The organism is Rhodococcus sp. 05-339-2, from assembly GCF_002258965.1.
Classification (GTDB): domain Bacteria; phylum Actinomycetota; class Actinomycetes; order Mycobacteriales; family Mycobacteriaceae; genus Rhodococcoides.
Genome location: NZ_NOYW01000015.1, coordinates 1 through 57,671, shown reverse-complemented (window position 1 = coordinate 57,671; position 57,671 = coordinate 1). Strand labels below are relative to the sequence as shown.

The window sequence follows — 57,671 nt, the reverse complement described above, 5'->3', positions numbered from 1 at the left end:
CTCGTATTCCTTGGTGACATTGCGGGAGGAGAAGAGTTCCTGATACGGCCGTCGGGCATGCTTGGTCTTGGTGAAGAGCAACACCCCGGCGGTGGCGCGATCGAGTCGGTGCGCAGGCGTCAGGTCGGGGCAGTCGAACTGCCTGCGCAGTCGTACCGTCGCCGTTTCGGTGACGTGTCGGCCACGCGGGATGGTGGCGAGGAAGTGAGGTTTGTCGACAACCAATAGATCGCCGTCCTCGTGCAGGATGCCGATCTCGAACGGAACCGGAACCTCCTGCGCCGGAATGCGATAGAAGTACACCTGACTGCCTGCGCGGTACCGCGTGTCGACGGAGATGGGCCTGCTCTTCTCGTCCACCACTTCGGCGTCGAGCATGGCCCGCCGCCAGTCGTCCTCGGGCATCTCCCGTTCGAGATACTCCACGATGGTGGTAGCCGAATCACCATGCGGCAACAGCAGTCTCAGCGGAGCGAGACCGTCCCGGAAGGGCAGCATCTCTCTACGCGCAGTCGAGACAGATCAACCGCAGACCACGGCCGGCGTCGCCGTCGAAATCCTGGTAGCGGGACGTCGGATTGCCGCAGGCACTGCACCGGCCGATGACGGCGGTGTGGTCGGAGAAGTTCTGCGCCATCCGCTTGTCGAAGACGAACAGCGAACCCTCCCAGAGCGCGTCGTCACCGAAAGTCTCTGCGTAGCGGACGATTCCGCCGTCGAGCTGATAAACCTCCTCGAACCCGCGCGCGACCATCAACGACGAGAGCACCTCGCACCGCACTCCCCCCGTGCAGTACGTGACCACCGGGGACTTCTTCAGATGGTCGTAGGCACCGGAATCGAGCTGGGAGACGAAATCCCGGGTCGTATCGACGTCGGGCACCACCGCGTTCTTGAACTTTCCGATCTCGGCTTCGAAGGCGTTGCGGCCGTCGAAGAAGACGACGTCGTCGCCGCGAGAATCGACGAGCTCGTGCACCTGCTCCGGGCTCAGATGGGTGCCGCCGCCGACCACGCCGTCGGCGTCGACCTTCAGTTCCCCGGGGGCTCCGAAGGTGACGATCTCGTCCCGCACCCGCACGCTCAGTCTCGGGAAATCGTTTCCGAGCCCATCGGACCACTTGATGTCGGCCGACTTGAACGCCGGATAGCTGCGGGTGCCACGGACGTACCGTTTGACGTCGTCGACGTCGCCGCCGACCGTCGCGTTGATGCCGTGTTCTGAGATCAGGATGCGTCCGGTCAGGTTGTTGGACGCGGCCAGCGTCTGCTGCCACAGCCGGATCGCCTCGGGATCGGGCAGCGGAGTGAAGACGTAGAACAGGACGATTTTCGGTACAGCCACGCCGTCCAGTATGGCGCGTCGTCAGGCAGGCGGTGCCGCCGCCCGGACGCGCTGGGTGCCCGAGTCCACGGTGAAGCCCGCTCCCCAGTACACGCCGGTCTGCGGATCCTCCTTGGCGGTGAGGAACCAGTGGTCCATCCGAGCCGCAGTCTTGGTGACCTCGAAGACGCCGAACCCGTGGCTGTCGAGGTCCACGAACTTCACGTGGTGGTTGAGTGCCTTGAATGCTTCCTCGGCGACCCGGCCCAGCGTGTGCGGCGGAGTACGCGTCAGGTCGTCGATGTTGGCCGAGCTCACCGAAGTGACGACGAGTTCGGTCGCAGCGGGTTCCGTCGTTGCGTAGCGCGCCGCATCGAGCGGCACCTCGCAGGCCCACGCCGAATGGATGTCGCCGGTGATGAAGACGGTGTTGTCGACGCCAGCGTCGACGATGGCACCGAGCAGCTTGCGCCGGTCGGCGGTGTACCCGTCCCACGGATCGGCGTTGTACGGCAGGCCGCCCTCCGGGATTCCGAGAAGCGAGGTGACGGCCCTGGCCGCATCTCGATCGAGCGGCGGGATGAGGGTGGGCGTGATCATCACCGGATTGCCGACGATCTTCCACTGCGTCGGCGACGAGACGATCCCGTCGGTGAGCCACTGCATCTGCTCCGCACCGGTGATGGTCCGGTTGGGTGAATCGACCTCGGGCCCGTTGAACGGCAACACCTGCTGCGAGCGGTAGGTGCGCAGATCCAGCATCGACAGTTCCAGCAGGTTGCCGAACCGGAGTCGACGGTAGAGATGCCGGTTGGTCGCTGTGCCTGCGGCGCGTACCGGCATCCACTCGTAGTACGCCTGCTCGGAATTGGCCTTACGGGTGGACCAGTCGCCCTCGGTACCCGGGGTGTGATTCTGCGCGCCGGTGTCGTAGGCATCATTGGCGGATTCGTGGTCGTCCCACGTGCAGATCCATGGCACACCGACATGCGCCGCCTGCAGATCGGGATCCGACTTGTACTGACCGTGGCGCTGACGGTAATCGGCGAGCGTGACGATCTCGTGGGTGGGCGAATGCTGCCGGATCACCCCGTCGCGACCCGGGAACCCGCCCGTCTCGTACTCGTAGATGTAGTCGCCGAGATGGACGATGGCGTCGAGGTCTCCCCTGGCGGCCAGATGCCGGTACGCACCGAAGTACCCCGACTCCCAGTTCGAGCACGAGACGACGCCGAAGCGCATCGCGTCTATATCGGCATCGTTGCGCGGAGCGGTGTGCGTGGTCCCGACGGCCGATGCCGCGTCGCTCGTCCGGAAGTCGTAGAAGTACGTCGTGTCGGCAGCGAGGCCGTCGACGTCGACCTTCACGGTGTGGTCGGCGTCGGGGCCGGTTGCGACGGTTCCGGAGGAGACCACGTCACTCATGTCCGCGCTGCGGGCGATCCGCCACGTCACCGATACCTGCGGTCCGACGCCGGAGCCAGGGGTGGCGTCGGGCGTCGGAGTGACGCGGGTCCAGAGGACGATCGCGTCGGGCAACGGATCTCCCGATGCGACCCCGTGCAGGAAGCCGCGGTCGCTGCCCTGTGCGTGTGCGGTCGCAGGCAGTGTCGTGGCGACTCCGGCCACCGCAACGGCCACCGACGACGAGCGAAGAAACGTCCTTCTGGAAAGCGCAGACTCAGCGTGCATCGGGTCAGTCCATGCGATGGATGGTCGGTGGTCAAGTAAGGCGCGCCTGGGTCGGCGACAGTGTTCACCGGACGGCCATCCGCCGGACGCTGGTTTGCCTTCGTCGCTGCGGGAGAACACTCCGAGAATGGACGCTCTGTGGTTGTTCGGTGATCAGCTCGGTCCGCACTTTCACTCGGTCGACGAGCATGCCGATCGGGATGTGCTGATGATCGAGTCTCGGCGCGTGTTCCGACGTCGGCGATACCACCGGCAGAAGCTGCATCTCGTGTTGTCGGGTATGCGTCATCTGGCCGACGAGCTGGGCGACCGCGTCACCTACCTCCAGACCGAGACATACCGGGAAGGGTTGGCCGAGTACGGCAAGCCCGTGGTGGTGTTCGAGCCCACCTCGCACGCGGCGGAGAAGTTCGTCGCCGCGTTGCACGAGGAAGGCCTGGTCTCGGAGATTCTCCCGACGCCGATGTTCGCACTCCCCCGTGCAGAGTTCGCCGACTGGGCGGCCGAACGCGGCACCTTCCGGATGGAAACGTTCTACCGCGAGCAGCGCAAGAGATTCGATGTGCTGATGGACGGTGCCGACCCGGTCTCGGGCAAGTGGAACCTCGACGCCGAAAACCAGTCGCCACCGCCGAAGGGGCGTCTGACCCTGGGCGTGGAGGAACCGTGGTGGCCGACCGAGGATGCCATCGACGAGCAGGTGCGCGCCGACCTCGACGAGTGGGACCTCGACACCGTCGGAGTCGACGGGCCCCGAGTATTCGCGGTGACCGCGGCCGAGGCGTCGGACGCGTTGGCGCACTTCGTGAACTACCGCTTGGACGACTTCGGCAAGTACGAGGACGCGGTGATGGCCGACGACTGGACGATGTCTCACTCACTGCTCTCGGTCCCGCTGAACCTCGGCCTGCTGCAGCCGCTGGACGTGGCGCATGCAGCCGAGGACGCCCACCGCGACGGCACTCCGCTGGCGAGCGTGGAGGGTTTTGTTCGACAGATCCTCGGCTGGCGCGAATACGTGTGGCACCTGTACTGGCATCTGGGGCCGGAGTACCTCGAGCGCAACAAGCTCGAAGCGCATGAGCCACTGCCGGATTGGCTGCTCGAGTTGGACGGCGACGCTGTGGTCGCGAAATGCCTGTCGTCGACGGTGGACGGCGTGCGCGACCGCGGCTGGGTGCACCACATCCCCCGACTGATGATCCTGGGAAACTTTGCGCTGCAACATGCTTGGGATCCGCGAGCGCTGACCGACTGGTTCGCAACGGCTTTCGTCGACGGGTTCGCCTGGGTGATGCCGGTGAACGTGATCGGCATGAGTCAACACGCGGACGGCGGCGTGATCGCCACCAAGCCCTACGCCTCGGGCGGGGCGTACCTGAACCGCATGACCGACTACTGCAAGCCCTGCGAATTCAACCCGAAGAAGCGACTGGGCGACGATGCATGCCCCTTCACCGCCGGCTACTGGGCCTTCGTGCACCGGCACCGCGAGATGTTGGCGCTCAATCACCGCACCGCGCGACAGGTGTCGTCGATGAACCGATTGAGCGACCTGGAGCAGGTATTGGAACAAGAACGACAGCGCGAGGTGTACTGACACGCCTCGGTAAGTTGTGCACAGCTGGACCCTGTCGAGGTCTCCGTTGATATCGACTGCGCAACGTGCACCACTTTTGCTGAGCCGCTGCCATGGGAGCCGGGCCCAGTTCGAGGCTCCTGTCGCAGCCGTTCCTTCACCCAGGTCGTCGCGCGTGGAGGACGCGCTGGATCCGCATATCGGGCAGACGAATCGAAGGATCGACGGCACGCAAAATGGGCGTGGCCGTGGACGAAAGACTGACCTGAAAACCGCGCGCATCGCGCACGGCACGGAAGTCGATCCCACACATCTCTGCGGACGCACACCGCCGCACTATGGCCGTCTCATGCGATTGCCGAGTGCCTCCGGACGTCTACCACGATGCACCGACAGGTTTTGGACAACGAATCCTTATGCTGGGCAACAGTTTTCGATTCAATCATGATTGTCAGTCGAACGCACGTTCGATACACTTCATGGCATGACCACAGCGATCTGGCAACTGAGCGAGGCAGAACTCCTCGCCGACGCCGCCGCGGTCTCCCACCAGATTCAGTTGTTGGAGGCCAGGCGGATCGCTCTCGTCGCCGAGATCGACACCCGCGTGAGCCGGGAGAAGCTCGGATTCCCCGGCCCCGCCGGCTGGCTGACCTCCACCACCCTGCTCACCCCCAGCAAAGCCAACAAGATCGTCGCCCTCGCCCGCGGACTGAAGAACTTCCCCGACATCGCCGACGCCGTGAACACCGGCAGCATCACCGTCGACCACGCCTCCTTGATCCTCACCTTCGCCGAAACCCAACCCAAGAACCTCCCCCAAGCCGGGCAGGACATGGCCAGGAAGGCGATGATCACCGCTGCCACCGGACCCGAAGCACGCACAAGCCGCATCCGCGAAGCGATCACAAAACTCCACGACACCTACGGCGGCAAGACACCACCCGCCGACGACACCGACCGCAACGAACTCTTCGCCTCCAAAACCCTCAACGGGCGGTTGGCGTTGAAAGGGGACTTCGATGCGATCACCGGCGAGAAACTGCTCACCGCACTCTCACCGTTGACCGAACCACGACCCGACCCCGACGGCACCCAGGACGATCGCAGCCCCGCGAGGCGCAGAGCCGACGCCTTCGGACACATCCTCGACCAATACCTCGCCTCGAGTGATCGACCCATCGAAGGCGGTGAACGCCCGCACCTGAACCTGCACATCAGCCTGCGCGATCTCACCGACCTCCGCGACAGTGCTGACGTCGATGACATCGCCGACGACGAAACCACCCGCGCAGCAGCCGAATCCGATACAGACCGAGTCGATCCGGTCGACATCGACACCGGACACCCCATCCACCCCGATGCGGAAGACGGGACGAATCCACCTTGTGCCGCCGATCGTGGCGCGTACAGGGACCTGTTCGGCGACGGCACTTCGGTCGGGTGGCTCCCCTGGATGGGACCACTCTCCCGCAACACCTCCCTCCAACTCGCCTGCGATTGCGTCCTCACTGCGATCGTCATGGACGAAAACGGATCCCCGATCAACCTCGCCCGCACCGCACGCACCGTCACCGCCAAACAACGCAAAGCCCTCATCGCGAGAGACCACACCTGCGCTTTCCCCGGCTGCGGCAAACCCGCCGCCTGGACAGAAGCGCATCACATCCGGCACTGGGCAGACGGTGGCCCCACCGACATGAACAACCTCGTCCTCCTGTGCGGATTCCACCACCGACTCCTCCACCACAGTGACTGGGAAGTGTTCATCGGCGTCGACAACCACCCGTGGTTCGTGCCACCGGCAACCGTCGACCCATATCGACAACCCAGACCATCCCACGCCCGAGCAGGCCCGCACATCGCCTGACCCTGCCCAGACGAACCGCAGAAACAATCCAGCCCCGCACCGAGAACACGGCGCGGGGCTGGAAGAGACTGCTCGACAGGCTGATTCGGGTGAAGTGCCAATGCCGTCACCGCAGTGATGCGGCACCACCTCGGGCACAGCCCGAACCTCCAACGAAGGCCAGCGTGGAGGGAGGGCGATAGAGAGCAGCCCGCGGACGCCATCTTCCGGGCTACGGCCGCCCATCTCTCGAACACGAGCTGCCAGATCGACCGTGGACTTCGGCGTTGTGCACGAGTCGCGTGGTTGCTCCGCTCCTTCGATCAAGCTATGACGTGCCGGCGTCGAGCTTCGCGACAGCCTCGTCGATCATCGGCACGTAGCGCTCGAGTGCCCACGGCACCGTCAACGGATTGATGATGGACGACCCGGTGACGAAGGACTGATCCGTCGGCGCAACGACCGACCCGCGGGAAACAGCCGGAATCTGCTTGTACGCAGGCTGATTCTCGGTGTCGGTACGGTTCTGCGGATCCGAGTAGAACGTGAAGATCAGGTCGGAATCGTTCAGCAGATTCGCATTCTCCAAGCCGATGACCGACGAGTCGGTGCCCTCGGTCTCGTCGAGCGTGTTCACCACCGGGTCGACCTGCAACCCGAGACCGCGCACCATCGCGACGCGCTGCTCGTCGGCGAGGAACACTCCGAGCGTCCCGGGACCTGTGTTGTAGATGTACGAAAAGCTCACGTCCGAATACTCGGGGTGCTGGGCGGCGGCGTCGGCGAAGCGCGCCTTGATCTTGTCGATCTCCTCGGCTGCCTTCTGTTCCTCACCCATGGCCTTGCCGATCACGGTGATCTGATCTTCCCAGGTGATCGTCCACGGCTGCTCCTCGTAGGCCACCACCGGAGCGAAGGCACTGAGCTTGTCGAACTGGTCCTGGGTGATGCCGGACCATGGAGCCAGAACGAGATCCGGCTCGAGGGCGGCAATGGCCTCGATGTTCAGTTCGGTTCCGCCGGTGAATTGTTCGGGAAGCTCGGCCCCCAGTTCGGTGACCGCGTCGTGTACCCACGGCAGGTAACCGGTGTCGTCGGCACCCCACGAATACTCCTCGACACCGACTGGGACGGTACCCAGCGCGATCGCCGTCTCGGCCGAGCCCTGACCGAGAGTCACGATGCGCTCCGGCTTCTCGGTGATGACCGCCTGCCCCAGTGCCGAATCGATGGTGACGGCTGCGAAATCACCGCCTCCCGACTGCTCGGGCCCGGCAGTGTCGGAGGACGAGCAGGCACCGACCACCAGGGCCGACACAGCGAGTGCAGACAGCAGGGACACACGGCGGGCAGTCCGACGACCGGCCGACGAAGCAGAGAACATGGTTACCCTTTCGACAAGCAAAGAAGCGTTGAAGTAAGAGTAGGCTAACCTTCGATGAGGATTCAAATGCGCTGCGCAGCGCATATTCGCTACGGTGGGAGCCATGAGCCTTCCTCGTCCCGCCCCTGATCGGACAGCCGTCGTGACCGGAGCGTCCTCGGGAATCGGAGCCGCGATCGCCCGCGTGCTCGCATCCCGTGGCCATGGCGTCACCCTCGTCGCCCGGCGCGCCGACAAGCTCGAAGAGTTGGCACAGGAGATTCGGGCACGGGGAGTCCGAGCCGAAGTGCTCGCAGCGGACCTCTCCGACCGCACGGCGCGAGCCGAATTGCTCGACCGCATCACCGAACTCGGCCTGATCCCCGACATCTTGATCAACAACGCCGGCCTTTCCACACTCGGACCGGTCGCAGAATCCGACCCCGACGCCGAGATGCACATGATCGAGGTGGATGTGGCCGCTGTCGCAGACCTGTGCACCCGGTTCCTCCCCGGCATGATCGAACGAGGACGCGGCGCGCTGCTCAACGTGGCCTCGACCGCTGCGTTCCAGCCTCTGCCCGGACAGGCCGGATACGGTGCGTGCAAGGCGTTCGTACTCTCCTACACCCAGTCTCTGACCGGCGAACTGCGCGGAACCGGCGTGACCGCAACCGCACTGTGCCCCGGACCGGTCCAGACCGGGTTCGGCGAAGCCGCAGGCTTCGCGAAAGACGATGCAGAGAAGGCACTTCCGTCGATCATGTGGGTCTCTGCCGAGACGGTGGCCAGGACTGCCGTCGATGACATGACCAAGGGACGCATGGTGTCGATCCCCGGGCCCGCCAACCGCATCGGATCGATCTTCGCGCAGATCACCCCGCGAACACTGTTGGTCCCGATGCTCACTCGTGTCCATCCCGGCCTGAAGAAGGGTGCGTCGTCGTGAAGCGCGAACTCGTGGTCTCCGACAGCATCGTCGTCGATGCCGACGCCGATACGCTCTACGCCGCGATCAGCGACCCCACCGAGATGGGTCGGTGGAGCCCCGAGAACACCGGTGCCACCGTCCACGAACCCCGCGAGAGTGCCTACGTGGGAATGGTGTTCGACGGAACCAACAAGCGCGGCCGAGCGAAATGGGTCACTCGCTGCACCGTCACGGCGGCCGACCCGGGCAAGACCTTCGAGTTCCGCGTCCACGCCATCGGCAAGAGCGCTCCGAAGATCAAGGGCGCGAACGCAACCTGGCGATACGACTTCGAGCCGGTCGAGGGCGGCACGAAAGTCACCGAGACCTGGACCGACGACCGGACGAAGTGGCCCGACGCGCTGGCCCTCGTGTTCGACAAGATCGTCACCAGCGGCAAGACGTTCCCGCAGTTCCAGCGTCGCAACATCCGTAAGACGCTGGAGAACCTGCAGAAGCTCTACGCCTGATTGCTAGGTCTGCCGGGTGTAGAGGCCGAGAACGTACGAGGCCTGCCCGGCATGCTGCAGGTCGTCGGAGACCACCGACACCAGCCGCGCACCCAGGGTGACCGGCGGATCCCAGTTCTCGTCGACGATCCGATCGAGATCGTCGGTCGAAACGCTGCCTACGTAGGCAACGGTTTTCGAGTGCACGGCATCGTGGTATTCACGCAGCAGCTCGGCACTCGAGGTGACCTGAGCGACGTCGGCGGATGACTGGCCGTACCCGATGTCGGACTTGTCGAACGGCAGCCCGAAACGCTCGAACCACGAGTCCGACGTCCAGACCTGTTCGCTTCCGGCCACGTCCGCGATGTGGTCGTCCTGCACCCGCGTCAGGTGCCACAACAACCAGGCGATGCTGTTGGCATCGGCGTCCGGACGATACGTCAACGCAGCCGCGGGGATGTCGTCCAGGACGGAGTGGACGAGCTCCTTGATTCGACCGAACGCGTCGGTGAGCACTTCGTTGTGATTCATGAAATCCGTTTCTCCTCTGACGGCACTGCTGACCACTCGTGCATACCCCGATGTGCTCGCAGGGAACATCGGTGCGGTCCGAGCGCGTTGGACCGAATATGACTGCTCCAGCAATTGTGTACACCCGCACCGGCGATTCGTCCGTCCTCGAGCTGAAGGATCGCGAGGTGTCCGAGCCCGCCGCAGGCGAAGTGCGTGTCCGCATCGTGGTCTCGGGCGTCAACCCGACGGACTGGAAGAACCGAACCGGCTCCGGACCGGGCGAGAAACTTGCGTTCGACGAGGTGGTACCCAACCAGGACGGTGCCGGAGTGATCGACGCCGTCGGACCCGAGGTCGACGGCGTGGCCGTCGGAGATCGCGTCTGGGTCTACCTCGCCCAGCATCAGCGTCCGACCGGAACAGCGCAGTCTTTCGCAGTCCTACCCGCCTCCCGGGTGGTTCCTCTACCCGACGGCGTCGGATTCGACGTGGGCGCGAGCCTCGGAGTGCCTGCGATGACGGCACACCGCGCACTGACCGTCTCCGAGGACGGACCCACCCGGCTGCACCCGGGCGCACTGGACGGTAAGTCGGTACTCGTCGCCGGTGGTGCCGGTGCCGTCGGCCATGCCGCTATCCAATTGGCCCGCTGGGCGGGCGCGACCGTGGTGACAACGGTCAGCGGACCGGAGAAGGGCGCACTGGCGACCGCTGCGGGCGCGCACCACGTGGTGAACTACAAGACCGGCGACGCCGCCGCCGAGATCCGCGAATTGATTCCCGCCGGAATCGATCTCGTCGTCGAGGTGGCTCCCGCCCAGAATGCCGCGCTCAACGCTGCCGTGGGAGCCAACCGCGCATCGGTTGCCGTCTACGCCAACAACGGCGGCGACACCGTGACCCTCGACGTCCGGCCGAACATGGTGCTCAACACTCGCTACCAGTTCGTACTCCTCTACACCGTGGGAGACGAGGCTCTGCGGAACGCTGAGGCGGACGTCAGCGCGGCGGCAGCAGCCGGTGTTCTGGAGGTGGGTGAGGCCACCGGTCTACCGCTGCACCGCTTCCCGCTGAGCGAAACCGCTGCGGCTCACGACGCCGTCGAGAACGGAACCGTCGGCAAGGTGCTGATCGACGTCTCCAGCGAATGATTCAGGTGATGACCGGCAACGTGGACCATGGAAAATTGATCCACTTGTCGGTCTCACGCCACGAATAGTCTGGCCGCACAATGGTTCTCGGCTTGGTGTAGATCACGGCCGACCGCACCTCGGGCGTGTGCGCCTTCAACAGGTCGATCACCAGCGCCAGCGTGCGGCCGGAATCGGCGACGTCGTCGACGACGAGCAACTTCTTGCCGACGATCGCGTCGGTGTCCAGAAGGGGCTCGAGGACAACCGGATCGGGCAGGGTCTCCTCGATGTCGGAGTAGAACTCGACGTTGAGGGTGCCCGCTGCCTTGACGCCCATGGCGTAGGCAATCGCACCCGCGGGAATGAGACCGCCGCGAGCGATCGCGATGACGATGTCCGGGACGAACCCGTCGTCGACGATCTGCTCGGTGAGTTCACGCGAGGCGTCCCCGAACGTCGCCCACGTCAGTACTTCACGTTCCTGTTCGGTCATGAACGATCACTCTACCCAGGCTGCGTTTTGCCAATCGAGCAAATTTGTTTGCGCACACGGTCGTGAGCGGGCATTCTCGAACCATGGCCGACCACACGCACGCTCACACTCATGCCGCCGACCGGACCCCCGCAGAGCCGGACTTCGAGAACGGTGCCTTCGACGAAGCATTCTGGGACGACCTCTACAACCAGCGCACCACCATCTGGAGCGGACATCCCAATGCCGTGTTGGTACAGGAAGCGTCCGAGCTGACTCCGGGCCGCGCCCTGGACATCGGCTGCGGGGAAGGTGCCGACTCCCTGTGGTTGGCCGGTGAAGGCTGGCACGTGACCGGCGTCGACATCTCAGATGTCGCCCTCGGCCGCGCCCGCGCGGCACAACAGGCACTCGAGCCGCACACACTCGCGGTGAACTGGCAGCAGCACGACGTTCTGGACTGGACTCCTCCGACAGAGGCATTCGATCTCGTGTCGGTGCACTTCCTCCAGGTGCCACCGGACGAGCTCGAATTGACCACCCGCAGCTTCGCCGCAGCGGTCTCGCCGAAGGGACGTCTGCTGATCGTCGGCCACAGTCCCAGCGACAGCCACGCCTCGCAGCATCCGGCCAAGCACAGACTCTTCGCACCGGAACCGGTCGTCGCTGCGGCAGGCGACGGGTTCGAGGTGATCCACGCCGAACACCGCACCCGCACGACGCCGGACGGCGACGAGCGAATCGACACGGTCGTGGTCCTGCAACGTCGGTAGGCTCGGGCGGTGTTCACGCAGTCGACGTTACGAATTCCCCTGGTCGTCACCTTCGTCGTCGCGCTGATCGTGCTCTTCACCCCCGCATCCGGGGTTCCCTCGGGATTTCAGCACAGCGACAAGATCATCCACTTCGTACTGTTCGCTGCGCTGGCGTACACCTCACGCCTGGCCGGAATCGACTGGATCCGAACCGCACTGTGGGTACTGACGTTCGCGGCGATCTCGGAGGTCCTGCAGGCGATCCTGCCTCTGGGACGCTCCGGATCGCTCGCCGACGCCCTTGCCGACGCCGCCGGAGTTGCTGTGGGCCTGCTCGCAGCGAGTCGGGTTCTACCGCAGCGCGTCGAACGCGCCCCGGACCTGCACTAGACTGACCCTGCACCGGGGTCCCTCGGCCAGCGCGCGACTCCGGAAGGAACGTCATCACCTCGTCTTCTGCCCCGCACGATATCTACCTCGTTCCACCGGAGCACGAGATCAACGATGCCGTCACCCGAGAATCCGCCGCATCCGCAGCGCGACTGAGCGAACGATCCGACGTCGTCAGCCACGACGGCCGCTACGCATTGACCATCATCTCCACCACCCCGCACCAGGCGATGGTCGAGGATCTGCTGTTCGTGCGCGCCGTACTCGACGCCGCACACATCAAGTACCTGCTCGTTCGCGGCAACGACGAACGGCCCGTCATCGCCATCGAACTGGCCGCACGCGAAGCGTTGACCACGGCACTGGTGCACGCCTGCCGCGCCGAGCCGTTCTACTCCAAGACCGTCGACGCCCGCGGAAAGGCAGTGCTGGTGGCCGACGGGTCGCTGTCACCGTCCGCGAACGCACGCATCGTCCGCCTGTACCGGCCGCGCGTCGAGCCGTTCAGTGGGTTGTACTACGGCGCGTCGACGGCCGTGCAGATCGAACTGTGGTCGTTCTCCCCGTCCGAGATCGTGCTGCCGATCGAGAATTCGCTGACCAGGCGCAACATCCGGCCCGATGAAGCCGTCCGCGGTACCGTCGAACGCTTCGGCAGAACCTGGCCGACCATCGAGAACATGTTCGCCGACCACGCGTCGGACATCAATTTCGAGATCGACATCGTCTTCTCCTGGGTCGACGGCTCCTCGGCCGAATTCCAGGCCCAGCGGGCGCGGCGGATGGCGAATTACGTCGTCGGGGAGGGCGACGACTCGGCGGCCCGTTACCGGCAGATCGACGAGTTGAAGTACGCCCTGCGGTCGGTGCACATGTACGCGCCGTGGATCAGGCGGATCTTCGTGGCCACCGACTCCCCGAGGCCGGCGTGGCTCGCCGACCATCCCAAGGTGACGTTCGTGCCGAGCGAGGCGTTCTTCGTCGACACCTCCGTGCTGCCGACCCACAATTCGCAGGCCGTCGAAAGCCAGCTGCACCACATACCCGGCTTGTCCGAGCACTTCCTGTACTCGAACGACGACATGTTCTTCGGCCGACCGGTCAGCCCGTCGATGTTCTTCTCCCCCGGCGGGATCAGCATGTTCATCGAGGCGACGACGCGAATCGGGTTGGGTTACAGCGATGCCGACCGCAGCGGCTTCGAGAATGCGGCACGGGTGAACCGTCGAATCCTGCAGGACAGATTCGGTATGACCACGACCCGGCATCTCGAACACGCGGCAACACCGTTGCGGCGCAGTGTGATGCAGGAAATGGAGAACGAGTTTCCGGACGAGTTCGCGTCCACCGCCGCGAGCGCGTTCCGCGCCAGCACCAACATCTCGGTGACGAACTCGCTGTACCACTACTACGCGCTGATGAGTGGACGCGCCGTGGTCCAGAAGGACGCCAAGGTTCGGTACATCGATACCACGACGGTCGCGGGCCTCGACGCCATGGAGAAGTTGCTCCCCAAACGGTCGGTGGACTTCTTCTGCCTCAACGACGGCAGCTTTCCGGAGGTCGACCTGGACCTGCGCACCCGGACGGTGACGCAGTTCCTGGACAAGTACTTCCCCATCGTCGCGCCGTGGGAACGAGAGCAGCGCTAGGCGTCGCTGAACGTCTTCCGCCTCGCACTGTCTGCGATGGTGACTCCCGCTGCGCTCAGCCTGCGTGCGGTCTCCTGAGCCGAGACCGGTTCTCCCACAGTGTCGTACGAGCCCGTCGGCACCACCGAATGCACGACGGTGTCCTCGTAGACGTGGACCAGGTTGTAGCCCTGGGCACCGTCGCGACCGCGCAATCCACCGGCGGGCACGTTCAGATCCTGGGTGTAGCACGTGGCCGACGCCACCGAGACGGGAATACCCGCGAACGTGGCCGTCGTCGAATAGTGCAGGTGCCCAGCGAGAATGGATCGCACATCGGTTCCGCGCAACACGTCGGCCAGGCGCGGCTGATCGATCAGCTCGACCAGAACCGCGAGATCGAGCACGGTCGGCACCGGCGGATGATGCATCGCCAGGATCGTGCCGAACTCGGCGGGCGTGGCGAGAGTATCTGTCAGCCAGGCCAATTGCTCGTCGCCGAGCTCTCCGTGATGGCGACCGGGAACCGTCGTGTCGAGCGTGACGACACGCAGACCGTCCACGTCGTGGACGCGATCGATGGACTGCACGGTCGGTTCGGCGTCGAGAAGCTTCTGGCGGAACATCGCACGGTCGTCGTGATTGCCCATCGCCCAGACGATCTGCGCACCGAGTTCCTCGGCCACGGGCTCGACCAACGCCCGCAGCTTCTCGTAGGCACCGGCCTCACCCTTGTCCGTCAGGTCTCCGGTGAACACCAACGCGTCGGGGCGCACACCCGAGTTGCGTACGTCGGCCATCACCTGTTCGAGCCGCAACTCACTGTCCACGCCGCCGTACAACCGACCGCCACCGTCGACGAGATGCGTGTCGCTGATGTGCAACAAGCAGTGATGGGGACGTGGGTACTCGGCCATCCGAGACTTCATCGAACTCTCGCTCACGATCATCACCTACGGTTTTGCGATCGCCCGGGTCGGACGAACGCCACTGCTGCAAGCCAAGCATACGAGCGTTCGCTGAGAGGAAGCTGGTCGGATCTCGGCGGTGAACACCGCACGAACTTCCGGCGTGTGACAGGTTGTGGGCATGACGAAACCGACGCTGACGACTCTTCTGGCAACTGCAGGACTGACGGTGGGAGCGATGGTCGGCATCGGCGTCGCCCCCGCTTCGGCGCAGGAGCTGCCGACCGTGGTGCTGGTGCACGGAGCCTTCGCGGACAACACCAGCTGGGACGGCGTCGCCGAGGATCTACGCGGCCGCGGCTACCCCGTGGTGACGGCGGACAACTCGCTGCGCGGGCCCGCGATCGACGCGGCCTCGGTCACCGACGTGGTCGAGAGCATCGACGGGCCGGTGATCCTGGTGGGCCATTCGTACGGCGGCACGGTGATCAGCAACGTGCACGCCGACAACGTGGAGGCTCTGGTCTACGTCGCCGCGTTCATGCCCGTCGAAGGCGAACCCGTCGCCCTCGAACTCGATCCCATCCGATTTCCGGTGACCGCGCTGGTACCGCCGGTGATCGGGCTGACGGTCGTCGACGACGCGTCGAACATCATCGGCCGCAACGTCGACTCGTACATCACTCCCGCCCTGTTCCGTCCGTTCTTCGCCCCGGATGTCAGCGAGGAGCAGGCCGCTCGCATGGCCGCACACCAGAAGACGATCGCCGCAGGCGCCCTGCTCGAGCCGAGCGGCCCACCGTCCTGGGCGCACACGCCGTCGTGGGCTCTGATCCCCCAGCAGGATCAGATCATCCCCACGTCCGCCGAGCGGTTCATGGCGCAGCGGGCGGGCGCTCAGGTGACCGAGGTACCGGGTTCGCACGCGATCCTGGTCTCGAACCCCACGGCCGTGGCCGACCTCGTCGCCGCGGCGGATGCGGGCAGCTGACACCTCCCGAAACGACCTCGGGCCCGGCCACCTTCGACAGGTGGCAGGGCCCGAGGCGTCTTACGACGAGAGTCAGATCCCGATGAGATCGTGATCGGCGACCTTCGACGCCAGGATGCGCAGGTGCTCGTCGGCACCACCGAGAGTGTGCTCGATGGCCACCAGCCGACTGGTGTAGTGCCCGACCGGATATTCGGCGGTGACGCCGATTCCGCCGTGCAACTGAATGGCCTCCTGGCCGATCTTGCGACCGGAGCGGGAGATCTGCAGCTTGGCGCGCGAGGCGATGGTCGGGTCGACGTTGCCGTCCGCCAACGACATCGTGGCGTACAGACTCATGCTGCGGGCCAGTTCGAGCAGCACGTACATGTCCGCCGCACGGAAGGTGAGTGCCTGGAACTTGGCCAGCGGAACCCCGAACTGCTTGCGCGCCTTCAGGTAATCGGTGGTCAGTCGCAGCGCCTCCTCCATGGCACCGATAGCCTCGGCGCACAGCGCAGCCTGAGCCCGCACCTCGGCGCCGGTGATGGCCGCTGCCGCGTTCTCGGCGGTACCGAGCGGTTCTGCTGCGACATCGACGAATTCGATCTGCGCGGCGCGCTGACCGTCGTGGGTGGCGTAGGACTTGCGCGTGAGGCCGGTCGCATCGGCATCGACGACGAACAGTCCCGTGCCACCGGTGGGCAGCGCGGCACTGACAACGATGACGTCTGCGCTACCACCGTGCGGAACCGGGTTCTTGACGCCGTTGATCGCCCACGATCCACCGTCCTCGGTGGCGGTGGTGGCGACCTCGATGTTCGGCCAGCGGCTGCCGGACTCGTTGTGCGCGAACGCCAGCATCGACGATCCCTCGGCCACCGGCGGCAGGAGGCGCGAGCGCTGCTCGGCACTGCCGAGCTCGGAGATCAACCCGCCCGGAACGAGGACGGCATCGAGGATCGGCTCGGGTGCGAGGCGTCGACCGACCTCGGTCATCACGGCCATGATCTCCACGGGACCGGCGTCCATCCCGCCGTCTTCCTCGCCGAACGTCAGACCCAGCAGCCCGACCTCGGCCAACTGCTTCCACACGTCGGTGCTCCAGCCCAGTTCACCGGCAACGATCTTGTTGCGCTTCTCGGTGTCGTAGGCCCGCGTGAGCACCTCACGAGTGGTGTCGCGCAGCAGCTTCTGCTCTTCGTTGAGTTCGAAATCCATGTCTTTCAGATGCTCCCTTACAGTCCGAGAATCGCAGAGGCGATGATGGTGCGCTGAACCTCGTTCGAGCCGCCGTAGATGGACACCTTGCGGTAGTTGAGGTACCCCGGTACCGAGCGCTGCGCCCAGCCCTCGCTCTCGATGTCCTCGCCCGCCTCGTAGGGCAGTGAGTCCGGCCCGGCGACGTCCATCAGCAGTTCGGTCGTCGCTTGCTGCAACTCCGATCCCCGCAGCTTGAGGATGGACGACGCCGGATTCGGCTTACCGTCGTCCGAGCTCGACACCAGGCGCAGCTGAGTCAGCTCCAGGGCGAGCAGTTCGTTCTCGACCTCGGCCATCTTGGCCGCGAACAAGGGGTCGTCGAGCAATGTGCCGCTGCCGACCTTCGTCTGCGCTGCGTGCTTCTTCGCTTGTCCCAGATGCACTTTGGTGTGTCCGGCCCGGGCGACGCCGGTGCGCTCGTTGCCGAGCAGGAACTTGGCGTAGCTCCAGCCCTGGTTCTCCTCGCCGACGAGGTTCTCCGCCGGAACGCGGACGTTGTCGAAGAAGACCTCGTTGACCTCGACACTGCCGTCGATCAGCTTGATAGGGCGCATCTCGATGCCGGGAGTGTTCAGATCGATGAGCAGGAACGAGATTCCTGCCTGCTTCTTCGGCGCGTCCGGGTTGGTGCGCACGAGCGCGAAGATCCAGTCGGCGTACTGGCCGAGCGTGGTCCACGTCTTCTGTCCGTTGACGATGTAGTCGTCACCGTCTCGGATCGCGGTGGTGCGCAACGACGCCAGGTCCGATCCGGCCTCGGGCTCGGAGAAGCCCTGGCACCACCAGATGTCGAGGTTCGCCGTCTTGGGCAGGAACTTCTCCTTGAGCTCCTGAGAGCCGAACGTCGCGATGACCGGGCCGACCATCGAGGCGTTGAACGCCAGCGGCTCGGGCACCGACGCCAACTGCATCTCGTCGAGCCAGATGTGGCGCTGCACAGCGGTCCAGTCACGGCCACCGAACTCGGCCGGCCAATGCGGCACGGCCAAGCCGTTCTCGTTGAGGATTCGCATGGTCGTGACCACCTCGTCCTTGCTCAACTCCTGACCCGTCGCGCTCTTCTCGCGAATCTCGGCCGGGACCTTCGTGGTGAAGAACGTCCGCATCTCGTCACGGAACGCGGCCTCTTCTTCTGTGAGGGCAAGATTCATCGACAATCCTCCAAGCTCGTTCGCGTATCTTCGTATCGACCGTACTCCCTGGTAACTCTGGGATATTCTCCGCTCACTATGACTCTTCTGGCACTGGTTCGGCACGGTGAAACGAACTGGAATCTGCACGGGCGTCTGCAGGGCTCATCGGACATTCCTCTCAACGACACCGGCCGTGCCCAGGCCCGCGAGGCCGGCCACGAACTCGAGTACCGAACGTGGGACCACCTGGTCAGCTCCCCGCTGATCAGAGCAGCGGAAACCGCGGACATCATCGGCGCGCACCTGGGCCTGACCCGCACCGCCGAGTTCCCCGACCTGGCCGAACGGCATTTCGGTGACGCCGAAGGATTCACCGACTGGGACGCGTACTCGCACTGGCCGGACGGCCGGTATCCGGGCCTGGAGCCACGCTCGAACCTGATCGTGCGTGGCGTGCGCGGCGTGGACGAGATCGCCTCGCGCTATCCGGACTCCGCGGTGATCGCCGTGGCGCACGGCGGCGTCATCCGGGCGATCTTCGACGCGATCCGGCGACGCCACTCCCCACGCATCCTCAACGCGGGCGTCTCCACCCTCGAACACGACGGTTCTCGCTGGACCGTTCGCACCATCAACGGCATCCCGGTCTGACAGAGTTTTCCTTCATGGAGATCGAACGTCGCATCACCGAACTGGGCTTCACGTTGCCCGGCGAACCGACCGCCCCACCCGGTTTCGAGTACTCGTTCGAGTGGGTTCGCGTGCGCGGCAACCGAGTCTTCGCCTCGGGCCATTCGCCGCTCGAGCAGGACGGTGCCCTGGCAGGACCGTTCGGCGCAGTGCCATCACAGGTGAGTCTCGACGCCGCCACCGATGCCGCGCGCGATGCGGCTCTCGCCGTGCTGGGCAGCCTCGCCCGTGCGATCGGCGACCTCGATCGAATCAGCGCGTGGCTGACCGTCACCGGATCGGTCAACGCCGACCACGGTTTCACTCAGACCACCACGGTCGTCAACGGCTTCTCCGATCTGGTGCTCGCCATCTTCGGTCCCGAGATCGGTGCCCATGCCCGCACCGCACTCGGGGTGGCCGCACTGCCGATGAACAACACCGTCGTGGTGTCAGCGGAACTGGAGATCGACGGGTAGGTTTGCTCCACTCGTACATACGGCGAAAGCGGGCGCAGATGGTGCGCAGATCGATTCTTGCTCTGGTCGCGATTCTGATCGCCATCCTGGGGTTGTCCGGCTGCAGCTCGTCCTCGCAGTCGCTACTGGACCGGGTGAAGGACGAGGGCGTACTGGTCGTCGGTACCGAGGGCACCTACAGTCCGTTCAGCTATCAGGGCGACGACGGACAACTCACCGGTTACGACATCGACGTCATCAACGCTGTCGGTGCCGAACTGGGCGTGCGCGTCGACTTCGTGCAGACCCCGTTCGACTCGATCTTCGCCGGCCTGCAGTCCCAACGGTTCGACCTCATCGCCAACCAGGTCTCGATCACTCCTGCGCGCCAGTCGGCCTACGACCTGTCCACGCCCTACACGGTGTCGGAAGGCCAGATCCTCACCGCCGCAGACGACTCCACCATCACCTCTCTCGCCGACCTGGCCGGCAAGACCACCGCCCAATCCTCGACGAGCAACTGGGCGGAGGTCGCGGCGAACGCAGGCGCGAACGTCGAGGCCGTCGAGGGATTCGTCCAGGCGGTCACGCTCGTCAAGGACGGCCGCGTCGACGCCACCGTCAACGACTCCCTCGCCATCGCCGAGTACCTGCAGCAGACCGGCGACACCGGCGTGAAGATCGCAGGCGAGACCGGAGACACGACCCTGCAATCCTTCGTGGCCCGCAAGGACAGTGGGCTGATGGACGAGGTCGACACGGCCATCGACACACTGCGCGAGAACGGCACCATCGCCGAGATCTCGAACAAGTACTTCGGCAGTGACGTCGCCGCACCGACCGCGGACACCGTGGTTCCGGAGAGCGAGGACGCGGGAACCACTGCACCGTCGAAGATGCAGTTGGTGCTCGACAACCTGTGGCCGATGCTCAAAGCCACGGTGACCATGACGATTCCGCTGACCGCCATCAGCTTCGTCGTCGGACTCGTCATCGCCCTTGCTGTGGCGCTGGCACGCATCTCGTCGAACAAGCCGCTCGCCGCCGTCGCCCGGTTCTACGTCTCGATCATCCGCGGCACTCCCCTGCTGCTGCAGCTGTTCATCATCTTCTACGGGCTGCCGCAGTTCGGCATCGTGATCTCGCCGTTCCCGGCCGCGGTGGTCGCATTCTCGTTGAATGTCGGTGGCTATGCGGCCGAGGTCATCCGTGCCGCGATACTGAGCGTGCCCAAGGGCCAGTGGGAGGCGGCGCAGACCATCGGGATGGGCTACCGAACCACGTTGCAGCGCATCGTGCTTCCGCAGGCACTGCGCACCGCGGTGCCACCGTTGTCGAACACGCTGATCTCGCTCGTCAAGGACACCTCGCTCGCCTCGACAATCCTGGTGACGGAGCTGCTGCGCGTCGCGCAACTCGCGGCGGCACCGACCTTCGACTTCTTCACCCTGTACTCCGTTGCGGCGCTGTACTACTGGGCGATCTGCATCGTTCTCTCGTTCTTCCAAGGCAAACTCGAAGTCCGACTCGACAGGTACGTGGCCAAATGACAGACCTGCTGGAAGTATCCGCACTGAAGAAATCGTTCGGGCCACTCGAGGTGTTGAAGGACATCTCGTTCGGCGTGCCGTCCGGCACCGTCACCGTCATCATCGGACCGTCCGGATCCGGCAAGACCACGGTGCTGCGCACACTGAACGCACTCGATCAGGCCGACTCAGGCATCATCCGTATCGGGGACGTGTCGGTGGATTTCTCCGAGCCCGTCGGAGCGCCGCAGCTCCGACATTTCCGCGCCCAGAGCGGCATGGTGTTCCAGAGCCACAACCTGTTTCCGCACAAGACGGTGCTGCAGAACATCATCGAGGGACCGGTGATCGTGCAGAAACGCGCCAAGGACGACGCCATCCGCGACGCGCACGCCATCCTCGATCAGATCGGTCTCGACGCCAAGTCCGACCAGTACCCGTTCCAGCTCTCCGGAGGCCAGCAACAACGCGTCGGAATTGCGCGGGCTCTCGCCCTTCGACCCAAGCTGATGCTGTTCGACGAGCCCACCTCGGCCCTCGATCCCGAGCTCGTCGGTGAGGTTCTGGCCGTCATCAAAGGCCTTGCCGCGCAGGGCTGGACCATGGTGATCGTCACCCACGAGATTCGGTTCGCACAGCAAGTCGCGGATCAGGTGCTGTTCATCGAGAACGGCGTCGTCCTCGAAAGGGGCACGCCGGAGCAAGTGTTCGTCAATCCGACCGAGCCCCGCACCCGACAGTTCCTGCAGCGGATATTGGCCTAGCGGCCAGTGGAGTGGTCAAGTGCCGCCTGGGGCACTTGACCACTCCACTGCGTCAGCACCTTGTCCAGGGTGATCGGCAGGTCGCGGACGCGAACGCCGGTGGCGTTGTAGACCGCGTTGCCGATGGCCGCCGAGGATCCGACTGCGCCGATCTCGCCGATTCCCTTGCCGCCCATCGGCGCGAGTTCGGTATCGACCTCCTCGATCCACACCGCCTCGAGGTCGGTGACGTCCGCACACGCCGGGATGTGGTACTCGGCGAGATCGTGGTTGGCGAACCCGCCGAACTCGTGATCGGTGATGCCGTTCTCCATCAGCGCCATTCCGAGTCCGAACGTCATGCCGCCGATGAGCTGAGACCTGGCCAGCCGCGGATTCATCACCGCGCCGATGCCGAACACCCCGAGCATCCGTCGCACCCGCACCTCACCGGTGTCGATGTCGACCGCGACCTCCGCGAACTGAGCGCCGAACGCCATGCGCGCCAACTCCTTCTGGCCCTCGACGTCGTCGGTGGTGTCGGCATCGGCAGAGTTGCCCGGCTCGTACGAACCCTGTGCCTTCAGCGAGTGGCAGACCTTGGTGACGGCCCACCCCCAGGACGAGGTACCCGAGGACCCACCGGCTCCGGGAGCTTTCGGCAGAGCGCTGTCGCCGAGTTCGAGTACGACGGCATCTGCGTCCACCTCGAGGGCATCGGCGGCGATCTGGCGCAGCACGGTGCGCGCTCCGGTCCCGATGTCCGACGCAGCGACGGACACCGTGATGGTGCCGTCCTGCTCCACGCGCGCCGACGCGGTACTCGGTGAGATCAACACCGGGTAGCTGGCCGTCGCGACTCCCATGCCGATCAGGGTGTTGCCTTCTCGACGGCGACCGGGCGCGGACTCGCGGCGGTCCCAGCCGAACTTCTCGGCACCCTCGCGCAGGCACTGGACCACGCTGCGTGAGCTGAACGGGTTGCCGCTCGCGGGATCGACGTCCGGCTCGTTGCGGATCCGCAGGTCGATCGGATCGATGCCGGTGGCCACGGCCAGTTCGTCGATGGCCGTCTCGACGGCGAACATGCCGGGCGCTTCACCGGGAGCCCGCATCCAGCGCGGAGTTCCGACGTCCAGCTGCGCGAGTCGGTGAGTGGTGCGACGGTTCGGGGACGCGTAGATGTGGCGAGTGGATTCCGAGGTCTGCTCGCAGAATTCGAAGATCGTGCTGGTCTGCTGAAACGAGTCGTGCGTGATGGCCTGCAGGGTTCCTGTCGAATCAGCGCCCAGCCGAACGCGATTGAGCGTCGGGGTGCGATAGCCGACGACGTCGAAGAGAGCTTGCCTGGGCATCACCAACTTGACGGTGCGGCCGGTGGCTCGTGCGGCCATCGCCGCGAGGATCACGTTGGGCCGCGTACTGCCCTTGGCTCCGAAACCGCCGCCGACGTTCTCCGCGATCACTCGAACGTTCTCGGGCTCGAGGTCGAAGGCCGTGGCGAGGTCGCCCTGAACACCCGACGGTGCCTGCGTCGAATCCCAGACCGTCAGCACGCCGTCGGACCACTGCGCCGTGGTGGCATGCGGCTCCATCGGACTGTTGTGCATCGGCGCGGTGGAGTACCAGTTGTCGATCAGATGCTCGGCCGATGCGAGCGCCGCATCGGGATCGCCGACGGTGACGTCGGTGGGAAACCCCGCGTTGACCGATTCCGGCGCATACAGCGAACCGTGGTCTGCGGTCAGAGTGTTGTCGGGAGAACGCACGTCGGCGTAGCGCACGTGCACTCGGGCTGCGGCGGCGCGGGCATCCTGGAGGGTGTCGGCCACGACGACGGCCACGATCTGACCTCGATAGGCAACGGTGTTCGACTGCAGCACATGCAGTTCGGCGTCCTCGACATCACCCAGTTGCTCGGCGTTGTCGTGCCACAGAACTGCGTGAACCGTAGCGTCGGCGTCCAGTTCGACACGTTCGACCGTACCGGCAGGAACAGTCGCGGGCACGTACCAGGCGTACAGCTGCCCGACGGCCGGCGGCTGCTCGGCGGCATAACGGGCTCGACCGGTGACCTTCGCGATCGATTCGGTGCGCTGGATCGGTTGTCCGATCGATGCGGTCATGACCGATCTCCCGACTCCGTGAGTTCGACCAACGTGCGAGCGACCAGGTTGGTCACGAGCGGGACCTTGAATGCGTTGTCACGCAACGGCTCTGCCGCGTCCAGTTCCAGTGCGATCGCGCGCCGAAACGACGCCTCGTCGGCGGCCGCGCCGAGCAGCGCGTGCTCGGCCGTGCGGGCCCGCCACGGTTTGTGCGCGACACCGCCCAGCGCGATCGACACCCCGCGCACGATCCCGTCCTCGACGTCGAGAGTGGCGGCGACCGAGGCGATCGCGAAGGCATAGGACTGCCGGTCGCGCACCTTGCGGTAGGTCGAGACGGTACCGGCCGCCGGTGCCGGAATCTCGACGGCCGTGACGAGTTCGTCTCGGGCGACGGTGTTGTCGCGCTCGGGCGCGTCACCGGGCAACCGGTAGAAGTCGTCGATGTCGACCACGCGCTCACCGTCGACCCCCTGGACGACGATGCGTGCGTCGAGGGCGGTCAGCGCGACCGCCATGTCTGAGGGATGCGTCGCCACGCAGGCCTGCGAAGCTCCGAGAATGGCCAGGTTTCGGTGTTCACCCGTACGGGCCGGGCAGCCCGAACCGGGTTCGCGTTTGTTGCACGGCTTCGATGCATCCATGAAGTACACACACCGGGTGCGCTGGAACAGGTTTCCGCCCGTGGTCGCCATGTTGCGCAACTGGCCCGACGCACCGGAGAGCACGGCCCGTGAGAGCACCGGATAGCGCTGACGCACCACCGGATGCACCGCGAGATCACTGTTGGTCACACCCGAACCGACACGAAGCGATCCGTCGTCGGATACGTCTATGTCGTGCAACGGAAGTCGCGTGACGTCGATCAGCGTCGTCGGACCCACGACACCGAGCTTCATCAGGTCGACGAGGTTGGTTCCCCCGCCGAGCACCATCGCATTCTCGTTCTCGGCGAGGCGGGCCACCGCGTCGTCGACCGCGGTGGCTGCGTCGTACTCGAAGGTCTTCACGATGCGTCCCGTACGGCCGAGACGATATTGCAGTAGGCACCACAACGACAGAGGTTGCCGCTCATACGTTCTCGCACTTCATCGGAGTCGAGTTCGACGTCGGTGGCCTCGATGTCCTCGGTGACCGCGCTCGGCCAACCCTGCTTCGCCTCTTCGATCACCGCGACCGCCGAACAGATCTGCCCGGAGGTGCAGTACCCGCACTGGAACGCATCGCGATCGACGAACGCCTGCTGCACGGGATGCAGTGTGTCGCCGTCGGACAATCCCTCGATCGTGGTGATGTCGCGATTCTGTTGTGCAACCGCGAACGTCAGGCAGCTGTTGATCCGCCGTCCGTCGACCAACACCGTGCAGGCACCGCACTGCCCGTGGTCACACCCCTTCTTGGCACCGATCAGATCGAGGTTCTCCCGAAGAGCGTCGAGCAGGGTGGATCGGGTGTCGCAGTCGATCTCGCGATCGATGCCGTTGACACGGAGGGTGACGTTGGTCATGCACGGGCGGATACCCGAGGCCGGATCCACCAAACGCTCGCGCTGGGGTCGTGCGTGCGCGCTAGCGCTTCCCCTTGAACTTTCCGCCACCGCGCGGACCGCCGCTGCGTCCGGGAGGGCCGGAATCGGGTTGCAGCTGAATCAGCACGCCGCTGATACGGGTGCGGCGCAACGCCTCGACCGTCTCGTCGGCGAGGTCGGCCGGAAGCTCCACCAACGAGTGGTCGGGCCGAATGCTGATGTGCCCGAAGTCGCTTCGACGCAGCCCGCCCTCGTTGGCGATGGCACCGACGATGGCACCGGGAGCGACATGATGACGCTTGCCGACGCTGATGCGGTACGTCGCCATCTCCTGGCCCGTCTTGCGGTGATGCGAGCTGGCGGCATCCTCGTCGAACGTACGCGGCGGCCGCGGCTCACGCGGCTCACGGGGCGCCCGCGGCGGGGCAGGCGGCTCCGGCTTCAACAGGAACGCTTCGCCGTCGCGCGACTGGATCGCCAGCGCGGCGGCGATGTCGACCAACGGCACATCGTGCTCGCGCTCGTAGTCCTCGATGAGCCGGCGGAACAAGGCCAGATTCTCGTTGCCGAGGCTGTCGGTGATGGAGTCCTTGAACTTCGTCACGCGCTGCGCATTGACGTCGTCGACGCTGGGGAGCTGCATCTCGGTGATCGGCTGACGCGTCGCGCGCTCGATGGCCTTGAGCAGATGCCGCTCGCGTGGGGCGACGAACAGCAGAGCCTGACCGGCCCGGCCCGCGCGACCGGTGCGACCGATGCGGTGCACGTAGGACTCGGTGTCGTGCGGGATGTCGTAGTTGATGACGTGCGAGATGCGGTCGACGTCGAGACCGCGGGCCGCGACGTCGGTGGCCACCAGGATGTCGACCTGGCCGTTCTTGAGTTGGCCGATGGTGCGCTCACGCTGGGCCTGCACGATGTCGCCGTTGATCGCCGCGGCCGAGAAGCCCCGTGCGCGCAGCTTCTCGGCGAGCTCCTCGGTGGCCTGCTTGGTGCGGACGAACATGATCATGGCCTCGAACTCTTCGACCTCGAAGATTCGAGTGAGCGCTTCGAGCTTGCGCTGGTGCGCCACCTGGACGTAGCGCTGGGTGATGTTCGGTGCCGTCGACGTCTTGGTCTTGACGGTGATCTCCACCGGGTCGTGCAGATACTGCTTGGAGATCTTGCGAATCGCGGCAGGCATGGTGGCCGAGAACAACGCGACCTGCTTGTACTCCGGGGTATCGGAGAGGATGCGCTCGACGTCCTCCTGGAAGCCCATCTTGAGCATCTCGTCGGCCTCGTCGAGTACTAGGTACTCGAGGCCGGACAGGTCGAGGGTGCCCTTCTCGAGGTGGTCGATGACGCGACCGGGGGTACCGACGATGATCTGCGCGCCCTTACGCAGGCCGGAGAGCTGGATGCCGTACGCCTGACCGCCGTAGATCGGCAGGATGTGCAGACCCGGAATGTGCGTGGCGTACTTGCCGAACGCCTCGGCGACCTGGAGCGCGAGCTCCCGGGTCGGGGCCAGCACCAGGGCCTGCGGTACTCGACGCGAGACGTCGAGACGCGACAGGATCGGCACTGCGAACGCGGCGGTCTTGCCGGTTCCGGTCTGCGCGAGGCCGACGACATCGTTGCCGGCCATCAGCGGCGGAATAGTGGCCGCCTGGATGGGCGACGGCGTCTCGTACCCCACGTCACGCAGGGCCTTCAGGACCCGCTCGTCTATGCCGAGATCGGCAAAAGTGATGTCGTCACCCGTCGCCGAGGACGACTCGCTCGCGCGGACCGGAGCGGAGGCGGACTCCTGAGGGGGCGAATTCGTCTCGTCCGACGTCACGGCGGCATCCTGTTCAGTTTCTGAAGTGCTCATATGTTGCACGAGTTTAGTACCTGCTCGGGCACCGCGACCCCTTCTACGCTGATCAGGTGACGAAACCGGTCACGACGGCATGCGGTGCGAGCGGCCTCACACCGGCGACCCGACGCCCGAACCCGACTGCAGACAGTTAAGTTGTACCCCGAGTCACACTCAACTCCCTCGGACTCGCGGCAAAGTCGACAAACCGGACACCCCGGATGGTGCGCCACGGCCTCGAATGTGATGAAATGCACAACTACCACGCTATTTTTCCGTAAGGGGTCCAGCAGTGCGCGAATATTCTGTGCCGGCGTCGTTCACCATTCCTGACGACGCATCCATGGCCGACACCGTCTACAGGTACGAGAAGGAATCGCCGAACTTCGTACCCTTCCAGCGACTGGAGAACGGCAACTGGACCGACGTCACCGCAGCTCGGTTCGCGAAAGAGGTCGCCGCAGCGGCCAAGGGACTGATCGCGTCCGGAATCGAACTCGGCGACCGAGTCGCCATCCTCAGCGCGACGCGTTACGAGTGGGTCGTCCTCGACTACGCCATCTGGTCTGCAGGCGGCTGCACCGTCGCGATCTACGAGACATCCTCCGCCGATCAGGCGCAATGGATCCTCGAGGACTCCGCCACCAAGCTGCTCGTCGTCGAGACCGCAGCGCACGCCTCGAACCTCAAAGAGGTCACCGAGGGTGCCAAGGATCTGCGCGAGGTTCTGCAGATCGACGCCGGAGCCATCGAAGAACTGACCACCCGTGGTGCCGGGGTCAGCGACGAGGATCTGCACGCGCGACGCCATCAGGTCAGCGCGGCATCGCCCGCCACCCTGATCTACACCTCGGGCACCACCGGTCGCCCCAAGGGCGTCCAGCTCACACACGCCAACTTCTACGCCGAGGTTCAGGCCACCCAGATCGCGCTGCACGACTCGATGAAGGAGGGCAATCGCACACTGATGTTCCTCCCGATGGCGCACGTGTTCGCCCGCGCCGTGTCGTTCGGCTCGTTCGAGTCCAAGGTGACCGTCGGGCACACCTCGGACGTGACGACGCTGGTGGATCAGTTCGCGGTGTTCAAGCCGGACTTCATCCTGTCGGTGCCGCGCGTGTTCGAGAAGGTCTACAACTCCGCCAAGCAGAAGGCGCACGACGGCGGCAAGGGTTCCATCTTCGACAAGGCCGCCGCGACGGCCATCGAGTGGAGCGAGGCCCAGGAGAAGGGCGGAGCCGGGCTCGTCCTGAACCTCAAGCACACGGTGTTCGACAAGCTCGTGTACTCCAAGCTGCGCGCCGCACTCGGCGGCAACTGCACTCGCGCGGTGTCCGGCGGCGGACCTCTCGGTGCCCGCCTCGGCCACTTCTTCCGCGGTGCAGGCGTTCCGGTCTACGAGGGCTACGGACTGACCGAGACCAGCGCGGCCATCACCGTCAACACCACCAAGGACCAGCGCGTCGGCACCGTCGGCAAGCCCATCGACGGCCACTCGGTGAAGGTCGCCGAGGACGGCGAACTGCTGCTCAAGGGACCGGTCGTGTTCAGCGGCTACTGGCACAACGAGAAGGCGACGGCAGAGGCCATCGTCGACGGCTGGTTCCACACCGGCGACCTCGGCACCATCGACCAGGAAGGCTACGTCTCGATCACCGGCCGCAAGAAGGAGATCATCGTGACCGCGGGCGGCAAGAACGTCGCTCCCGCAGTGCTCGAGGACGCCCTCCGCGCGAACGCGATCATCAGCCAGTGCCTCGTCGTCGGCGACGCGAAGCCGTTCATCGGTGCGCTCATCACCCTCGACCCCGAGGCATTGCCGGGCTGGCTCGAGCGACACGGTCTCTCGGCCGACATCCCGTTCTCGGAGCTGTCGAAGAACGCCGACCTCGTCGCCGAGATCGACAAGGCCGTCGCCGAGGCCAACAAGAAGGTCTCCAACCCCGAGCAGATCAAGAAGTACACGATCCTCGAGAACGATTTCACCGTCGAAACCGGTGAGCTCACCCCCACGATGAAGCTCAAGCGCAACATCATCCACGCCGAGCGCGGCAGCGACATCGAGGCGATCTACTCGTAGATCGACCATCCGACGACGAGGGCCCGGTGCGATGCGCACCGGGCCCTCGTCGTCGGGTCAGGACATGTGATCGTCGAGGAACTCCGCCACCACCGAGGTCACCTGCAGATGGATCTTCTCGTGCAGCAGGTCGTGGCCCCCGTCCTCGAATTCACGCAGTGCCGAGTCGGGAACACTGCCGATCCACTCGCGCACCGCATCGATCGGAGCCAGGCGATCGTCGACTCCGTGTACCGCGAGGATCGGAATCACGTTGTCGGCGAGATCGTTGGCCGAGCCGGTCACGGACTTGGGGGTGCCGCACAGCACCGCGCACCGAACCGCCTCGGGATGCGCTCCGAGGGCCGCGATGGCCGTGGCCGCGCCGAGGGAATGACCCATCAGGGCGAACGACAACTCGGGGTGCTCGGCTTCGGCGATGTCGAGCAACTGCAGCGCATTCTGCGCGAGGCCGGGAATCTGAGCGGCGTCGGTCAACTCACCTTCGGTGAGGCCGTGGCCCACGTGATCGACCGCCCACACGTCGACCCCGCGTCCGTTGAGGACCCGAGCGAAGCGGTGATAGTGGCCGCTGTTCTGGCCGAGACCGTGCAGAAAAACGAGACCGAAACGAGCATCGGGAACAGTCCAGTTTCGGTAATGGACAGCACCGGTGGCTCCGTCGAAAAAAGGCATTCGATCATTTTGCCTCCTCGCGACGGCATCCGCGCGCAACGTGACCGGTGCCGCTCCCGGCGGTGACTAGGGTGGGCGCGTGTTCCTCATCGGCGATCGCGTCATCTACAGCGCCAGCGACCTCGCCGCGGCAGCGTCGTGCGAATTCGGACTGCTGCGCCGACTCGACGGGCTGAGCGGACTGATCCCGCGGGCAACGGCCACCCCCGATCCGATGCTCGACCGCACCTCCGCACTCGGATTCGAGCACGAACGCCGACAGCTCGAGACATTCCAGCGGCGGTTCCCCGGCGGCGTTCTGACGATGGATCGACCGGGGCGTACCGCTCAGGAACTTGCCGACGCCGCGTGGGCGACCTTCACCGCTCTGACTGCGCGCACACCGGTGGTGTACCAGGCGACCTTCTTCGACGGACGATTCCTCGGTTTCTGCGACTTTCTGGTGGCCGAGGGCGATCGGTACGCGGTGTACGACACGAAGCTCTCTCGGCACGCCAAGGTTCCGGCACTGCTGCAGTTGGCGGCCTACGCGGACGCGCTGCGGTCCGGCGGGATCACTCCGAGCGACGAGGTGCACCTGATGCTCGGCGACGGCAGCGACTCCGTCCACTCGCTCGCCGAGATCCTTCCGGTCTACCGGCAGTCCAGGGAACACCTGCAACAGATCCTCGACGAGCACCACGCCGAGGGCACCGTCGTCGACTGGTTCGACCCGCGCTACTCCGGCTGCGGGCAGTGCGAGGCCTGCACGATCGAGGTGGAACAGCACCGCGACCTGGTTCTCGTCGCCGGGATGCGCGCGAGTACCCGGGAGAGACTGCTCGACGCGGGAATCGCCACGGTGGACGAGCTGGCTGCGTCGACCGGGACCGTAGAGGGCATGTCGTCGCGCACACTGACCAACCTGCGAGCTCAAGCCGAGCTCCAGGTGCGCCAGGAGCGCAGCGGCGACGCCGAGTTCGAGATCTTCGACGCCGACGCCCTCGGTGTGATTCCCGAGCCCGATCCGGGCGACATCTTCTTCGACTTCGAGGGCGATCCCCTGTGGGCAGAGGCAGGCAGTTCCGAGTGGGGACTCGAGTACCTGTTCGGTGTCCACACCGCCGACGGCGACTTCCTGCCGTTCTGGGCGCACGATCGCGCGCAGGAACGACGCGCCCTGATCGACTTCCTCGACTACGTGACCACCCGACGCGCGGCTTACCCGAACATGCACGTCTACCACTACGCGCCGTACGAGAAGACCGCGCTGCTGCGCCTCGCCGGACGCTACGGCGTCGGTGAGGACGCGGTCGACGACCTACTGCGGGACGACGTTCTGGTCGACCTCTATCCGATCGTGCGATCTGCGGTACGCATCGGAGCCAGGTCCTACAGCATCAAGAAGCTCGAACCCCTGTACATGCCCGCCGCCCGCGACGGAGACGTCACCGACGCGGCCGCGTCGATCGTCGAATACGCGAACTGGTGCGATCTGCGAGATCAGGGCAAGGACGCCGAGGCCGCGGCACTGCTCTCCGAGATCGCCGAGTACAACCGCACCGACTGCGAATCGACTCAGCGACTGCGGGATTGGTTGCTGGCGCGCGCGTCGGATGCCGGGGTGCACCCGCGGACGACGCAACACCTCGAGCTCGAAGACGCTGCCGTGGACACCGCCAGCCCGCTCGAGCCCGAACTCGCCGAGTACGCCGGTCTGCCGTGGGAGCGCACCTCGACGCAACAGGCCGTCGCACTGTTCGCCGGTTCCATCGGGTATCACCGACGCGAACGAAAGCCGTTCTGGTGGGCGCACTTCGACCGCCTGACGCACCCGTTGGACGAGTGGGCCGACGCTGCCGACGTGCTGAAGGTCGAGCGCGCCGAACTGGTGCACGACTGGATGAAAACCGCACCGAATCAACGCGTCCTGCGACGGCAGCTCAAGCTACTGGGGCACCTGAGCAACGGAGTCCTGTCGAGCTCGAAGGTCAAGCTGCTCTACGACGACCCGGCGCCGGAGGGGCTGCCGAAGCAGCAGCCGACCCATCGCGCGACCACGACGGTCGAGATCGTGCAGGCAGGGTACGAGGGCACCCTCGACATGGTGGTGGTGCAGGAGAACCTCCGCAAGGGAGTGGACGAGTACCCCGACTTCCCCATCGCCACTGCACCCGAGCCGCCTCCGGCGACCAAGTATCTGGAGCAGGCGATCGTTGCCGCCGCCGCCGAGGTCGGTGCGGCACTGCCGCACCTTCCGCGCACGGCCGTCGCCGATCTGCTGACCCTGTCCCCACCCCGAACCCGCTCCGGCACAGGCCTTCCCGAGGTCCGCGCCGGGGATTACGCGACGGCGGTCACGGCGGCCCTGCTCGATCTCGATCACTCCTACGTTGCCGTGCAGGGGCCACCCGGGACCGGGAAGACGTACACCGCTGCCCGTGTGATCGCCGAATTGGTCGACGTCCATCGCTGGCGCATCGGCGTGGTGGGCCAGTCGCATCATGTGGTCAACAATGTGCTGGACACCATCGTGGCGGCCGGCGTCGACCCGGGCCGGGTGGGCAAGAAGGCACCGACAGCCCACACCGTCGTCGACCCGGCGGAGTACTCCCGCTTCGTCACCGACGCCGAGGACGGCTGCGTGATCGGCGGTACCGCCTGGGACTTCTCCAACCCCGGCCGCATCCCGCCCGAATCGCTCGATCTCCTGGTCATCGACGAGGCCGGGCAGTTCTCGCTGGCCAACACCATCGCCGTCTCGGTGTCTGCACGTAATCTGCTGCTGCTCGGCGACCCGGCGCAGCTGCCACAGGTCAGCCAGGGCACCCACCCCGAACCCGTCGACGAGTCGGCTCTGGGTTGGATCACCAGCGGTCACCCGACGCTGCCCGTCGACCGCGGTTACTTCCTGGCCACGACATGGCGGATGCATCCCGATCTGTGCGCCCCGGTGTCGGCGCTGTCCTACGAGGGCAAACTGGAGTCCAACAGTGCGGTGACACAGGCTCGTTCACTGTCAGGGCTGGAACCTGGACTCCACACCGTGTACCTCGACCACCACGGCAATTCCACCGATTCGGTGGAAGAAGCCGACGAGATCGTCACCCGTGTGCAGACTCTGCTCGGCCGGCAATGGCGCGACCCGCAGTCCTTCGAGGGTGCGCGGCCCATGCACCAGGGCGACTTCCTGGTCGTCGCGGCCTACAACGCGCAGGTAGCCGTCATCATCGAGCGACTCGCAGCCGCCGGACTCGACGAGGTCGCGGTGGGCACCGTCGACAAGTTCCAGGGACGCCAGGCACCGGTGGTGCTGATCTCGATGGCCGCGTCGGCGATCGAGGACGTTCCGCGAGGCATGGGATTCCTGTTGTCCCGCAACAGACTCAACGTCGCGGTCTCGCGGGGCCAATGGGCCGCGATACTGATCCGATCTCGGGCACTGACCCGGTACCTGCCATCGACCCCGGCCGGACTGGTCACTCTCGGAACGTTCATGGGCCTGTGCGAGAACGGGATTCAGCCGAACGCCATACCCTCACCACGATAAGTGGGGACTATCTCGACGGACCCGTCGGCGTGCACCAGATGCAGGGTGTCGAACCGCTCGCACAGCTCGCCCGCCTTGGCATGGCGGAACCAGACGCGATCACCGATCCGGATCTCCCCTGCTCCGCTCACGGGAGTCTGCACCTCGCCGGCACCCTCGTTGCGCAGCAACCTCAGACCGGACGTCACCACTCCCCTGGCCCTTCTCGACCACGCGACCGGCCGCGGCGACCTCGACGCCGACGCCGGACCCGACGCGATGTAGCCACCACCGAACAGCGTCGCGATCTGCGGAGTCGGCTTGCGCACCGCGGGCAGTGCGAAGAACAGCGAGGGCTCGGCCGAGAACGCGCGATACCGATCGAAGAGCGTCGGCGCGAACAAGCCCGACCCGGCGGTCACCTCGGTGACGACCGGATCGGCCGCCGAGAAGTCGATCGACCCGGTACCGCCACTGTTGACGATCTCGATCCGACCGACTGCCGCAGTCACGGCCTCGACGACCGTCGTTCTGCGCGTGGAGATCTCACGGGAAGAGAGCGACTTCATCCATTCCACCGCACGATTGGAATCGGGCACACCGGCGATCTGCGCCTCGTAGAACATCAGACCGACCACCCGGAACCCACGCGCCTGCGCCGCCCGCGCGAAGGCGGCGACCTGCTCGGGTTCGCGCAGCGGCGAACGTCGGACACCGATGTGCAGCGGCCCGATGCGCAGCGAGGCATCGACGTCGATGCAGATCCGCGGCTTGAGAAGATCGCTGTCGGTGGCGTCGCGCACGATGTCGAGCTGTGCGACGTCGTCGACCATCAGCGTGATGCGTCCCGACAGCACACGATCGTTGACGACCTCGGCGAGGGCGGTGCGATCGACCGACGGGTACCCCATCAGGATGTCCTCCACACCGTGGCGTGCCAACCAGATCGCCTCACGCAGGGAGTAGGCCATGACCCCGTTCACACCGTCGGACGCGAGCACCCGATCCAGTACGGCCCGGCACCGAACCGACTTGCTCGCGATTCTGATCGGCACCGAATTCGCCCGCGCTCGCAGGGCCGCAGCATTGGCATCGAGGGCAGCCGAATCGACTGCAGCCAAGGGTGATTCGATCCCCTCGGTGGCAGCGGCGATACGGGACAGTGGTGTCGTGTCGGTGGTTGCGACACCGGCGATCGAGCTCATGCGGCGTATTCCTTCGTCGTCGTTGCCAGGCCTACACAGTCAAACACTCCGCAGCCCAGAAGTCCCAGCGAGCATCGACCACGCCGAGTCTCAGCAGTCCACGGCCTTGCCCGCGATCAGCCCCGACAGGTCGTCGATCTGCGCCAGCACCTCGAGATCGTCGCCGTCGACCAACCACCGCAGCACCAGCCCGTCGAGGGTGGCCATTCCGAAACGCGCGATCGACGCCACCGGCTCGAGCCATCGCGTACCGGTGTGAGCGGAACACTTCTCGAAGAACAACCGGGCCTCGGAGTCTCGGATTCGGTACTGCCCAGTGGCGATCTCGGCGGCCGTTGCGGACCCGAGCGCGCGATGACGCAACAGATAGGTCTTGATCTCGTAGGCGAGCAACTGCCGATCCGGCGACTTCTCGATCAGCAACCACACCGCGCTCAGACCGCCGTGCACCAGCTCTCGCAGACCGCGGACGCCCGGGAGTTCGCGCGTACCCACGGCACTGTCCAACGCGGCGTGCAGAATCTCGGTGACGTCGACGATGAGGTGTTCGCCCATCGCGATCACCAGATCCTGCTTGGTCTCGAAGTGGTACTGCACGATGCCCTTGGTGACCTCGGCATGCTCCGACAGAGCACGTACGGTCAGGGACTCGATTCCCACGCGCTCGGCGACCTCGATCGCAGACTGCACCAGTTGTGCGCGTCGCACATCAGCGGGCAGCCTCGATTGCATGACCCGATCCTAGGGCGCGGCCGAGTTCTGTGCCTCGGATTGATCCAGGCACGCCTCCGCGCGGTACGAGCAATGCAATAGTGATCGAATGAACGCGGGGTCGTGGCAGAACTGGGCAGGCAATCAACACGCGTCCCCGTCGGACCGCGCCGAGCCCACGTCGGTGGACGAGCTGCGCGTCGTGCTGGCCGGTGCCGCCGAACGATCTCGCACGGTGCGATGCGTCGGAGCCGGTCACTCCTTTACTCCGATCGCGGTGACCGACGGCGTCCAGATCGGCCTCGATTCGCTGCGCGGCATCGAATCCGTGGTGCACGACGACGGGTCGGCCCGGGTGACAGTGCTCGCAGGCACCCGGCTGCGCGAGCTGACCGCGCGGTTGTGGGATCTCGGGCTGGCCATGACCAACCTCGGCGACATCGACGAACAATCCATCGCGGGCGCCATCTCCACGGGTACCCACGGAACGGGAGGACGCTTCGGCGGCATCGCCACCCAGGTGTGCGCGGTGGAACTGATGACCGCGGACGGCGAACTCGTGCAGTGCTCTCGCGAGGAGAACGCGGAACTGTTCGACGCGGCCCGCATCGGGCTCGGTGCGCTCGGCGTCATCACCCGAGTCACGCTCGAGTGCGTTCCGGCCTTCGCCCTGCGGGCCGTCGAGGAGCCGTCGACGTTGCGGGCAACGCTCGCCGAACTCGACGCCACCGTCGCCGCCGTCGACCACTTCGAGTTCTACTGGTTTCCGCACACCGACCGCGTGCTGACCAAACGCAACACCCGCCTGCCCGGTGACGTCGTGCTGAAGCCGTTGGGAAAGGTGCGCTCCTACATCGACGACGAATTGCTGTCCAACACGGTCTTCGAGGGCCTCAACCGGGTGGTGACCCGCATACCGGCACTGATTCCTCGGGTCAATGCGGTCTCGGCTCGGGCACTGTCGGCTCGCGAGTACATCGACCGCTCGTACCGGGTGTTCGCGTCGTCGCGAACCGTCAAGTTCGTCGAGATGGAATATGCGGTACCCGCATCCGAGATCGGTTGGGTGCTGCGCGAGGTGGATCGATGGCTCGAACGGTCGTCGATGTCCATCGCGTTCCCGGTCGAAGTCCGCTTCGCCGCGGGCGACGACATCTGGCTCTCCACCGCATCCGGACGCCCGACGGCCTACATCGCCGTCCACCAGTACCACCGCCGCGATCACCGCGAGTACTTCGACGCCGTCGAAGCCATCTGCCGCAGCGTCGACGGCAGGCCGCACTGGGGCAAACTGCACTCCCTCGGCGGCGACGAGCTGCGCGATACCTACGAACACTTCGACGATTTCCTGCGTGTTCGGGACTCGATGGACCCGGACAAGTTGTTCGGCAGCGAGTACCTCGAGCGTCTGCTGTCGTGAGCGGTAACTCGTAGCAGGCTACGAAGTACCGCTCACCACGAATTCGCTTACATTGGAGCGAGTGAGCACAGGAAAACGCGCGCTGTCCGGCATCGTCGCCGCCGGAGTCGTCCTCGGTGTCGGCGAATTGATCGCCGTGCCCATCGGACCCAACTCGTCACCACTGACCGCCGTCGGGTCCTCGGCCGTCGACAACAGTCCGGCCGCGATCCGTGAATGGGCCATCGACACGTTCGGCACCTCCGACAAGCTCGCCCTGTTCGTCGGCATGGCCGTGGTGATCGGCGCGATCGCCGCGGCGGCAGGAATCGCCCGCAAGCCGATCGGTGCCGTGGTGTTCGCCGCACTGGGCGTTGTGGGCGTACTCGCGGCAGTGACTCGACCCGACGCCACCGCGCTCTACGCAGTCCCGACCATCGGCGGCGTCATCGTGGGCATCGTCGTGCTGCACGCCCTCATCGGTGCCGCCGCCCCTGCGACCGAAGGCATGAACCGACGTAGTTTCCTGACCCTCGCCGCCGGTGCCGCGGTACTCGGCGTCGTTGCCGGGACAGCCGGCCGGATGCTGACCTCCGCCCGCGCCGTCACCGCGGATCGACTCGGCTTCATGCTGCCCACGCCCACTCCGCAACCACCGATCCCGGCCGGGGCGGACCTGAAGATCGACGGCCTCGCGTCGTACATCACCCCGAACGACGACTTCTACCGCATCGACACCGCGCTGGTCGTGCCGCGGGTGGCGTCGGATACGTGGTCGTTGCGGATCCACGGCATGGTGGACCGCGAGATCGAGCTGACGTTCGCCGACCTGGCGCAGCGCCAGGCGGTGGAGAAGACGGTCACCCTGACCTGTGTCTCCAACATCGTCGGCGGCGACCTCGTGGGCAACGCGACGTGGATCGGCTACCCGCTCAAGGATATTCTCGAAGAAGCAGGCCTCTCCCCCGACGCCGACATGGCACTGTCGTCGAGCAGTGACGCCTTCACCGCGGGCACTCCCCTCGAGGTGCTGCTCGACGGCCGCGACGCGCTGCTGGCCGTCGGAATGAACGGCGCACCGCTGCCCGTCGAACACGGCTACCCGGCGAGGCTCGTCGTACCCGGTCTGTACGGCTACGTCTCGGCGACCAAGTGGGTCACCGACATCGAGATCACCCGCTTCGACCGCGCGACGGCATACTGGACCGACCGCGGTTGGGGCGCGCTCGGGCCGATCAAGACGGCCTCCCGGATCGACACCCCGCGATCGGGCAGTTCCGTGCCCGCGGGGAAGACGGTCATCGCCGGCGTCGCCTGGGATCAGCACACCGGTATCGACGCCGTCGAAGTGCAAGTGGACGAGGGAAACTGGGTGCCGGCCACACTGTCCGAGGAGTACTCCAAGGACACCTGGCGGCAATGGACCGTCGAGCTGGACCTGCCCTCGGGCCAACACGCGATCCGAGCCCGCGCCACCAACTCCGCGGGCGAGCTGCAGACCAACCAGACCGCCGACACCGTTCCCGATGGTGCCACCGGCTACCCGCGGATCTCGGTGACGGCGACCTGATCCGGACAGTCGCGCTGATCTAGACAGTCGCGAAGCTGGAGCGAATCGAGTTCTCGGCCAGCTGCTTTCGCTCGGCCGTGGTGAGACCCATTCCCGCTTCGAGGGCCGCGAAGTTGTCGTCGACGTAGCCGCCGAAGTAAGCGGGATCGTCGGAATTGATCGACACCGACAGGCCGCGCGCGAGCATCTGCCGCAACGGCAGCTGGTCGACGTTGTCGATCACCTTGAGCCGAACGTTGGAGAGCGGGCAGACGGTGAGCGGAATCTGTTCCTCTACAAGACGATCGACCAGTGCTTCGTCTTCGAGGCACCGCACTCCGTGGTCGATGCGCTCGACCTTCAGCAGATCCAGTGCCTGCCAGATGTAATCCGGCGGCCCTTCTTCGCCCGCATGCGCGACGACGTGCAGTCCCTCGGCGCGCGCCTTGGCGAACACGTCGACGAACAGTGACGGCGGATAGCCCACCTCGGCGGAATCGAGACCGAGACCGATGATGGGGGCCTTCATGGCCAACAGATCGTCGAGTAGTTGGTTGGCGTGCAGCACCGGCTTGTCCCGCAGGATCGACGCGATCAGCCCACTGGTGACGCCGAACTCGCGCTCGCTGGAGGCGCACGCGTCCGCCAATCCGTCGACGACGGCCTCGAGGGGGACGCCGCGCTCGGTGTGCGCCTGCGGATCGAAGAAGATCTCCGCGTGTGTCACTCCGGCCTGCGCCGTGCGGCGAAAGTAGGCCCGAGCGAGATCGGCAAAATCCTCGGCAGTGCGCAACACGGCCATGTTGGCGTAGTACAGATCCAGGAACGACTGCAGGTCGGTGAACTCGTACTTCGCCCGCAGTTCGTCGATGTCGCTGTACGGCAACGACAATCCGTTACGCTCCGCCAGCTCGAATATCAACGGAGGTTCGAGTGACCCCTCGATGTGCAGGTGCAGTTCGGCCAGCTGATCAGTACTCACTCACCCGATGCTACTTGCCCGTGTACGTCGCCTTACCCGGACCGACCTCGAGGAAGCTCTTCACCGCACCCCGCAGATCCTCTGTTTCGAACAGGGCACCGGAGACCTCCGAGGTGACCTCGTCCGCATGGGACACACCGCCCGAACGCCACGCTGCCACAATCTGTTTCGTCGCCGCATGTGCGACCGTGGGGCCGTCGGCCAGTCGATGCGTCAGCGCGAGGGCCGCGGCATCGACGTCGTCGTGAACCTGATTGACCACGCCCCACTCCTTCAGTGTCTGCGCGTCGTACAGGTCACCGGTCATGACGAGCTCACGAGCCCGACCCGAACCGGCCCGCTCGGCGAGGCGCTGCGGGCCACCCATCGACGGCGTCAACCCGACGACGGTCTCGACCAGACCGAACTTGGCCTTGGGACCGGCGAGAATGATGTCGCAGGCCAGCGAGATCTCGAACGCGGCGGTGAGCGTCAAACCGTGCGCGGCGTAGATCACCGGGCAGGGCAGCGCCTCGAGCGGATGAGCAATCTGTGCGAACAGACCCCGCCACAGATCCGCACCCTGTGCGGCGGACAGGCCCTCGAACACATGGACGTCGACACCTGCGGAGTTGACCTTGCCCTCGGCACGAAGCAACACCGCACGAGGGGGCCGCGCGACGAGGTCGGCAACGTTCGCTGCCACCGCGTCGAACATGGCCTGATCGAACAGATTGAGCGGGCCGTGGTCGAAGGTGAGGACGGCGACCTCGGCGCCTGCCGCGGTGGTGGATCGAACGAGCGAAGTGGGTGCGTCAGCCATGGTTCGCATAGTGCCACACCGGTCTCGGACGGTTGTTACCAACGAGTATTGTGCGCAGGTAACTCACCGTTACCGAGAGGAACAGATAGATGAAGCGCAGCCTGTTCGAGGCCGATCACGAGGACTTCCGTGCGTCGGTGCGCGAGTTCGTCACCCGCACCATCACACCGGTCGAGGAAAAGCTCGTCGAACAGCGATACATCGACCGCGAGATCTGGCTCGAAGCAGGTCGCAACGGATTCCTGGGCCTCGAAGTGCCCGAGGAATACGGCGGCAGCGGAGCCGAGGACTACCGATTCAACGCCGTCCTCGCCGAGGAACTCGCCCGCTCGAGTGCCGCGGTGGCGTCGTGCTTCGGAATTCACGTGGACATCGTCGCTCCCTACCTGGTCAAGCTCACCACCGAGGAGCAGAAGAAGCGCTGGCTGCCCGGCTTCTGCAGCGGCGAGATACTCACCGCGATCGCGATGACCGAGCCGTCCGGCGGCTCGGATCTCGCTGCGCTCAAGACCACCGCCGTCAAGGACGGAGACGACTTCATCATCAACGGTTCGAAGACCTTCATCACCAACGGCAACTCCGCGGACCTCGTCATCGTCGCCACCCGCACCACGCCGGAGAAGAAGGCCAAGGGCATCACGCTCTTCGCCGTCGAGAACGGCACCGAAGGATTCTCCCGTGGCCGCAAGCTCGACAAGGTCGGTCAGCCCGAGTCCGACACTGCCGAGCTGTTCTTCGAGAACGTTCGGGTCCCGAGCTCGAACATGATCGGCGAATTCGACGGCGGCTTCATCCACATGATGCAGCTGCTCCCCCAGGAACGCATCAGCTGCTCGGTGGCCAACCTCGGACACGTGCGCCCGATTCTCGAGGAGACGCTGCAATACGCCAAGGACCGCAAGGCCTTCGGCCAGCAGATCGGCTCGCTGCAGTGGAACAAGTTCCTGCTCGCCGAGCTCGTCACCAAACTGGATGTGGCACAGGCCTACATCGACAACTGCATCGCCGCCCACGGCATCGGTGAGCTGACGGCCATCGACGCAGCCAAGGCGAAGTGGTGGAGCTCGCAGGTACAGAACGAGATTCTCGACCACTGCGTCCAGTTGCACGGTGGCTACGGCTTCATGAACGAGTACCGCGCCGCCCGGGCGTGGAAAGACGCTCGCGTCACGAAGATCTGGGCCGGATCGAACGAAATCATGAAGGAACTGATCGGCCGCGATCTGGGCCTGTAGTGCGCTTCGCGCAGTGGTGCGGATAAGTGCCGCAGGGGGGACCCAAACGCACCACTGCCGCAGGCACTTACTTGAACGCGGGCCGAGCGTAGAAGCAGACCGCGATCATGCCGACGATCAACACCGCGGCGGGCAGGATCAGAGACTGGGCCATGGCGGTCGTGAAACCGTCACGCAGCATCTCGGGCACTCGGCCGGCGAATTCGTTTGCCCCCGAGGCAGATCCACCGGTGGGCAGTTCGGCGGCCAGGCGAGACTGGATGAGCGCGCCGATGCCCGCACTACCGAGCACGGAGCCGATCATGCGGGTGGTGTTGTAGATGCCCGAGCCTGCGCCGGCCTGACTCATCGGAAGATTACGAGTTGCCGTGGCCGCCAGCGGAGACCAGATCAACGCGTTGGCCACGCCCATTGCGGCGACGGGGATCAGCAGCTTCCAGATCGCCGTGGTGGGTGTCATCTCGTACGCGAACCACAGCAGTGATGCGGCCAGGATGAACAATCCCGAACCGGCGATGTAGCGCGGATGTGTCCTGTCGACGAGCTTGCCGACGTTGGGTGCCAGAATGCCGGTCAGCAGTGCCATCGGCACGAACAGCAGTGCCGATCGGGTCGGGGTGAGCCCGGTGACGCTCTGTGCGTAGAACATGATCGGCAACATCATGCCGGACATCGCGAAACCCATTGCGGCGATGCCGATATTGGAGAGCGAGAAGTTGCGATCACGGAAGAGCGCCAACGGGACCAGCGGTTCGCTCTTGTTCACCGACTGCCAGTAGACGAACCCGGCGAAGACGAGTAATCCGACACCGATCAGGATCCAGATACCTGTCCCCCAGTCGTACTTCTGCCCTTCCTGAATACCGAAGACAATGCAGAACAGTCCGACGGCACTGAGTGCGACACCGAGCAGATCGAACTTGTGGTCGTTGGTGGGCAACACCGGAACGAACTTGAGCGCCAACGCAATTGCAACTACACCGACCGGCAGATTGATGAAGAAGATCCACTCCCAGCCGAGTGAGTCGACCAGGACGCCGCCGAGGATCGGACCGACGAGCGTCGCCACCCCCGCGACGGCACCCCACGCTCCCATGGCCGTTCCGCGCTTCTCGGCGGGGAACACCCGGGTGATCACGGCCATCGTCTGCGGGGTGATCATCGCAGCGCCGAGACCCTGCACGGCACGCGCAGCGATGAGCATCTCGATGGATCCGGACAGCCCGCACCACGCCGACGCGAGGGTGAACACGACCAGACCGGCGATGTAGAGGTTTCTGGGACCGAACTTGTCACCGAGTCGTCCGGTGACGAGCAACGGCACGGCGTACGCCAGCAGATACGCGCTGGTGACCCAGATGACGTTGTTTATGTCGGTGTTCAGGCCTGCGAGGATGGCCGGCTGAGCGACTGCCACGATGGTGGTGTCGACCAGAATCATGAAGAAGCCGAGGCACAGTGCCCACAGGGCAGGCCAGGGTTTGATCGCCTGCTGCGGCGGAGCGGTCTCGACGGCGTTCATACTGTTCTCCTAGTCCCGATCCGTCAGGGTCGTGTGGTGTGCGGAAATCTCGTGCGGCCACGGCAACGCGCCGCTGTCGACGCGATCGATGTAGCTCGTCAACCAATTCACTTCGGCGGACAACATGTGGTACGTGTAATCGATTCCGGCCCAGTAGATTTCGGACACCTTGCGTTCTGCTGCCAGGCGCTGGTAACCGGACAGTTCCTCGATCTCGAGCGACAGGTCTTCGATTCGTGCACGGAGCAGGGCGATCGCCTGGGACGCCGGTAGGTTGTGCATCTCGGACAGACCGAGGGTGAACTGCGGATACTCACGCACCGGGGTGCGGAGGATCTCGGTGAGCCTGTCGAGGAGAACGCGTCGGCCGGCGGGCGTGATCTCGTAGGTGGTGCGCTCGGGTCGGTTGCCGCCGCGGTCCGTTCCGACCTCGGCGACCAGTTCCTGCCCGTGGAGTCGCGCAACGGCGTGGTACAGCGACCCCGGTCGAACCTTGACGATTCGATCTTCCTTACGCTCCAGCAGCAGTTGGTACATCTCGTAGGGATGCATGGCACCTTCCGAGAGCAGTGCCAGGACCGATACGCCCAGCGGGTTCACTGCCGCCCCTCGCATCGCACTCCCTCCCGATACCCCAGTCGAATTATTCCAACTGGAATATAAGCTTGCGGGAAGGCCGACTGCAACCAGGACAATGCTCCGACCTGGGGATCAATCGGACATACGGCACATGATGTCCTGGAAATGCAGAAGGGACATCGACCGAGGTCGATGTCCCTTTCGACAGACGAAGGCCGGATACTCGGAATCTCTTCCGTGTATCCGGCCTTGTCACCGAATTTCTGGTGAAATCTACTTCGAGAAGCTCACTCCACCAGGAGAAGTCGGGTTACGAAGCTTGAATCAGATGGCGCGGACGCCGGTAGCCTGGGGGCCCTTCTGACCCTGGCCCACCTCGAACTCCACGCGCTGGCCCTCGTCGAGCGACTTGAAGCCGCTACCCTGAATCTCCGAGTAATGAACGAAAACGTCCGGTCCGCCACCATCCTGCTCGATGAAGCCGAAGCCCTTTTCGCCGTTGAACCACTTCACACTGCCCTGCGTCATTCTGTAAACCTTCTGTAAGCGAGCTAGATCTTCACGTCGAAGCTCTAATCTCAAGTCCGAGTCTGCCATCTATCGGCGCTGAGCGAAACACCGGGGGCGAAAAAGTTCGAAAGATTGCTTTGGGACGGTGAAACCGAAATGGAGCCCTGCGGCCCTGTGGCTAATGTTTCGAGCGTGAATTCCCCTCTGCCCGACGCGGGTCCGTTCGATCGCCACCGACTCGACATCGTCCGGTTGGCGTGGTGTCGACAGCTGCAGATGGACGATCGAGCCCTCGACACCGACTCCGACCGCGTCGAACATGTCGGTGCCACCGAGGACATCACCGTCCTGCGACTGGCCGAGACCACCCTGATCTCCGGTCCGTCCTGGGCGGTGGACGCCTCGCGCACACTCACCGGCCATGCCGGAACCGACCGCACCTGGATCTCGACGCTGTTGGGTGACCGATCCGAGCGCTATGACAGCGGCACACACACCGTGGCCTACGGGTCGGACATCGGCCACACCATCGACGTACACGACCCGCTGATCTCCCACGAAGCGGAGCATGCGCGCAACCTGGCTGCGCACTGCAGTGAAGCCGACGTCGCCGAGGCGTTCGACGAGCCGGTCTCACGGCACTGGTTCACTCTGCTCGGCGACGACAGGCCTGCGGACTCGGCGCACTCCCTCGCGTCGGCCGGCTACTCGGAGCAGCAGTTGATCCTGGCCGACATGCGTGTCCTGACGGACCCGAACCATCGCCGACGAGGCCACGCCCAGGTGGTCGGCAGGCTGGCGACCAACGACGCCATCGACGACGGCCTGATTCCGCAATGGCGATCGAGACCGGAGAACGCCAGTGCTCGACGCCTCGCCGCGCGGCTGGGCTACGTGGAGATCGGCGTCCGTCACACCGCGGTGCTTCGCGGCGATCACGGTTGAGGTACCTCCGGACTGGGTAGCGTCGTCGGGGACCGATCGATGCGAGGAGTGAACACAATGGCAGACGATGCCGCCTACGTGGAACCGGGCAAGGAATTCACGCGCGACACCAATTACATTCCGACGCGAATCACCGCGGACGGCCGAGACGGCTATCCGGTGGAACCCGGTCGGTACCGACTGATCGCCGCACGCGCCTGCCCGTGGGCGCATCGATCCATCATCGTGCGTCGCCTCCTCGGGCTGGAAGACGTGCTGTCCCTTGGCATTCCGGGGCCGACCCACGACCCGCGCAGCTGGAACTTCCAGGAAGAGCCAGGCGGCGTCGACTCCGTTCTGCAGATCCCGAGGTTGCAGGACGCCTACTTCGCTCGCTTCCCGGACTACGAGCGCGGCATCACCGTCCCCGCCATCGTCGACGTTCCCACCGGCGAGGTCGTCACCAACGACTACCCGCAGATCACCCTCGACCTGTCGACCGAATGGACGCAGTACCACCGCGACGGTGCCCCCGATCTGTACCCGGAAGCGCTGCGCGCCGAGATCGACGAGGTCGCCGATCTGGTGTTCCGAGACGTCAACAACGGCGTCTACCGCTGCGGATTCGCCGGCTCGCAGGAGGCGTACGAAAAGGCCTACGACCGCTTGTTCGCGCGCCTCGACTGGCTCGTCGAACGCCTGTCCACCCAGCGCTACCTCGTCGGCGAGCACATCACCGAAGCCGACGTGCGCCTGTTCACCACCCTCGTACGCTTCGATCCCGTCTACCACGGCCACTTCAAGTGCAATCGCAGCAAGCTCAGCGAAATGCCGGTGCTGTGGAACTACGCACGCGATCTGTTCCAGACGCCCGGATTCGGCGACACGGTCGACTTCGACCACATCAAGCGGCACTACTACGAGGTGCACACCGACATCAACCCGACGGCGATCGTGCCCAAGGGCCCGGACCTGGCAGGGTGGCTCGAACCCCACGGCCGCGAATCCCTGGGAGGATCACCGTTCGGCGACGGAACCGCTCCCCCGCCGCCGAAGCCGGACGAGCTCGTTCCAGCCGACCACTGGGTGCACTGACTCACGACCCTCCACGAGAAAGAGGCCCCATGGCCGGCAAGAAGGACGACGCACATCTCGACGTCGGAGGTGGAGGCAAGCTCGAACGCGCGCTGGTCAACATCCTCGACAACGCCAGCCGCCTCCAGGGACCCGCCGTCGACAAGTATGTCGCGCACGTGCGTCGAGCACACCCGTACGACACCCCCGCGCAGATCATCGAACGGCTGGAGAAGCGGTTTCTGCTCGCGGTCACCGGCAGCGGTTCCGCGGTGGGCGGTGCCGCGGCGATCCCCGGCGTCGGAACCGTCGCCTCGCTCGCAGCGGTGGGTGCCGAAACTGCCTTCTTCATCGAGTCCTCCGCACTGCTGACACTGTCGGTGGCCGCCGTACACGGCATCCCCGTCGAGAACCACCAGCAACGACGCGCCCTGGTGCTCTCGGTTGCGCTGGGCGAGTCGGGAATGCAGATCGTGCAACGGACAGTCGGCAAGACGGCGAAGAACTGGGGGCCGCTGATCACCTCCCGCATCCCGGGCGGCTCGATGACCAGCATGAACAAGTCGCTGGTGAAGAAGTTCATCACCAAATACCTGGCCAAACGCAGCGCGCTTCTGGTCGGCAAGATGCTCCCCGCAGGCATCGGTGCGGCGATCGGCGGCGCAGGCAACCGCGCAGTCGGCAAAGGTGTCATCAAGAATGCCCGCGATGCCTTCGGCCCGCCGCCTGCTCGGTTCCCGGAGAATCGGGTCATCGAACCGGACGAGTGACCGGCAGCGGAATCTTCGTGACTCTGCCGCGTTGACTACGAACATGACTTCCACACCTGAACTCGGCAAGTACGGCGTCTGGCGACTGCACTCGGCGTTCACACCCGAACTGTCCCGGGCGATCGAATCCTTCGGCTACGGGACGATCTGGCTCGGCGGCTCGCCGCCCGCGGACCTGACCACCAGCGAGGAGATCCTCGACGCCACCGAGACGGTCGTCGTCGCCACCGGCATCGTCAACATCTGGTCGGACGCAGCGGCCGACGTCGCCGCGTCGTATCACCGGTTGGAGAGCAAGCATCCGGGCCGATTCGTCCTCGGAATCGGCGCAGGCCATCCGGAGGCGACGCAGGAATACACCAAGCCGTACGACGCTCTGGTCGCCTACCTCGACGCTCTCGACGAGGCCGGAGTCCCGGTGGAGCGACGCGTCCTCGCTGCGCTCGGACCGAAGGTGCTCGCGCTTGCGGCCGACCGCACCGCAGGTGCGCATCCGTACCTGACCACCCCCGAGCACACCCGTGAAGCACGCCAGGCGCTCGGACCGAACAAGATTCTGGCACCCGAACACAAGGTGGTCCTCGAGTCGGATCCGGAGCAGGCACGCTCGATCGGCCGACCACCGGTCAACAATCCGTACCTGCACCTGCGCAACTACACCAACAATCTGAACCGACTCGGCTACTCCGACGAGGAGATCGGCGACGGCGGCAGCGACCGACTGATCGACGCGTTGGTGGCGCACGGTACCGCCGACGCGATCGCAGCACGGTTGAACGAGCACATCGATGCAGGTGCTTCGCACGTGACACTGCACTCGCTGCCCGACATGGCCGATCCGCTCGAGACTTACCGAGAGATCGCCGCCGCGCTGCATCGCTGAAGCGGGACGACTCGCGCACGTGGGGCCGCACCGGATGTCGGTCGCACCCCGTAGCCTCGAGTACCGGTTGCCGCGCGCAGCCGGTACTCGAGGTGACCTACGGCCAGGGGGATTGTGCACAGATGTCCAGCTATCCGGGAGCTGCGCTCGAAGCGCAAGCACTGACCAAGCAATTCGGCACAGTTCGCGCGGTCTCGGACCTGAGCTTCGTCGTTCCGCGCGGAACGGTCACCGGATTCCTCGGCCCCAACGGATCGGGCAAGACGACGACGCTGCGCATGCTCCTCGGACTCGTCGCTCCCACCTCGGGTGTCGGCCTCGTCAACGGCATGCCGTTCCGCGCGGCGACCCACCCCGCCCGCACGGTGGGTGCCGTCCTCGACTCGCTGAGCCTGCACCCCAAGCGCAGCGCGGCACACCACCTGAAGATCTACACCGCTGCGATCGGCATACCCGACAGCCGCGCGCTCGACGTCCTGCACCTCGTGGGGCTCGGTGACGTCGCCGACCGCGCCGCAGGCGGTTTCTCGCTCGGCATGCGTCAGCGCCTGACGTTGGCGACAGCCCTGCTGGGAGATCCGGAAATCCTTGTGCTCGACGAACCCGCGAACGGTCTCGACCCCGAAGGAATCGCCTGGCTGCGCGACTTCCTCAAGGCATTCGCCGCGTCGGGTCGCACCGTGCTCGTATCGAGCCACATCCTGCGCGAGATCGAGCAGACCGTCGACAATCTGGTGATCGTCAGCGCCGGCGCACTCGTGTACCAGGGTTCCATCGCGCAACTGCGATCGACGCGCCCGAGCCGCGTACTGGTGGCCGCATCGGACCCCGCAGCTTTGGCATTGGCCTTGGCCTCGAATGGGTTCAACGACAGCCAACTGCTTCCCGACGGACGCATCGGTGTCGCCGGTCCCGACGCGGCGACGATCGCCCGCATCGCGGCCGCCGCCCAGGTGACGATCTTCGGGACCACCGGCGAACACGTCGACCTCGAGCAGGTGTTCCTGTCGATGACCACGGGTCAGTACAACGCCGCACCCGTTCGGCAGACTCCCCACGGTTACGGCCCGCCGGGTCCTGCGCAGGGTTACGGCCCACCGCCGGGGTACGGCGCTCCGCCGCAGAACTACGGTCCGCCACAGAACTGGAACGGGGGTCAGCGATGAACGCACTGCTGACGTCGGAGATCCGTAAGGTCACCACACTGAAATTCTGGTGGGCGCTGGCGATCGCCCCGATCGTCGTCGGAGTGTTCGCGTCCGTCATCACGTCGGTGATCGCGAATCAGCTGGGTGAATTCGAGGAGGACCTGGACATCTCGGGTGGCGTCGCCTCGATCGGCCTGTACGTCGCCGCCGGTGCCGCGATTCTGTTCGCCGGGATCTTCGGTGCCGTCAACGCCGGAACCGAATTCCGCCACAAGACCATCACCACCAGCTTCCTGACCGCTCGCGGCCGCGACGGGGTGATTGCCGCCAAACTCGTCGTCACTGCGCTGTTCGGCCTCGGATACGGCCTGGTGGTGCTGCTGGCCAGCTTGATCTGCCTGCTGATATTCAACGAGCGGACCGTGCTGCTGGACGGCGCGTTCGTCGGCGTGGTGTTGTCGTGCCTCCTCGCAGTCGTGCTGTGGTCGATGATCGGTGCCGGCCTGGGTCTGCTGCTCAAATCTCCGACGTGGGCCGCGATCGTGCTCGTCGCCTGGCTGCCGTTCGGCGAGGGTCTGCTCTCGCTGATCCTGTTCGGACTCGGGCTCGGATCGGTCGCCGTAGCGCTGCCGTCGAACCTGACTCTGCCGACCATGGCGGCGACTCAACTCGACGACGCCGGCGACCTGGCGTCGTGGCCGTGGGCACCGCTCGGACTCGCGCTGTGGGCCGCGATCCTCACCGGCGTCGGCTGGTTCCTGGCCCGCACCCGCGACATCGACTGACGTCGCATCGTTCGCGGGCCGACCCTGTCGGTACTCGGGTCTACCGTGGTGAGGCGATGGCACACAGTAATGCGGTGAAAGACCGTGCAGCGGCACCCGGACGCAGCTCGTCGACACTCGACAGCGCAAAACCCGCGTCGAGGCCCCGGCGTGGGTGGATCAGACGTCTGATCGCGCAGTGCATGCTGCATCGACGCACCGCACTCGGAGCACTGGGCGTGACGATGATCGCCGCGGTCATCGACATCTCGTTCCCGCTCCTCACCAGAGTCGCCATAGACGACGCGACGGCCGGCAGAGGCGAGAAGATCGCCGCCGTCGCCGCCGCCATCGCACTGTTGGGCCTGGTGCGTTTCGCGTGCCAATTCGGTCGACGCATGCTCGCCGGCCGGCTCTCGATCGACGTCCAGCACGATCTACGCCTCGACCTGCTCGCGTCACTGCAGCGGCTCGACGGGCGCAAGCAGGACGAGATCCGTACCGGGCAGGTCGTCTCGAGATCGATCACCGACCTCCAACTGGTGCAGGGGCTGCTGGCCATGGTGCCGTTGTCGGCGGGAGCCGTCCTGCAGTTCGTGCTGGCGCTGGCGGTGATGGCGTATCTGTCGCCGCTGCTCACCGTTGTCGCGGTACTCATCGTTCCTGCGGTCGGCATCGTGGTCTACCGAATTCGGCCCACTCTCTTCGCGGCCACCTGGTCGGCGCAGCAACGCGCCGCCGATCTGGCACAACACGTCGAGGAGACGGTCACCGGCGTTCGGGTGGTCAAGGGCTTCGGGCAGGAAGCCCGCGCGGTCGATCGCATCGAGACACTGGGTCGCAGGCTGTTCGCCGAGCGCATGCGGTCGGCGAAGATCAACTCACGGTTCGCACCGTCGATGGCCACCATTCCTCAACTCGGTCTGGTCGGAGTCATTGCCCTCGGCGGCTATCTGGCCCTGGAGGGCCACATCACGATCGGCACCTTCCTGGCCTTCGCCACCTATGTCGCGACTCTGTCCGCCGTGACCCGCACCGTCTCGTCGGTGGTGATCATGGCCCAACTCTCCCGCGCGGCCGTCGAACGCGTCTACGAGGTGGTCGACACCGAGCCGTCCGACCCGGAACCGGCCGAACCCGTCGCGTTGCCCGACGGCCCGCTCGGAGTCCGTATCTCCGAGGTGACCTTCGGATTCGAACCCGAACGCGACGTGCTCACCGGCCTGGACCTGACCATCTCGCCCGGTGAGACGGTGGCCGTCGTCGGTCACGCGGGCTCGGGAAAGACCGCACTCGCACTCCTGCTCCCCCGCTTCTACCGCCCGACTCGGGGGCAGATTGCGCTGACGTCCGACGGAACGTCGATCGACATCGACGACCTCGACTCGACGTCGCTACGCGAGGCGGTCTCGCTGGTGTTCGACGAGCCGTTCCTCTTCTCCGACACCATCGCCGCCAACATCGCCCTCGGCAGGCCCGACGCCACCGCGGAGGACATCAGGCATGCGGCGCGGCTCGCGCAGGCCTCGACGTTCGTCGAGGCGCTCCCCGAGGGATACGACAGCCTCGTCGGCGAACGCGGCCTCACTCTCTCGGGCGGTCAGCGCCAACGCATCGCACTGGCCCGCGCTCTTCTGGTCGAACCGCGAATTCTGATCCTCGACGACGCCACTTCCGCCGTGGACGCCGAGACCGAGGCCGCCATCTTCGACGCGTTGCGCGGCGTCCGTACTCGCGCGACTCTCGTTCTCGCACATCGCCGTTCGACCCTGACACTGGCCGATCGCGTCGCCGTCCTCGACAACGGCCGCATCATCGACACCGGAACGGTCGACGAACTGGATCGGCGCTGTCCGTTGTTCCGGGCCCTCCTCGCAGGCGGGGACGGCGACGCGAACGACGACACCGACCGGGAACCGACAGCGGAACCGTCCGCCGACACGCTCTGGCCCGAGTCCGCGGCGGAGGCGACCGTCGAGCCCGGCGCGGTGTCAGCGCCCGCGCCCGGAGGCGGAGGTGGTCACGGAACTGCGATGGCGGGGGCCTTCGGCTCACTCGCGCCGACTCCGGCGATCTCCCGGGCGGTCGCGGCGCTGCCGCCCGCGACGGAGGATCCGGCTGCATCGGGAGTCGAACTTCGTCGACCCGACCCGGAGTTCCGGCTGTCGAGACTGCTGAGCCCGGTGCGGTTGTTGCTGGCAGCGGTGGTGGTGCTCCTCGCGCTGGACTCACTGGCCTCGATCGCGTTCCCCTCGCTCGTTCGCTACGCGGTGGACAGCGGGGTGGCCGGCGGAGACTCGAACACCCTGTGGATCGCCACCTCGATCGGTGTCGTGTTGGCTGCGGCGAGTTGGTTCGTCGTCTGCTGGACGACGGTCATCACGGCGCGAGCAGGCGAGCGAGTGCTCTTCGGACTCCGGGTGCGCAGCTACGCGCACATCCAACGGCTCGGCCTGGACTACTACGAACGCGAACTGTCGGGTCGCATCATGACGCGAATGACCACCGACGTCGATGCGCTGTCTTCCTTCATCCAGACCGGAGCCTCGACCGCAGTGGTCAGCGTGCTGACCGTCGTCGGCATCGCCGCCGCACTGCTCGTCACCGACCCGGCACTGGGACTGGTGGCGCTGGCGGTGGTGCCGCCCCTCGCTGTGGCCACCGTGATCTTCCGGCGCATCTCGTCGGCGGCGTACTCGACATCTCGCGAGCGCATCTCGATCGTCAATGCCGACTTCCAGGAGAACGTCACGGGACTGCGCGCCGCGCAGGCGTACCGACGCGAGGAGTACGCCGCATCCCGGTTCGCCGAACGCTCCGACCGCTACCGGGTGAGTCGGATGCGGTCGCAGACCGCGATCTCGGTGTTCTTCCCCCTCATCACGTTGCTCTCCGACATCGCCCTCGCCGTCGTCGTGTTCGTCGGCGCGCATCAGATCGCCACCGGCACCACCACAGCGGGCACTCTCGTGGCGTTCGTGCTCTATCTCGGGCTGCTCTTCGGTCCGATCCAGCAGCTATCGCAGGTGTTCGACGGTTACCAGCAAGCACGTGTCGGTGTCGGCCGCATCGGTGATCTCCTCCGCACCACGAGTTCAATAGAAGCGTCCACCAAATCGGACACCACCGCACTCCCCGGCGGACGCCTGCACGCCGACATAGAACTCGTCGACGTCGGTTTTCGGTATGCCGGAGCACAGTCCGACGCCCTGAGTGAGGTAAATCTCACCATCCCCGCCGGCACCACCGTCGCGTTGGTCGGGCGCACCGGCGCGGGCAAATCCACGGTCGTGAAACTGCTGGCCCGCTTCTACGATCCCACCTCCGGATCGGTGCGCGTCGGCGGCCACGATCTACGCGACTATCGCCTCTCGGACTACCGGCACCGACTCGGCGTCGTACCGCAGGAAGCGCACCTGTTCACCGGGACCGTCGCGTCGAACATCGCCTACGGCAGGCCCGACGCCACCCGTGCCGACATCGAGAACGCGGCCCGATCCGTGGGAGCTCTGAGCACCATCGCCGCACTTCGCGGCGGTATGCACCAGCCCGTCGGCGAGCGCGGTCAAGGGCTGTCCGCGGGTCAACGGCAGCTGATCGCACTGGCCAGGGCCGAGCTGGTCGACCCCGACCTTCTCCTGCTCGACGAGGCCACCGCCACGCTCGACCCCGCGACCGAACGCACCGTGCTCGCAGCGAGCAGTGCCGTCGCACGCACCCGCACCGCGGTGGTCGTCGCGCATCGCTTGGCGACCGCCGCACGAGCGGATCTGATCGTGGTCGTCGACGGCGGCCGTATCGTGGAAGTAGGTCGACATTCGGAGCTGCGCACGCAGGGCGGGTTCTACGCGCACTTGTGGACTGCAGCCGAAACGAACCGAGGGAATAATTCGATAGTCCAAGGTGTCATCGACAACGAGGCCGATGGTTACCGGTGAGTACATATCACAGCTACGTCCCGGACGCACGTGAGCTGGACCAAAGGTCTAGCCTGAACACGTACGCGCGCTGAACGGGAACGAAGACAGAAACGAGGCGAACTACTGCCGTGAGCAGCAGCTCTACTACCCAATTCGGACAAAATCAATGGCTGGTCGACGAGATGTACCAGCGATTCAAGAAGGACCCTTCATCCGTCGACGCGAGCTGGCACGAGTTTCTGACCGGTTACGACCCCGATGCAGCGACCGACGAGACCGCCGGATCCAACGGTGCTGCCGGTAACGGCGCATCCTCGAACGGCAGCTCGACCAAGTCCGCGCCTCCCGCAGCGCCCGCGCCACCAGCCAAGACGGCCGCTTCTGCTTCCGACAAGACCGACGCGCAGAAGGCCGCAGCACCCAAGGCAGCTCCGAAAACCGCCGCTCCCAAGGCCGAGGCCTCGAAGCCTGCCGCCGCCAAGCCTGCCGAGAAGAAGGCAGCACCGGCGAAGTCCGCTCCCGCAAAGCCCGCCGCAGCCGAGTTCGGCGAGGAGTCGAGCAAGGTTCTGCGCGGCGCTGCTGCAGCTGTGGCGAAGAACATGTCCGCCTCGTTGCAGATTCCGACCGCGACCAGCGTCCGTGCGATCCCGGCCAAGCTCATGGTCGACAACCGTCTCGTGATCAACAACCATCTCGCTCGCACCCGCGGCGGCAAGATCTCGTTCACGCACCTGCTCGGCTACGCCATCGTGCAGGCCGTCAAGGCGTTCCCGAACATGAACCGCCACTTCGCCGAGGTCGACGGCAAGCCGAACGCAGTCACTCCGGCAGCGATCAACCTCGGTCTCGCGATCGACCTGCCCGGCAAGGACGGCAACCGTTCCCTCGTCGTCGCCGCCATCAAGAACACGCAGGACTTCACGTTCACGCAGTTCTACAACGCGTACGAGGACATCGTGCGTCGTGCGCGCGACGGCAAGCTCACCGGTGAGGACTTCCAGGGCGTCACCATCTCGTTGACCAACCCCGGCGGAATCGGAACCGTGCACTCGGTGCCGCGTCTGATGAACGGCCAAGGCGCGATCATCGGCGCAGGTGCGATGGAGTACCCGGCAGAGTTCCAGGGAGCCAGCGACGAGCGTCTCGCCGAGTTCGGCGTCGGCAAGCTCATGACGCTGACCTCGACGTACGACCACCGCATCATTCAGGGTGCGGAGTCGGGCGATTTCCTCAAGACGATCCACAACCTGCTGATCAGCGACGAGTTCTACGACGAGCTGTTCCACTCGCTGAAGATCCCCTACGAGCCCATTCGCTGGCGCAAGGATCTGCCCGAGGGCACGGTCGACAAGAACACCCGCGTGCTCGAGCTCATCGCTGCGTACCGCAACCGCGGTCACCTGATGGCCGACACCGATCCGTTGCAGTTCACCAAGGACAAGTTCCGGATGCACCCGGACCTCGACGTGATCAGCCACGACCTCACGCTGTGGGACCTCGACCGCGAGTTCAAGGTCGGCGGATTCCACGGCAAGGACAAGATGAAGCTGCGGGACGTGCTCAGCGTTCTGCGCGACTCGTACTGCCGCCACGTCGGCGTCGAGTACACCCACATCCTCGAGACCGAGCAGGTCTCCTGGCTGCAGGAACGCGTCGAAGCCAAGCACGTCAAACCGACTGTGGCACAACAGAAGTACATCCTGAGCAAGCTCAACGCCGCCGAGGCGTTCGAGACGTTCCTGCAGACCAAGTACGTCGGGCAGAAGCGGTTCTCGCTCGAAGGTGCCGAGTCGGTCATCCCGATGATGGACTCCGTCATCGACCAGAGCGCCGAATACGCCCTCGACGAGGTCGTCATCGGTATGCCGCACCGCGGCCGACTGAACGTGCTCGCCAACATCGTCGGCAAGCCCTACTCGAAGATCTTCACCGAGTTCGAGGGCAACATGAACCCGGCCGCTGCGCACGGCTCCGGCGACGTGAAGTACCACCTCGGTGCCGAGGGCACGTACATCCAGATGTTCGGTGACAACGACATCAAGGTCTCGCTCACCGCGAACCCGTCGCACCTCGAAGCCGTCGACCCGGTTCTCGAAGGCCTCGTTCGCGCCAAGCAGGACCTGCTGGACAAGGGCACCGGCCAGGGCGGCTACTCCGTTCTGCCGCTGATGCTGCACGGAGACGCCGCATTCGCAGGCCAGGGCGTCGTCGCCGAGACGTTGAACCTGTCCGATCTGCGGGGCTACCGCACCGGCGGCACCGTGCACATCGTCGTCAACAACCAGGTCGGCTTCACCACCTCGCCGGAGTTCTCGCGTTCGTCCGAGTACTGCACCGATGTGGCGAAGATGATCGCCGCGCCGATCTTCCACGTCAACGGCGACGATCCCGAGGCATGCGCCTGGGTCGCTCAGCTGGCAGTGGACTTCCGTCAGAAGTTCCACAAGGACGTCGTCATCGACATGATCTGCTACCGCCGTCGCGGTCACAACGAGGGCGACGACCCCTCGATGACGCAGCCGGCGATGTACGACGTGATCGACACCAAGCGCAGCGTCCGCAAGAGCTACACCGAATCGCTCATCGGTCGTGGAGACATCTCGCTCAAGGAAGCCGAGGACGCACTCCGCGACTACCAGGGCCAGCTCGAACGCGTCTTCAACGAGGTACGCGAACTCGAGAAGTACACCCCTGAGCCCAGTGAGTCGGTCGAGCTCGATCAGCAGCTGCCCGCCAAGCTGACCACCGCGGTCGACAAGGCCGTGCTGCACCGTATCGGTGACGCGCACCTCGCCGTTCCCGACGGCTTCAACGTGCACCCGCGCGTCAAGCCGGTTCTCGAGAAGCGCCGAGAAATGGCGTACGAGGGCAAGGTCGACTGGGCCTTCGGCGAGCTGCTGGCACTCGGATCGCTGGTGGACGAGGGACGCAACATCCGCTTCTCCGGCCAGGACACCCGCCGCGGCACGTTCACCCAGCGCCACTCGGTGATCATCGACCGCAAGACCGGTGCCGAGTACACGCCGCTGCAGAATATCGGCAGCGACAACCCCGGCAAGTTCATGGTCTACGACTCCGCGCTCAGCGAGTTCGCAGCCGTCGGCTTCGAGTACGGCTACTCCGTGGGCAACCCGGACGCACTGGTGATGTGGGAAGCGCAGTTCGGCGACTTCGTCAACGGCGCACAGTCCATCATCGACGAGTTCATCTCGTCCGGTGAAGCCAAGTGGGGTCAGCTCTCCGACGTCGTGCTGCTGCTGCCGCACGGCCACGAAGGTCAGGGTCCCGACCACACGTCCGGACGCATCGAGCGCTTCCTGACCCTGTGTGCCGAGGGCTCGATGACCGTCGCACTCCCCTCGACCCCCGCGAACTACTTCCACCTGCTGCGCAGGCACGCGCGTGACGGCATTCGTCGCCCGCTGATCGTCTTCACCCCGAAGTCGATGCTGCGCAACAAGGCAGCGGTGAGCAACATCGAGGACTTCACCGACGGCAAGTTCCACTCGGTGTTCGACGAGCCCACCTACGACACCGGCACCGGTGACCGCAGCGCGGTCAAGCGAGTGCTGATGGTCAGCGGCAAGCTCTACTACGAGCTCCTCGCTCGTAAGCAGAAGGACAACCGCGACGACGTCGCGATCGTTCGCGTCGAGCAGCTCTACCCCGTGCCGGTTCGCCGCATCAGGGAAGCACTCGAAAGCTACCCGAACGCAACGGAATTCCGCTGGGTCCAGGAAGAGCCGGCGAACCAGGGTGCCTGGCCGTTCTTCGGTCTCGCACTGCCCGAGCTCATGCCCGAGAAGCTGGTCGGCATCAAGCGCATCTCCCGTCGCGCCATGTCCGCACCGTCGTCGGGATCGAGCAAGGTGCACGCCGTCGAGCAACTCGAAATCATCGACGAGGCCTTCAAGGCAGTCGGCGAAGACTAGAAACACTCGCGACAGCGGCCCACTCCTTCGGGGGTGGGCCGCTGTCGTCGTTGCTGGGCTCCCCCGTTCCGCGTCAATGGACCACTACATACGTCTGCGCAGTACGACGGTCCATTCACGCGCCCCCCGGACACGAGTGAATGGACCCCTGCATACGTCTGAGGAGTGCAATGGTCCATTGACGCGGGGCGGGGGCGCGTGAATGGACCGTCGTACTGCGC

Annotated in this window: 47 protein-coding genes (1 of these 47 running past the window's edge); 26 read left to right on the top strand and 21 right to left on the bottom strand. The window is 65.4% G+C overall.

The window, feature by feature from the left end:
* The 3 genes in view from CH273_RS13460 to CH273_RS13450 are tightly spaced (at most 21 nt apart) and all read right to left on the bottom strand, a layout consistent with a single transcriptional unit that may run on beyond the window.
* A protein-coding gene (locus CH273_RS13460; protein WP_032396523.1) for a pseudouridine synthase crosses the window boundary here: on the bottom strand, positions 1-498 show its 5' portion. 378 nt of this gene lie to the left of the window's left edge; the window shows 498 of its 876 coding nt (coding positions 1-498); the start codon lies at positions 496-498; its stop codon lies beyond the left edge, outside the window.
* 4 nt (positions 499-502) lie between these two features.
* On the bottom strand, positions 503-1,345 hold the full coding sequence (gene trhO / locus CH273_RS13455; protein ID WP_032396522.1) for an oxygen-dependent tRNA uridine(34) hydroxylase TrhO: 843 nt from the start codon (positions 1,343-1,345) through the stop codon (positions 503-505).
* Positions 1,346-1,366: 21 nt separating this feature from the next.
* On the bottom strand, positions 1,367-3,016 hold the full coding sequence (locus tag CH273_RS13450; protein ID WP_032396521.1) for an alkaline phosphatase D family protein: 1,650 nt from the start codon (positions 3,014-3,016) through the stop codon (positions 1,367-1,369).
* A gap of 127 nt (positions 3,017-3,143) precedes the next feature.
* Between CH273_RS13450 and CH273_RS13445 the strand changes: the two genes are divergently transcribed.
* Together CH273_RS13445 and CH273_RS13440 are read left to right on the top strand one after the other, a co-directional pair.
* The gene (locus CH273_RS13445) at positions 3,144-4,616 is read left to right on the top strand and encodes a cryptochrome/photolyase family protein (protein ID WP_032396520.1); all 1,473 of its coding nucleotides are present in this window, start codon (positions 3,144-3,146) and stop codon (positions 4,614-4,616) included.
* Between the two features lie 463 nt (positions 4,617-5,079).
* On the top strand, positions 5,080-6,465 hold the full coding sequence (locus tag CH273_RS13440) for an HNH endonuclease signature motif containing protein (protein ID WP_094638010.1): 1,386 nt from the start codon (positions 5,080-5,082) through the stop codon (positions 6,463-6,465).
* Positions 6,466-6,772: 307 nt separating this feature from the next.
* On the opposite strand, the gene CH273_RS13435 is transcribed toward CH273_RS13440, so the two are convergent.
* Entirely contained in the window at positions 6,773-7,828 is a 1,056-nt protein-coding gene (locus CH273_RS13435) for an iron-siderophore ABC transporter substrate-binding protein (protein WP_052049832.1), read from the bottom strand.
* Positions 7,829-7,931: 103 nt separating this feature from the next.
* Here CH273_RS13435 and CH273_RS13430 point away from each other — a divergent pair, with 103 nt between their 5' ends.
* Positions 7,932-8,756, top strand: a complete 825-nt coding sequence (locus CH273_RS13430; protein WP_032396519.1) for an SDR family NAD(P)-dependent oxidoreductase — start codon at positions 7,932-7,934, stop codon at positions 8,754-8,756.
* Positions 8,753-9,247 carry an SRPBCC family protein gene (locus tag CH273_RS13425; protein WP_032396518.1) on the top strand — a complete coding sequence of 165 codons (495 nt, stop codon included), beginning with the start codon at positions 8,753-8,755 and terminating at the stop codon, positions 9,245-9,247. The genes CH273_RS13430 and CH273_RS13425 overlap by 4 nt, the downstream gene beginning before the upstream one ends.
* A gap of 3 nt (positions 9,248-9,250) precedes the next feature.
* On the opposite strand, the gene CH273_RS13420 is transcribed toward CH273_RS13425, so the two are convergent.
* Positions 9,251-9,760 (bottom strand): mycothiol transferase, encoded by a 510-nt coding sequence (locus CH273_RS13420; protein WP_032396540.1) that lies wholly within the window; start codon positions 9,758-9,760, stop codon positions 9,251-9,253.
* 98 nt (positions 9,761-9,858) lie between these two features.
* Between CH273_RS13420 and CH273_RS13415 the strand changes: the two genes are divergently transcribed.
* Complete coding sequence (locus CH273_RS13415; RefSeq protein WP_032396517.1) at positions 9,859-10,893, top strand: NADPH:quinone reductase; 1,035 nt, start codon at positions 9,859-9,861, stop codon at positions 10,891-10,893.
* A 1-nt stretch (position 10,894) separates the two neighbouring features.
* Here the strand turns inward: CH273_RS13415 and CH273_RS13410 are convergent, their stop codons facing one another.
* Complete coding sequence (locus CH273_RS13410; RefSeq protein ID WP_032396516.1) at positions 10,895-11,368, bottom strand: phosphoribosyltransferase; 474 nt, start codon at positions 11,366-11,368, stop codon at positions 10,895-10,897.
* A gap of 83 nt (positions 11,369-11,451) precedes the next feature.
* On the opposite strand from CH273_RS13410, the gene CH273_RS13405 reads away from it, so the two are divergent.
* The 3 genes from CH273_RS13405 to CH273_RS13395 all read left to right on the top strand — a co-directional run bounded on the left by CH273_RS13405 (position 11,452) and on the right by CH273_RS13395 (position 14,144).
* Positions 11,452-12,120, top strand: coding sequence for a class I SAM-dependent methyltransferase (locus CH273_RS13405; RefSeq protein WP_032396515.1), 669 nt, complete (start codon positions 11,452-11,454; stop codon positions 12,118-12,120).
* 9 nt (positions 12,121-12,129) lie between these two features.
* Positions 12,130-12,492, top strand: coding sequence for a VanZ family protein (locus tag CH273_RS13400; RefSeq protein ID WP_032396514.1), 363 nt, complete (start codon positions 12,130-12,132; stop codon positions 12,490-12,492).
* A gap of 152 nt (positions 12,493-12,644) precedes the next feature.
* The gene (locus tag CH273_RS13395) at positions 12,645-14,144 is read left to right on the top strand and encodes a stealth family protein (RefSeq protein WP_179275473.1); all 1,500 of its coding nucleotides are present in this window, start codon (positions 12,645-12,647) and stop codon (positions 14,142-14,144) included.
* On the opposite strand, the gene CH273_RS13390 is transcribed toward CH273_RS13395, so the two are convergent.
* Positions 14,141-15,052 (bottom strand): phosphodiesterase, encoded by a 912-nt coding sequence (locus CH273_RS13390; protein WP_032396538.1) that lies wholly within the window; start codon positions 15,050-15,052, stop codon positions 14,141-14,143. The genes CH273_RS13395 and CH273_RS13390 overlap by 4 nt on opposite strands.
* Before the next feature lie 160 nt (positions 15,053-15,212).
* On the opposite strand from CH273_RS13390, the gene CH273_RS13385 reads away from it, so the two are divergent.
* Complete coding sequence (locus tag CH273_RS13385; RefSeq protein ID WP_032396513.1) at positions 15,213-16,022, top strand: alpha/beta hydrolase; 810 nt, start codon at positions 15,213-15,215, stop codon at positions 16,020-16,022.
* A gap of 72 nt (positions 16,023-16,094) precedes the next feature.
* Here the strand turns inward: CH273_RS13385 and CH273_RS13380 are convergent, their stop codons facing one another.
* Together CH273_RS13380 and CH273_RS13375 are read right to left on the bottom strand one after the other, a co-directional pair.
* Positions 16,095-17,222 carry an acyl-CoA dehydrogenase family protein gene (locus CH273_RS13380; protein ID WP_032396512.1) on the bottom strand — a complete coding sequence of 376 codons (1,128 nt, stop codon included), beginning with the start codon at positions 17,220-17,222 and terminating at the stop codon, positions 16,095-16,097.
* A gap of 17 nt (positions 17,223-17,239) precedes the next feature.
* On the bottom strand, positions 17,240-18,415 hold the full coding sequence (locus CH273_RS13375) for an acyl-CoA dehydrogenase family protein (protein WP_032396511.1): 1,176 nt from the start codon (positions 18,413-18,415) through the stop codon (positions 17,240-17,242).
* Positions 18,416-18,493: 78 nt separating this feature from the next.
* Here CH273_RS13375 and CH273_RS13370 point away from each other — a divergent pair, with 78 nt between their 5' ends.
* The 4 genes from CH273_RS13370 to CH273_RS13355 are packed head-to-tail and all read left to right on the top strand — an operon-like array spanning position 18,494 to position 21,817.
* Positions 18,494-19,048 (top strand): histidine phosphatase family protein, encoded by a 555-nt coding sequence (locus CH273_RS13370; RefSeq protein ID WP_032396510.1) that lies wholly within the window; start codon positions 18,494-18,496, stop codon positions 19,046-19,048.
* Between the two features lie 14 nt (positions 19,049-19,062).
* A complete protein-coding gene (locus tag CH273_RS13365) occupies positions 19,063-19,545 on the top strand; it encodes a RidA family protein (RefSeq protein ID WP_032396509.1) in 483 nt (160 codons plus the stop codon).
* A gap of 38 nt (positions 19,546-19,583) precedes the next feature.
* Positions 19,584-21,074: an ABC transporter permease subunit gene (locus CH273_RS13360; RefSeq protein WP_082322557.1), complete on the top strand. Its 1,491-nt coding sequence runs from the start codon at positions 19,584-19,586 to the stop codon at positions 21,072-21,074.
* The gene (locus tag CH273_RS13355; protein ID WP_032396508.1) at positions 21,071-21,817 is read left to right on the top strand and encodes an amino acid ABC transporter ATP-binding protein; all 747 of its coding nucleotides are present in this window, start codon (positions 21,071-21,073) and stop codon (positions 21,815-21,817) included. The genes CH273_RS13360 and CH273_RS13355 overlap by 4 nt, the downstream gene beginning before the upstream one ends.
* On the opposite strand, the gene CH273_RS13350 is transcribed toward CH273_RS13355, so the two are convergent.
* The 4 genes from CH273_RS13350 to CH273_RS13335 all read right to left on the bottom strand — a co-directional run bounded on the left by CH273_RS13350 (position 21,814) and on the right by CH273_RS13335 (position 27,260).
* Complete coding sequence (locus CH273_RS13350) at positions 21,814-23,922, bottom strand: xanthine dehydrogenase family protein molybdopterin-binding subunit (protein ID WP_032396507.1); 2,109 nt, start codon at positions 23,920-23,922, stop codon at positions 21,814-21,816. The genes CH273_RS13355 and CH273_RS13350 overlap by 4 nt on opposite strands.
* Positions 23,919-24,914, bottom strand: coding sequence for an FAD binding domain-containing protein (locus CH273_RS13345; RefSeq protein WP_032396506.1), 996 nt, complete (start codon positions 24,912-24,914; stop codon positions 23,919-23,921). Before CH273_RS13345 ends, CH273_RS13350 begins: the two co-directional genes overlap by 4 nt.
* Positions 24,911-25,411, bottom strand: a complete 501-nt coding sequence (locus tag CH273_RS13340; RefSeq protein WP_032396535.1) for a 2Fe-2S iron-sulfur cluster-binding protein — start codon at positions 25,409-25,411, stop codon at positions 24,911-24,913. The genes CH273_RS13345 and CH273_RS13340 overlap by 4 nt, the downstream gene beginning before the upstream one ends.
* 61 nt (positions 25,412-25,472) lie before the next feature.
* Positions 25,473-27,260 carry a DEAD/DEAH box helicase gene (locus tag CH273_RS13335; protein ID WP_032396534.1) on the bottom strand — a complete coding sequence of 596 codons (1,788 nt, stop codon included), beginning with the start codon at positions 27,258-27,260 and terminating at the stop codon, positions 25,473-25,475.
* A 310-nt stretch (positions 27,261-27,570) separates the two neighbouring features.
* Between CH273_RS13335 and CH273_RS13330 the strand changes: the two genes are divergently transcribed.
* Positions 27,571-29,358, top strand: a complete 1,788-nt coding sequence (locus CH273_RS13330) for an AMP-dependent synthetase/ligase (protein WP_032396505.1) — start codon at positions 27,571-27,573, stop codon at positions 29,356-29,358.
* Between the two features lie 57 nt (positions 29,359-29,415).
* Here CH273_RS13330 and CH273_RS13325 read toward each other — a convergent pair whose 3' ends face one another.
* Positions 29,416-30,033 carry an alpha/beta hydrolase gene (locus tag CH273_RS13325; protein ID WP_032396504.1) on the bottom strand — a complete coding sequence of 206 codons (618 nt, stop codon included), beginning with the start codon at positions 30,031-30,033 and terminating at the stop codon, positions 29,416-29,418.
* Between the two features lie 79 nt (positions 30,034-30,112).
* Here CH273_RS13325 and CH273_RS13320 point away from each other — a divergent pair, with 79 nt between their 5' ends.
* On the top strand, positions 30,113-33,562 hold the full coding sequence (locus CH273_RS13320) for a TM0106 family RecB-like putative nuclease (protein ID WP_094638009.1): 3,450 nt from the start codon (positions 30,113-30,115) through the stop codon (positions 33,560-33,562).
* Here CH273_RS13320 and CH273_RS13315 read toward each other — a convergent pair.
* Entirely contained in the window at positions 33,532-34,746 is a 1,215-nt protein-coding gene (locus CH273_RS13315) for an alanine racemase (protein WP_032396502.1), read from the bottom strand. The two genes, CH273_RS13320 and CH273_RS13315, sit on opposite strands and share 31 nt — an antisense overlap.
* Before the next feature lie 90 nt (positions 34,747-34,836).
* Positions 34,837-35,478: a TetR/AcrR family transcriptional regulator gene (locus CH273_RS13310; RefSeq protein WP_032396501.1), complete on the bottom strand. Its 642-nt coding sequence runs from the start codon at positions 35,476-35,478 to the stop codon at positions 34,837-34,839.
* An 88-nt stretch (positions 35,479-35,566) separates the two neighbouring features.
* Between CH273_RS13310 and CH273_RS13305 the strand changes: the two genes are divergently transcribed.
* Together CH273_RS13305 and CH273_RS13300 are read left to right on the top strand one after the other, a co-directional pair.
* Positions 35,567-36,877 (top strand): D-arabinono-1,4-lactone oxidase, encoded by a 1,311-nt coding sequence (locus CH273_RS13305; RefSeq protein WP_032396500.1) that lies wholly within the window; start codon positions 35,567-35,569, stop codon positions 36,875-36,877.
* Positions 36,878-36,938: 61 nt separating this feature from the next.
* Positions 36,939-38,426 carry a molybdopterin-dependent oxidoreductase gene (locus CH273_RS13300; protein WP_032396499.1) on the top strand — a complete coding sequence of 496 codons (1,488 nt, stop codon included), beginning with the start codon at positions 36,939-36,941 and terminating at the stop codon, positions 38,424-38,426.
* Positions 38,427-38,445: 19 nt separating this feature from the next.
* Here CH273_RS13300 and CH273_RS13295 read toward each other — a convergent pair whose 3' ends face one another.
* Entirely contained in the window at positions 38,446-39,387 is a 942-nt protein-coding gene (locus CH273_RS13295) for an adenosine deaminase (protein ID WP_032396498.1), read from the bottom strand.
* Positions 39,388-39,397: 10 nt separating this feature from the next.
* Positions 39,398-40,189 carry an enoyl-CoA hydratase/isomerase family protein gene (locus CH273_RS13290; protein ID WP_032396533.1) on the bottom strand — a complete coding sequence of 264 codons (792 nt, stop codon included), beginning with the start codon at positions 40,187-40,189 and terminating at the stop codon, positions 39,398-39,400.
* Positions 40,190-40,278: 89 nt separating this feature from the next.
* Between CH273_RS13290 and CH273_RS13285 the strand changes: the two genes are divergently transcribed.
* The gene (locus CH273_RS13285; protein ID WP_032396497.1) at positions 40,279-41,424 is read left to right on the top strand and encodes an acyl-CoA dehydrogenase family protein; all 1,146 of its coding nucleotides are present in this window, start codon (positions 40,279-40,281) and stop codon (positions 41,422-41,424) included.
* A 67-nt stretch (positions 41,425-41,491) separates the two neighbouring features.
* Here the strand turns inward: CH273_RS13285 and CH273_RS13280 are convergent, their stop codons facing one another.
* The 3 genes from CH273_RS13280 to CH273_RS13270 form a co-directional block, all read right to left on the bottom strand.
* Positions 41,492-42,946: a DHA2 family efflux MFS transporter permease subunit gene (locus CH273_RS13280; protein ID WP_032396496.1), complete on the bottom strand. Its 1,455-nt coding sequence runs from the start codon at positions 42,944-42,946 to the stop codon at positions 41,492-41,494.
* A gap of 9 nt (positions 42,947-42,955) precedes the next feature.
* Positions 42,956-43,546 (bottom strand): PadR family transcriptional regulator, encoded by a 591-nt coding sequence (locus CH273_RS13275; RefSeq protein ID WP_230596896.1) that lies wholly within the window; start codon positions 43,544-43,546, stop codon positions 42,956-42,958.
* A 303-nt stretch (positions 43,547-43,849) separates the two neighbouring features.
* Positions 43,850-44,053, bottom strand: a complete 204-nt coding sequence (locus CH273_RS13270; RefSeq protein ID WP_008714360.1) for a cold-shock protein — start codon at positions 44,051-44,053, stop codon at positions 43,850-43,852.
* A gap of 174 nt (positions 44,054-44,227) precedes the next feature.
* Here CH273_RS13270 and CH273_RS13265 point away from each other — a divergent pair, with 174 nt between their 5' ends.
* The 8 genes from CH273_RS13265 (at position 44,228) to CH273_RS13230 (ending at position 57,450) form a co-directional block, all read left to right on the top strand.
* Positions 44,228-44,980 (top strand): GNAT family N-acetyltransferase, encoded by a 753-nt coding sequence (locus tag CH273_RS13265; protein ID WP_052049829.1) that lies wholly within the window; start codon positions 44,228-44,230, stop codon positions 44,978-44,980.
* 57 nt (positions 44,981-45,037) lie between these two features.
* Positions 45,038-46,054, top strand: a complete 1,017-nt coding sequence (locus CH273_RS13260; RefSeq protein WP_052049827.1) for a glutathione S-transferase family protein — start codon at positions 45,038-45,040, stop codon at positions 46,052-46,054.
* Between the two features lie 29 nt (positions 46,055-46,083).
* Positions 46,084-46,803 carry a hypothetical protein gene (locus CH273_RS13255; RefSeq protein ID WP_032396494.1) on the top strand — a complete coding sequence of 240 codons (720 nt, stop codon included), beginning with the start codon at positions 46,084-46,086 and terminating at the stop codon, positions 46,801-46,803.
* 43 nt (positions 46,804-46,846) lie between these two features.
* Positions 46,847-47,686 carry an LLM class F420-dependent oxidoreductase gene (locus tag CH273_RS13250; RefSeq protein ID WP_032396493.1) on the top strand — a complete coding sequence of 280 codons (840 nt, stop codon included), beginning with the start codon at positions 46,847-46,849 and terminating at the stop codon, positions 47,684-47,686.
* 122 nt (positions 47,687-47,808) lie between these two features.
* A complete protein-coding gene (locus CH273_RS13245; RefSeq protein WP_032396492.1) occupies positions 47,809-48,852 on the top strand; it encodes an ABC transporter ATP-binding protein in 1,044 nt (347 codons plus the stop codon).
* On the top strand, positions 48,849-49,619 hold the full coding sequence (locus tag CH273_RS13240; RefSeq protein WP_032396491.1) for an ABC transporter permease: 771 nt from the start codon (positions 48,849-48,851) through the stop codon (positions 49,617-49,619). The genes CH273_RS13245 and CH273_RS13240 overlap by 4 nt, the downstream gene beginning before the upstream one ends.
* A 182-nt stretch (positions 49,620-49,801) precedes the next feature.
* On the top strand, positions 49,802-53,536 hold the full coding sequence (locus tag CH273_RS13235; RefSeq protein WP_032396530.1) for an ABC transporter ATP-binding protein: 3,735 nt from the start codon (positions 49,802-49,804) through the stop codon (positions 53,534-53,536).
* 110 nt (positions 53,537-53,646) lie between these two features.
* Positions 53,647-57,450, top strand: a complete 3,804-nt coding sequence (locus tag CH273_RS13230) for a multifunctional oxoglutarate decarboxylase/oxoglutarate dehydrogenase thiamine pyrophosphate-binding subunit/dihydrolipoyllysine-residue succinyltransferase subunit (RefSeq protein ID WP_082322553.1) — start codon at positions 53,647-53,649, stop codon at positions 57,448-57,450.
* Positions 57,451-57,671 lie beyond the last annotated feature (221 nt).

What these genes read in the sequence shown, in the direction of transcription:
- CH273_RS13310 (WP_032396501.1), bottom strand. Translation starts at nt 35,478, where the DNA reads ATGCAATCGAGGCTGCCCGCTGATGTGCGACGCGCACAACTGGTGCAG.
- CH273_RS13440 (WP_094638010.1), top strand. Translation starts at nt 5,080, where the DNA reads ATGACCACAGCGATCTGGCAACTGAGCGAGGCAGAACTCCTCGCCGAC.
- CH273_RS13355 (WP_032396508.1), top strand. Translation starts at nt 21,071, where the DNA reads ATGACAGACCTGCTGGAAGTATCCGCACTGAAGAAATCGTTCGGGCCA.
- CH273_RS13445 (WP_032396520.1), top strand. Translation starts at nt 3,144, where the DNA reads ATGGACGCTCTGTGGTTGTTCGGTGATCAGCTCGGTCCGCACTTTCAC.
- CH273_RS13420 (WP_032396540.1), bottom strand. Translation starts at nt 9,760, where the DNA reads ATGAATCACAACGAAGTGCTCACCGACGCGTTCGGTCGAATCAAGGAG.
- CH273_RS13450 (WP_032396521.1), bottom strand. Translation starts at nt 3,016, where the DNA reads ATGCACGCTGAGTCTGCGCTTTCCAGAAGGACGTTTCTTCGCTCGTCG.
- CH273_RS13340 (WP_032396535.1), bottom strand. Translation starts at nt 25,411, where the DNA reads ATGACCAACGTCACCCTCCGTGTCAACGGCATCGATCGCGAGATCGAC.
- CH273_RS13360 (WP_082322557.1), top strand. Translation starts at nt 19,584, where the DNA reads ATGGTGCGCAGATCGATTCTTGCTCTGGTCGCGATTCTGATCGCCATC.
- CH273_RS13415 (WP_032396517.1), top strand. Translation starts at nt 9,859, where the DNA reads ATGACTGCTCCAGCAATTGTGTACACCCGCACCGGCGATTCGTCCGTC.
- CH273_RS13285 (WP_032396497.1), top strand. Translation starts at nt 40,279, where the DNA reads ATGAAGCGCAGCCTGTTCGAGGCCGATCACGAGGACTTCCGTGCGTCG.
- CH273_RS13370 (WP_032396510.1), top strand. Translation starts at nt 18,494, where the DNA reads ATGACTCTTCTGGCACTGGTTCGGCACGGTGAAACGAACTGGAATCTG.
- CH273_RS13315 (WP_032396502.1), bottom strand. Translation starts at nt 34,746, where the DNA reads ATGAGCTCGATCGCCGGTGTCGCAACCACCGACACGACACCACTGTCC.
- CH273_RS13365 (WP_032396509.1), top strand. Translation starts at nt 19,063, where the DNA reads ATGGAGATCGAACGTCGCATCACCGAACTGGGCTTCACGTTGCCCGGC.
- CH273_RS13430 (WP_032396519.1), top strand. Translation starts at nt 7,932, where the DNA reads ATGAGCCTTCCTCGTCCCGCCCCTGATCGGACAGCCGTCGTGACCGGA.
- CH273_RS13390 (WP_032396538.1), bottom strand. Translation starts at nt 15,052, where the DNA reads ATGAAGTCTCGGATGGCCGAGTACCCACGTCCCCATCACTGCTTGTTG.
- CH273_RS13240 (WP_032396491.1), top strand. Translation starts at nt 48,849, where the DNA reads ATGAACGCACTGCTGACGTCGGAGATCCGTAAGGTCACCACACTGAAA.
- CH273_RS13270 (WP_008714360.1), bottom strand. Translation starts at nt 44,053, where the DNA reads ATGACGCAGGGCAGTGTGAAGTGGTTCAACGGCGAAAAGGGCTTCGGC.
- CH273_RS13280 (WP_032396496.1), bottom strand. Translation starts at nt 42,946, where the DNA reads ATGAACGCCGTCGAGACCGCTCCGCCGCAGCAGGCGATCAAACCCTGG.
- CH273_RS13260 (WP_052049827.1), top strand. Translation starts at nt 45,038, where the DNA reads ATGGCAGACGATGCCGCCTACGTGGAACCGGGCAAGGAATTCACGCGC.
- CH273_RS13385 (WP_032396513.1), top strand. Translation starts at nt 15,213, where the DNA reads ATGACGAAACCGACGCTGACGACTCTTCTGGCAACTGCAGGACTGACG.
- CH273_RS13325 (WP_032396504.1), bottom strand. Translation starts at nt 30,033, where the DNA reads ATGCCTTTTTTCGACGGAGCCACCGGTGCTGTCCATTACCGAAACTGG.
- CH273_RS13405 (WP_032396515.1), top strand. Translation starts at nt 11,452, where the DNA reads ATGGCCGACCACACGCACGCTCACACTCATGCCGCCGACCGGACCCCC.
- CH273_RS13435 (WP_052049832.1), bottom strand. Translation starts at nt 7,828, where the DNA reads ATGTTCTCTGCTTCGTCGGCCGGTCGTCGGACTGCCCGCCGTGTGTCC.
- CH273_RS13305 (WP_032396500.1), top strand. Translation starts at nt 35,567, where the DNA reads ATGAACGCGGGGTCGTGGCAGAACTGGGCAGGCAATCAACACGCGTCC.
- CH273_RS13235 (WP_032396530.1), top strand. Translation starts at nt 49,802, where the DNA reads ATGCTGCATCGACGCACCGCACTCGGAGCACTGGGCGTGACGATGATC.
- CH273_RS13255 (WP_032396494.1), top strand. Translation starts at nt 46,084, where the DNA reads ATGGCCGGCAAGAAGGACGACGCACATCTCGACGTCGGAGGTGGAGGC.
- CH273_RS13410 (WP_032396516.1), bottom strand. Translation starts at nt 11,368, where the DNA reads ATGACCGAACAGGAACGTGAAGTACTGACGTGGGCGACGTTCGGGGAC.
- CH273_RS13350 (WP_032396507.1), bottom strand. Translation starts at nt 23,922, where the DNA reads ATGACCGCATCGATCGGACAACCGATCCAGCGCACCGAATCGATCGCG.
- CH273_RS13245 (WP_032396492.1), top strand. Translation starts at nt 47,809, where the DNA reads ATGTCCAGCTATCCGGGAGCTGCGCTCGAAGCGCAAGCACTGACCAAG.
- CH273_RS13375 (WP_032396511.1), bottom strand. Translation starts at nt 18,415, where the DNA reads ATGAATCTTGCCCTCACAGAAGAAGAGGCCGCGTTCCGTGACGAGATG.
- CH273_RS13290 (WP_032396533.1), bottom strand. Translation starts at nt 40,189, where the DNA reads ATGGCTGACGCACCCACTTCGCTCGTTCGATCCACCACCGCGGCAGGC.
- CH273_RS13380 (WP_032396512.1), bottom strand. Translation starts at nt 17,222, where the DNA reads ATGGATTTCGAACTCAACGAAGAGCAGAAGCTGCTGCGCGACACCACT.
- CH273_RS13250 (WP_032396493.1), top strand. Translation starts at nt 46,847, where the DNA reads ATGACTTCCACACCTGAACTCGGCAAGTACGGCGTCTGGCGACTGCAC.